48 protein-coding genes, 1 riboswitch and 2 other annotated features (1 of these 51 running past the window's edge) are annotated in these 57,671 nt (G+C 35.4%); of the genes, 8 read left to right on the top strand and 40 right to left on the bottom strand.

Features of this window, described 5'->3' with window-relative positions:
- Positions 1-837, bottom strand: partial view of a bifunctional folylpolyglutamate synthase/dihydrofolate synthase gene (locus HMPREF3031_RS03130; protein ID WP_070724593.1) — the 5' portion only. 432 nt of this gene lie to the left of the window's left edge; 837 of the gene's 1,269 nt are visible here — the first part of the coding sequence; its start codon is at positions 835-837; its stop codon lies beyond the left edge, outside the window.
- A gap of 11 nt (positions 838-848) precedes the next feature.
- Positions 849-3,479, bottom strand: a complete 2,631-nt coding sequence (locus HMPREF3031_RS03125; protein WP_070724591.1) for a valine--tRNA ligase — start codon at positions 3,477-3,479, stop codon at positions 849-851.
- A 40-nt stretch (positions 3,480-3,519) separates the two neighbouring features.
- Positions 3,520-3,733, bottom strand: a binding site (T-box leader).
- 62 nt (positions 3,734-3,795) lie between these two features.
- Between HMPREF3031_RS03125 and HMPREF3031_RS03120 the strand changes: the two genes are divergently transcribed.
- The 4 genes from HMPREF3031_RS03120 (at position 3,796) to pcp (ending at position 6,749) form a co-directional block, all read left to right on the top strand.
- A complete protein-coding gene (locus HMPREF3031_RS03120; protein WP_002481139.1) occupies positions 3,796-4,356 on the top strand; it encodes a DNA-3-methyladenine glycosylase I in 561 nt (186 codons plus the stop codon).
- A gap of 105 nt (positions 4,357-4,461) precedes the next feature.
- Complete coding sequence (locus tag HMPREF3031_RS03115) at positions 4,462-5,160, top strand: DUF969 domain-containing protein (protein WP_002481140.1); 699 nt, start codon at positions 4,462-4,464, stop codon at positions 5,158-5,160.
- Entirely contained in the window at positions 5,157-6,083 is a 927-nt protein-coding gene (locus HMPREF3031_RS03110) for a DUF979 domain-containing protein (protein WP_002481141.1), read from the top strand. Before HMPREF3031_RS03115 ends, HMPREF3031_RS03110 begins: the two co-directional genes overlap by 4 nt.
- 24 nt (positions 6,084-6,107) lie before the next feature.
- Positions 6,108-6,749 (top strand): pyroglutamyl-peptidase I, encoded by a 642-nt coding sequence (pcp, locus tag HMPREF3031_RS03105; RefSeq protein ID WP_002481142.1) that lies wholly within the window; start codon positions 6,108-6,110, stop codon positions 6,747-6,749.
- 53 nt (positions 6,750-6,802) lie between these two features.
- On the opposite strand, the gene HMPREF3031_RS03100 is transcribed toward pcp, so the two are convergent.
- The 28 genes from HMPREF3031_RS03100 to HMPREF3031_RS02965 form a co-directional block, all read right to left on the bottom strand.
- The gene (locus HMPREF3031_RS03100) at positions 6,803-7,879 is read right to left on the bottom strand and encodes an AbrB family transcriptional regulator (RefSeq protein WP_002481143.1); all 1,077 of its coding nucleotides are present in this window, start codon (positions 7,877-7,879) and stop codon (positions 6,803-6,805) included.
- Between the two features lie 180 nt (positions 7,880-8,059).
- Complete coding sequence (hemL, locus tag HMPREF3031_RS03095) at positions 8,060-9,349, bottom strand: glutamate-1-semialdehyde 2,1-aminomutase (RefSeq protein WP_002481144.1); 1,290 nt, start codon at positions 9,347-9,349, stop codon at positions 8,060-8,062.
- A complete protein-coding gene (gene hemB, locus HMPREF3031_RS03090; RefSeq protein ID WP_002481145.1) occupies positions 9,350-10,333 on the bottom strand; it encodes a porphobilinogen synthase in 984 nt (327 codons plus the stop codon).
- A complete protein-coding gene (locus tag HMPREF3031_RS03085; protein ID WP_002481146.1) occupies positions 10,330-11,019 on the bottom strand; it encodes a uroporphyrinogen-III synthase in 690 nt (229 codons plus the stop codon). Before HMPREF3031_RS03085 ends, hemB begins: the two co-directional genes overlap by 4 nt.
- Before the next feature lie 24 nt (positions 11,020-11,043).
- Positions 11,044-11,970, bottom strand: a complete 927-nt coding sequence (hemC, locus tag HMPREF3031_RS03080) for a hydroxymethylbilane synthase (protein WP_002481147.1) — start codon at positions 11,968-11,970, stop codon at positions 11,044-11,046.
- Positions 11,971-12,001: 31 nt separating this feature from the next.
- Complete coding sequence (locus HMPREF3031_RS03075) at positions 12,002-12,826, bottom strand: cytochrome C assembly family protein (protein ID WP_070724590.1); 825 nt, start codon at positions 12,824-12,826, stop codon at positions 12,002-12,004.
- 22 nt (positions 12,827-12,848) lie between these two features.
- Positions 12,849-14,186 (bottom strand): glutamyl-tRNA reductase, encoded by a 1,338-nt coding sequence (hemA, locus tag HMPREF3031_RS03070; RefSeq protein ID WP_002481149.1) that lies wholly within the window; start codon positions 14,184-14,186, stop codon positions 12,849-12,851.
- Positions 14,187-14,438: 252 nt separating this feature from the next.
- On the bottom strand, positions 14,439-15,026 hold the full coding sequence (yihA, locus tag HMPREF3031_RS03065) for a ribosome biogenesis GTP-binding protein YihA/YsxC (protein ID WP_002481150.1): 588 nt from the start codon (positions 15,024-15,026) through the stop codon (positions 14,439-14,441).
- Positions 15,027-15,174: 148 nt separating this feature from the next.
- Positions 15,175-16,437 carry an ATP-dependent Clp protease ATP-binding subunit ClpX gene (clpX, locus tag HMPREF3031_RS03060; RefSeq protein WP_002481151.1) on the bottom strand — a complete coding sequence of 421 codons (1,263 nt, stop codon included), beginning with the start codon at positions 16,435-16,437 and terminating at the stop codon, positions 15,175-15,177.
- Between the two features lie 400 nt (positions 16,438-16,837).
- Positions 16,838-18,163 (bottom strand): trigger factor, encoded by a 1,326-nt coding sequence (gene tig, locus HMPREF3031_RS03055; RefSeq protein ID WP_002481152.1) that lies wholly within the window; start codon positions 18,161-18,163, stop codon positions 16,838-16,840.
- A 161-nt stretch (positions 18,164-18,324) separates the two neighbouring features.
- A complete protein-coding gene (locus HMPREF3031_RS03050; RefSeq protein WP_002481153.1) occupies positions 18,325-19,266 on the bottom strand; it encodes a hypothetical protein in 942 nt (313 codons plus the stop codon).
- Between the two features lie 15 nt (positions 19,267-19,281).
- Positions 19,282-19,893: an NUDIX domain-containing protein gene (locus tag HMPREF3031_RS03045; RefSeq protein ID WP_002481154.1), complete on the bottom strand. Its 612-nt coding sequence runs from the start codon at positions 19,891-19,893 to the stop codon at positions 19,282-19,284.
- A 132-nt stretch (positions 19,894-20,025) separates the two neighbouring features.
- Complete coding sequence (gene rplT / locus HMPREF3031_RS03040) at positions 20,026-20,382, bottom strand: 50S ribosomal protein L20 (protein ID WP_002481155.1); 357 nt, start codon at positions 20,380-20,382, stop codon at positions 20,026-20,028.
- Between the two features lie 110 nt (positions 20,383-20,492).
- Positions 20,493-20,693: a 50S ribosomal protein L35 gene (gene rpmI / locus HMPREF3031_RS03035; RefSeq protein ID WP_002481156.1), complete on the bottom strand. Its 201-nt coding sequence runs from the start codon at positions 20,691-20,693 to the stop codon at positions 20,493-20,495.
- A 31-nt stretch (positions 20,694-20,724) separates the two neighbouring features.
- Positions 20,725-21,252, bottom strand: a complete 528-nt coding sequence (infC, locus tag HMPREF3031_RS03030) for a translation initiation factor IF-3 (protein ID WP_031262802.1) — start codon at positions 21,250-21,252, stop codon at positions 20,725-20,727.
- A gap of 23 nt (positions 21,253-21,275) precedes the next feature.
- Positions 21,276-21,412 (bottom strand) — a sequence feature (ribosomal protein L20 leader region).
- Positions 21,413-21,476: 64 nt separating this feature from the next.
- On the bottom strand, positions 21,477-22,964 hold the full coding sequence (locus tag HMPREF3031_RS03025) for an amino acid permease (RefSeq protein ID WP_002481158.1): 1,488 nt from the start codon (positions 22,962-22,964) through the stop codon (positions 21,477-21,479).
- Positions 22,965-23,052: 88 nt separating this feature from the next.
- Positions 23,053-23,228: riboswitch (Lysine riboswitch) on the bottom strand.
- Positions 23,229-23,285: 57 nt separating this feature from the next.
- A complete protein-coding gene (gene thrS / locus HMPREF3031_RS03020; RefSeq protein WP_070724589.1) occupies positions 23,286-25,229 on the bottom strand; it encodes a threonine--tRNA ligase in 1,944 nt (647 codons plus the stop codon).
- Between the two features lie 319 nt (positions 25,230-25,548).
- Positions 25,549-26,469, bottom strand: coding sequence for a primosomal protein DnaI (dnaI, locus tag HMPREF3031_RS03015; RefSeq protein WP_002481160.1), 921 nt, complete (start codon positions 26,467-26,469; stop codon positions 25,549-25,551).
- A gap of 1 nt (position 26,470) precedes the next feature.
- Complete coding sequence (locus tag HMPREF3031_RS03010) at positions 26,471-27,901, bottom strand: replication initiation and membrane attachment family protein (RefSeq protein ID WP_002481161.1); 1,431 nt, start codon at positions 27,899-27,901, stop codon at positions 26,471-26,473.
- On the bottom strand, positions 27,901-28,374 hold the full coding sequence (nrdR, locus tag HMPREF3031_RS03005) for a transcriptional regulator NrdR (RefSeq protein WP_002481162.1): 474 nt from the start codon (positions 28,372-28,374) through the stop codon (positions 27,901-27,903). Before nrdR ends, HMPREF3031_RS03010 begins: the two co-directional genes overlap by 1 nt.
- A gap of 144 nt (positions 28,375-28,518) precedes the next feature.
- The gene (locus HMPREF3031_RS03000) at positions 28,519-29,541 is read right to left on the bottom strand and encodes a glyceraldehyde-3-phosphate dehydrogenase (RefSeq protein ID WP_002481163.1); all 1,023 of its coding nucleotides are present in this window, start codon (positions 29,539-29,541) and stop codon (positions 28,519-28,521) included.
- 159 nt (positions 29,542-29,700) lie between these two features.
- On the bottom strand, positions 29,701-30,315 hold the full coding sequence (coaE, locus tag HMPREF3031_RS02995; RefSeq protein WP_002481164.1) for a dephospho-CoA kinase: 615 nt from the start codon (positions 30,313-30,315) through the stop codon (positions 29,701-29,703).
- 26 nt (positions 30,316-30,341) lie between these two features.
- A complete protein-coding gene (gene mutM / locus HMPREF3031_RS02990; RefSeq protein WP_002481165.1) occupies positions 30,342-31,214 on the bottom strand; it encodes a bifunctional DNA-formamidopyrimidine glycosylase/DNA-(apurinic or apyrimidinic site) lyase in 873 nt (290 codons plus the stop codon).
- Between the two features lie 15 nt (positions 31,215-31,229).
- The gene (gene polA / locus HMPREF3031_RS02985; protein WP_002481166.1) at positions 31,230-33,860 is read right to left on the bottom strand and encodes a DNA polymerase I; all 2,631 of its coding nucleotides are present in this window, start codon (positions 33,858-33,860) and stop codon (positions 31,230-31,232) included.
- 92 nt (positions 33,861-33,952) lie between these two features.
- Positions 33,953-35,671 carry a two-component system histidine kinase PnpS gene (pnpS, locus tag HMPREF3031_RS02980; protein ID WP_002481167.1) on the bottom strand — a complete coding sequence of 573 codons (1,719 nt, stop codon included), beginning with the start codon at positions 35,669-35,671 and terminating at the stop codon, positions 33,953-33,955.
- Positions 35,668-36,384 carry a response regulator transcription factor gene (locus tag HMPREF3031_RS02975; RefSeq protein WP_002481168.1) on the bottom strand — a complete coding sequence of 239 codons (717 nt, stop codon included), beginning with the start codon at positions 36,382-36,384 and terminating at the stop codon, positions 35,668-35,670. The genes pnpS and HMPREF3031_RS02975 overlap by 4 nt, the downstream gene beginning before the upstream one ends.
- A 173-nt stretch (positions 36,385-36,557) precedes the next feature.
- Positions 36,558-37,823, bottom strand: coding sequence for an NADP-dependent isocitrate dehydrogenase (icd, locus tag HMPREF3031_RS02970; protein WP_002481169.1), 1,266 nt, complete (start codon positions 37,821-37,823; stop codon positions 36,558-36,560).
- Positions 37,824-37,885: 62 nt separating this feature from the next.
- Positions 37,886-39,004, bottom strand: a complete 1,119-nt coding sequence (locus HMPREF3031_RS02965; RefSeq protein WP_023016092.1) for a citrate synthase — start codon at positions 39,002-39,004, stop codon at positions 37,886-37,888.
- 361 nt (positions 39,005-39,365) lie between these two features.
- On the opposite strand from HMPREF3031_RS02965, the gene HMPREF3031_RS02960 reads away from it, so the two are divergent.
- Positions 39,366-40,727 carry an amino acid permease gene (locus tag HMPREF3031_RS02960; RefSeq protein WP_002481171.1) on the top strand — a complete coding sequence of 454 codons (1,362 nt, stop codon included), beginning with the start codon at positions 39,366-39,368 and terminating at the stop codon, positions 40,725-40,727.
- A gap of 308 nt (positions 40,728-41,035) precedes the next feature.
- On the opposite strand, the gene pyk is transcribed toward HMPREF3031_RS02960, so the two are convergent.
- The 8 genes from pyk to HMPREF3031_RS02920 all read right to left on the bottom strand — a co-directional run bounded on the left by pyk (position 41,036) and on the right by HMPREF3031_RS02920 (position 52,968).
- Positions 41,036-42,796 carry a pyruvate kinase gene (pyk, locus tag HMPREF3031_RS02955; RefSeq protein WP_002481172.1) on the bottom strand — a complete coding sequence of 587 codons (1,761 nt, stop codon included), beginning with the start codon at positions 42,794-42,796 and terminating at the stop codon, positions 41,036-41,038.
- Positions 42,797-42,832: 36 nt separating this feature from the next.
- The gene (gene pfkA, locus HMPREF3031_RS02950; RefSeq protein WP_002481173.1) at positions 42,833-43,801 is read right to left on the bottom strand and encodes a 6-phosphofructokinase; all 969 of its coding nucleotides are present in this window, start codon (positions 43,799-43,801) and stop codon (positions 42,833-42,835) included.
- Positions 43,802-44,084: 283 nt separating this feature from the next.
- The gene (locus HMPREF3031_RS02945; RefSeq protein ID WP_002481174.1) at positions 44,085-45,032 is read right to left on the bottom strand and encodes an acetyl-CoA carboxylase carboxyltransferase subunit alpha; all 948 of its coding nucleotides are present in this window, start codon (positions 45,030-45,032) and stop codon (positions 44,085-44,087) included.
- Positions 45,025-45,897 (bottom strand): acetyl-CoA carboxylase, carboxyltransferase subunit beta, encoded by an 873-nt coding sequence (accD, locus tag HMPREF3031_RS02940; protein WP_002481175.1) that lies wholly within the window; start codon positions 45,895-45,897, stop codon positions 45,025-45,027. The genes HMPREF3031_RS02945 and accD overlap by 8 nt, the downstream gene beginning before the upstream one ends.
- A 63-nt stretch (positions 45,898-45,960) precedes the next feature.
- Positions 45,961-47,190 carry an NADP-dependent malic enzyme gene (locus tag HMPREF3031_RS02935; protein WP_002481176.1) on the bottom strand — a complete coding sequence of 410 codons (1,230 nt, stop codon included), beginning with the start codon at positions 47,188-47,190 and terminating at the stop codon, positions 45,961-45,963.
- 275 nt (positions 47,191-47,465) lie between these two features.
- Positions 47,466-50,666 carry a DNA polymerase III subunit alpha gene (locus HMPREF3031_RS02930; RefSeq protein WP_002481177.1) on the bottom strand — a complete coding sequence of 1,067 codons (3,201 nt, stop codon included), beginning with the start codon at positions 50,664-50,666 and terminating at the stop codon, positions 47,466-47,468.
- A 32-nt stretch (positions 50,667-50,698) separates the two neighbouring features.
- A complete protein-coding gene (locus tag HMPREF3031_RS02925) occupies positions 50,699-51,637 on the bottom strand; it encodes a DHH family phosphoesterase (RefSeq protein ID WP_002481178.1) in 939 nt (312 codons plus the stop codon).
- Positions 51,638-51,672: 35 nt separating this feature from the next.
- On the bottom strand, positions 51,673-52,968 hold the full coding sequence (locus HMPREF3031_RS02920) for a DRTGG domain-containing protein (RefSeq protein ID WP_002481179.1): 1,296 nt from the start codon (positions 52,966-52,968) through the stop codon (positions 51,673-51,675).
- A 223-nt stretch (positions 52,969-53,191) separates the two neighbouring features.
- On the opposite strand from HMPREF3031_RS02920, the gene HMPREF3031_RS02915 reads away from it, so the two are divergent.
- The gene (locus HMPREF3031_RS02915; protein ID WP_002481180.1) at positions 53,192-53,605 is read left to right on the top strand and encodes a universal stress protein; all 414 of its coding nucleotides are present in this window, start codon (positions 53,192-53,194) and stop codon (positions 53,603-53,605) included.
- A 51-nt stretch (positions 53,606-53,656) separates the two neighbouring features.
- Here HMPREF3031_RS02915 and HMPREF3031_RS02910 read toward each other — a convergent pair whose 3' ends face one another.
- A complete protein-coding gene (locus HMPREF3031_RS02910) occupies positions 53,657-54,346 on the bottom strand; it encodes a metal-dependent hydrolase (protein ID WP_002481181.1) in 690 nt (229 codons plus the stop codon).
- 142 nt (positions 54,347-54,488) lie between these two features.
- Here HMPREF3031_RS02910 and HMPREF3031_RS02905 point away from each other — a divergent pair, with 142 nt between their 5' ends.
- Positions 54,489-55,544 carry a M24 family metallopeptidase gene (locus HMPREF3031_RS02905; protein ID WP_002481182.1) on the top strand — a complete coding sequence of 352 codons (1,056 nt, stop codon included), beginning with the start codon at positions 54,489-54,491 and terminating at the stop codon, positions 55,542-55,544.
- Positions 55,545-55,723: 179 nt separating this feature from the next.
- Here the strand turns inward: HMPREF3031_RS02905 and ald are convergent, their stop codons facing one another.
- Positions 55,724-56,839, bottom strand: coding sequence for an alanine dehydrogenase (gene ald / locus HMPREF3031_RS02900; protein WP_023015972.1), 1,116 nt, complete (start codon positions 56,837-56,839; stop codon positions 55,724-55,726).
- 206 nt (positions 56,840-57,045) lie between these two features.
- Between ald and HMPREF3031_RS02895 the strand changes: the two genes are divergently transcribed.
- On the top strand, positions 57,046-57,549 hold the full coding sequence (locus HMPREF3031_RS02895) for a universal stress protein (RefSeq protein ID WP_002481184.1): 504 nt from the start codon (positions 57,046-57,048) through the stop codon (positions 57,547-57,549).
- The last annotated feature ends 122 nt before the right edge of the window (positions 57,550-57,671 follow it).

Here is a 57,671-nt window from a genome sequence, read left to right as displayed (position 1 = left end):
TAACTGAATTTGTCCCGCTTCAAACATCACAATTAACGCTGTAATCGCTAAAGCTGCATTTTCTTTTTGATGTTCGCCAAGCATATGCAACGCTATGTTTTCTAATTCATAATCTTTAAAGCGATACGTAAATTCATCTTCTTCTGAAACAACAGAAATATCTTTATCCAACTCATAAGCAGGCGCTTGTTGTTTTTCTGCATATTCACTTAAGTATTTTAAAGCACCATCTTCTTTAACAGAATAAACAAACGGCGTATCCGCTTTAATAATATCACCTTTATCTTTAGCAATATCCAAATAAGTTGAACCTAATAAATCTGTATGATCTAAACCAATGCTCGTTAGAATTGTCAAAATAGGTGAAAATACATTTGTCGAATCATTTTTAATACCAAGTCCTGCTTCAACAATCACAAAGTCTACAGGTCGGATCGCGCCGAAGTATAAGAACATCATCGTTGTTATAATTTCAAATTCAGTTGCTGTTCCATATTCAGTTTCCGCTTCCATCTCTTCACTTATCGGCTTCACACGAGCAACCAGGTCAACGATAACATCATAGCTGACTGGCATCCCGTTTAAGCTGATTCTCTCATTGAACGTTTCAATATAGGGTGAAGTAAATGTACCGACATCATAACCATTCTCGACAAGTGCAGCACGTAGATATGCGACTGTAGAACCTTTGCCATTTGTTCCGCCGACATGGATGCCTTTAATGTTTTGTTCTGGATGACCTAGGCGTTCTAGCATCCACTCCATGCGTTTTGTGCCTGGTTTGATACCAAACTTATTTCTTTCGTGTATCCAATATAAGCTGTCTAGGTAATTCATTATCAGGACTCCTATGCTTTTAATTGTTCAATTCTAGCTTTGACGCTATCATATTTTTCTTGATAATCTTCTTTTTTGGCACGTTCTTCATTGATAATTTTTTCAGGCGCTTTATTAACGAAGTTTTCGTTTGATAATTTTTTATCGACACGATCAAGTTCGCTTTGCCATTTATCTAATTCTTTTTCTAAACGTGCAATCTCTTTATCCATATCGATTAAACCTTCTAATGGTAAAATCACTTCACCTGCACCGACTACAGAAGTCATTGCTTTATCAGGTGTTTCGATATCTGTTGAAATGATTAACTCGCTTGGGTGGCCGAAGCGGTCAATGTAATGTTTATTTTCTTCAAGCATTTGAGTGATTTCCGAATTTTTCGTTTTAATATAAATCGGAATTGCTTTTGAAAGCGGTGTGTTCACTTCTGAACGAGCTTGACGGACAGCTTTAATAATTTCTACGACATATTGCATCGCTTGTTTACTGTCTTCATACATAAATTCAGTTTGAACTTGTGGCCAAGCGCTTGTCACAATTGTTTCACCTTCGTGCGGTAAGTTTTGCCAAATTTCTTCTGTCACAAATGGCATATAAGGATGCAACATACGCATTGTACGGTCTAATACATAAGATAAGACTGAACGTGTAACTTGTTTTTGCGCTTCGTCTTCACCATTCATTGGAATTTTACTCATTTCGATATACCAGTCACAGAATTCATCCCAAATAAAGTTATATAAAGCACGTCCAACTTCACCAAATTCATATTTATCACTTAAGTCAGTTACCGTTTTAACTGTTTCGTTTAATCGCGTTAAAATCCATTTATCAGCAAGTGATAAGTTTTGAGATAAGTCGATATCTTCAAATTTGAAGTCTTCACCAATATTCATCAAGCTGAAACGTGCAGCGTTCCAAATTTTGTTAATGAAGTTCCAAACTGATTCTACTTTTTCAGTTGAATAACGTAAATCGTGACCTGGAGATGAACCTGTAGCTAAGAAGTATCTTAAGCTGTCTGCACCATATTGGTCGATAACATCCATAGGATCTACACCGTTACCTAATGATTTACTCATTTTACGACCATCTTCAGCACGAACTAAACCATGTAATAATACATCATTGAAAGGACGTTGATCTGTAAATTCTAATCCTTGGAAAATCATACGTGCAACCCAGAAGAAGATAATGTCATAACCTGTAACTAATGCATTAGTTGGATAGTAGCGTTCAAAATCTTTTGCTTCAGTATCTGGCCAACCAAGTGTTGAGAATGGCCATAAAGCACTAGAGAACCATGTATCTAATACATCTTCATCTTGTGTCCAGTTTTCAATATCTTCTGGTGCTTCTTCTCCTACATAAATTTCGCCTGTTTCATTATGATACCAAGCTGGGATTTGATGACCCCACCATAATTGACGTGAAATTGTCCAGTCACGGATATTTTCCATCCATTGATTAAATGTATGTTCAAAACGTTCAGGTACAAAATTCACACGATCATCTGTTTTTTGATTATCAAGTGCACGTTTTGCTAGAGGTTCCATATTTACGAACCATTGTGTAGATAAGTAAGGTTCTACGATGGCACCGCTTCTTTCAGAATGTCCAACAGCATGTGTGTGATCTTCAATTTTAATCACTAAGTCTTCTGCTTTTAAGTCTTCTACTAATTGGTCACGACATTCGAAGCGGTCCATACCTTCGTATTTACCAGCTTTGTCGTTCATTTTACCTGATTCATCCATGACGATAATAGATTCAAGGTTATGTCTTTTACCTAATTCAAAGTCATTAGGGTCATGTGCTGGTGTTACTTTCATAGCACCACTACCAAATTCAACGTCTACATATTCATCCGCTAAAATTGGCAACTCGCGACCGACAATCGGTAAAATAACTTTTCTGCCAATAACATCTTTATAACGTTCATCATTAGGGTTAACGACAATTGCAGTATCCCCTAACATTGTTTCAGGACGTGTTGTAGCAATTTCAATATATCCTTCGCCATCAGCATAAGGATATTTAAAATGATAGAATTTACCTGGTGTGTCTTCGTGAATAACCTCAATATCAGAAATCGCTGTTTTCGCAACAGGGTCCCAGTTGATAATACGTTCGCCACGATAAATTAAACCTTTGTTATACATATCTACAAAGACTTTTTTAACCGCTTTACTTAAACCTTCATCTAATGTGAAGCGTTCTCTATCATAATCAAGTCCAAGACCTAATTTTGCCCATTGTTGACGAATAAATGAAGCATATTCTTCTTTCCAGCTCCAAACTTCTTCTAAGAATTTCTCACGACCTAAGTCATGTCTTGAAATACCTTGTTCTTGTAATTTTGCTTCAACTTTTGCTTGTGTCGCAATACCCGCATGGTCCATACCAGGCAGATACAATGTATCGTAACCTTGCATACGTTTCATACGTGTTAAAATGTCTTGTAACGTTGTATCCCAAGCATGACCTAAATGTAATTTACCAGTTACATTCGGAGGTGGGATAACAATCGTATACGTTTCTTTTGATGTGTCTCCGTTAGGTTTGAAATAGCCTTTCTCTACCCATTCTTGATAGCGTCCAGCTTCAACCTCATTCGGATTGTATTTTGGTTTCATTTCCATAGGACAATTCCTCCTTAAAATAAAAAACACCCGTTCCTATACATAGGACGGATGTTCCGTGGTACCACCTAAATTCAACATAGTTCATCTATATTGCACTTCATAATGATTAACGCTCAATACACGCTTTAACCTACTGTACTGTTCAGCTAAAGATCTAAGCGGGCTACCTTCAACAGCATCAATTATGTATTTTCACCAACCATACATTCTCTTTGAAATTAATCAACTGTCTACTCTTCCCGAAATCATATTCTCTACTAATTTATAGTATAATAGAACTCTAAAATAAGTCAATGCGAAGGAATGAAATTTTATGAATGAATGTGCATTCAACACAACTGATCCACTCTATATTGAATATCATAATAAAGAATGGGGTCAGCCGCTTTATGATAGTCAAAAATTATTTGAACTAATGGCTCTAGAATCACAACATGCAGGACTTTCTTGGTTAACGATTTTAAAGAAACGTTCTGCATATCGTGATGCTTTCTATCAATTTGACCCTCATAAAATTGCACAAATGACAGAAAAAGATATTGATGAACTCATGGAATTTCCTAATATCGTTCATTATAGAAAGAAGTTAGAAGCAATTGTCAGCCAAGCAAAAGGCTATATTCAAATTGAAAAAGAACATGGCAGTTTTAGTGATTTTCTGTGGTCATACGTTGATAATCAGCCGATTGATTTGCGATATCGTTCATCTAAAGACCGTATCACCGTCGATGAACGCGCTAAAAAAATGTCTAAAGATTTAAAGAAATATGGCTTTAAGTTTATGGGTCCTGTAACGATGTTTTCATTTTTAGAAGCAGCAGGTCTCTATGACGCCCACTTGATTGGTTGTCCTTATAAGCCATCAAAACAGTAGGAACACGGTTGTGTTCCTATTTTATTTTAAAATTTAAAATTGTCGTAAAATTCTCTCTATTTTATGCTAGAATATCAAATATATTAAATTTTAAGGGGGCATTTTATGGAATGGTTAAAATTAATAGGTATTCTAGTTATTATTATCGGATTCCTATTTAAGTTTGATACGATTGCGGTTACTTTAGCTGCTGCAATTGTAACCGGACTTGTATCCGGTATGGATTTCTTTGAAATATTAGACGTCCTCGGCAAAGCTTTTGTCGATAATCGCCTGGTATCTCTTTTCTTATTAACCTTACCTATGGTTGGTTTAATTGAACGATTTGGATTAAAAAAACAAGCAACCGTATTAATCGGAAAGGTTAAATCCATGACCAGCGGACGTTTATTATCCTTATATTTATTAATTAGAGAAATTGCAGGACTCGCTTCCATTCGGATCGGAGGTCATCCTCAATTCGTACGTCCGTTAATTAATCCGATGGTTCAAGGGGCATTGAAAACAAAATATAATTTAAAACCTGAACAAATCGATGAAAAAGATGTGGAGAAAATTAAAGCAGAAGCTTCGGCTATGGAGAACTACGGTAACTTCTTTGGCCAGAATTTATTTGTAGGTGCTGCTGGCGTACTTTTAATGGTCGGTACATTCAATTCACTTGATATTAAAGTCAATGCGGTCAGTTTAGCACTTGCTTCTGTACCAATCGCAATCATCACAATTCTGATTGTCGTAGTTAAAAATATTTTGTTAGACCGTTACCTAGAACGTAAATACAGAAACAAGGAGGATCAAGCATGAGTCAACATACATTAGATACTATCCTTGAGTTCTTTTATATTTTAATTGGTATCCAATTACTTTATACAGCTTACCGTGTATTGCGAGATCCAAACAAAGAAAAACGTATTGGCACTGCCCTCTTTTGGGTATTGCTTGCGATAACATTTATTTTTGGACCGTATATACCAAACGTAATCAATGGTGCACTTATCTTGTTAATGGGACTATTAACATTAACACGTCAGGTTACTATCAAAAACATTGTGGACGTTACTGAGGAACAAGGTAATCAAGGCGCTGAACGTTTTGGCAATAAACTCTTTTGGCCAGCAGTTGTTTTAGCTGTTGTAGCTGTCATCATTTCAAACTGGACACCTCTTGGTGGCGCCATTGGCTTAGGAATTGCTTCAGTTGTCGGTTTGATTGCTGCGTATTTCATTATCAAGCCTCAAGCAAAATACATGTTATATGACAGTGATAGATTGACACAACAAGTTGGGACAGTTGGTATCTTACCGCAATTCTTAGCAGCATTAGGAGTACTATTTACAGTCAGCGGTGTTGGCAAAGTGATTTCTAACGGTATTTCAAGTTTCTTACCTGAAGGCAATCACTTAATTGGCGCCACTGCGTATATATTAGGTATGGTCATTTTCACAATGTTGATGGGTAATGCATTTGCAGCTTTTACTGTTATTACCGCAAGCATTGGTATTCCTTTCGTCATTGCACAAGGTGCTGACCCTGCAATTGCTGGTGCACTAGCGATGACTGGTGGTTTCTGTGGTACTTTATTAACGCCAATGGCCGCAAACTTCAATACATTACCTGTTGCTTTATTAGAAATGAAAAATGAATTCAGTGTCATCAAAGCACAAATCCCAGTTGCTTTCATATTAATCTTAGTACATATCGGATTAATGTATTTCTGGGCATTTTAATAAACAGATAAAGGAGAAGATAACATGAATATTTTAGTTACAGCTTTTGATCCGTTTGGCAAAGAAAAAACAAATCCAGCTTTAGAAGCAGTGAAGTTATTACCAGAAACAATCGGTGAACATACGATTACGAAATTAGAAATCCCTACTGTATTCAACGAATCGGTTGAAGCTATTAAACAACAACTTAAAATTGAAACATATGATGCGGTACTTGCTATTGGACAAGCTGGCGGCAGATTTGATTTAACACCCGAACGTGTCGGCATTAATGTAGATGATGCAAGAATTGCAGATAATAAAGGTAATCAACCCATTGATGAAGTTATTCAAGAAGATGGCGCACCTGCTTACTTTTCAAATATGCCAGTAAAACGCCTTACACAAGCGATTAAAGATGCAGGTGTTCCTGCTTCACTTTCAAATACTGCAGGAACTTTTGTATGTAATCATGTACTCTATCAATTAGGATATTTGCATGCGACTACTTTCCCTTATATTCAATTTGGTTTTATTCATGTACCGTTCATTCCTGAACAAGTCACGAATAAACCGAATACACCTTCTATGGCGCTAGATACTATTGTTAAAGGGTTGGAAGCGGCAATCTCAGAGTTATCAGCAGATAATCGTGATGAAACTATCGCATTAGGTGAAACACATTAATTTAATAAGATGTATACAAAATAACCGCCTCATCGGGCGGTTATTTTCATGTGCTACTTATTCAGTTTACGCTCAGTATAGCTTAAGAAATATTTTATGATTGGCGCGATTAAGAATAAAATGAAGAAAATTCTAAAGATATGGAAACTAGAAATGATGGCTACATCAGCATGTGTTTCCATCGCAACCAAGACAATTTGACTCATACCTCCGGGTGCTGCACCTAAGAATAAATCATTTAACGGCATATGATTAAAGAGTGATATTAAATAGACCATGACACCAGCTAATAAGATGAGCATTACATTTTGGAAAGCAATAGCAACTGCCACGCGTCCTTTTAAATCATTCATTAATTTAGAAATTTGAATACCGATTCTAATCATATAGGCAATCTGTGCTGCTGCAATTAAATAGTTATCCAGTGAAAATGTTTCATTCGTAAACATGTTCCAAGCAATTAATACCACAATTGGAGCCAGCAATTGCTTCGTTGGAAAATTAATTTTTGCCATTACAAAGTAAACGATCGCAATAGCAACAATCAACAATACGATTTGTCCAATATTCAACACGTGAGTGAGCGGTTCAAGTTCCACCAATTTACTGCTAGATGCTTCTCCGCTTCCACTCGACATAAAATAAGACATCATTGGAACCAAGATGACTACGAAGATAACACGTGAAGTCTGTGTTAAACTCACTACTAATATATTGGCACGCTTGTCTTCCTCAGCCATAATTAACATCTGGCTTAATGCTCCAGGAATAACACTTAACAATGCTGTTTCATTATTTACTTTTGCAATCTTTTTAAAGAAATATGCAATCAGTATTGCCATCCCCAACAGCAATACTGTTACTAAAACAATAGATAACCAGTTTTGCGTAATATCATTTAAAACCGTCCGTGTAAATGTGGATCCAATTTGTACCCCTAGTAAAATTAAACCCAACTGACTGAGCCAAAACGGCCATTCTACTTCCAACTTGAAGACTCGGATACAAATGATACTTGCGATTATAGGACCAAACATATAAGGCAGCATGATATTCATTGCAGATAGAATCAAACTGATAACGATTGCTAGTAATAATACGATAATATTATTACGCAATTTTTTATTCATTGATTACCACTACCCTTATCCCACTACTTTTCATTCATTATCATCATAACACGCTTTATACGAAAGTTATAAGAATTGATTTCTAACCGATATTATAATCGTTCACAAAAATAATTTATACAAAAAGAGAGTGAGACACCTAGAATTTGATGTCTCACTCTCTAATTAAGTGAATTTATATTATTTATTTGTGACGCGTTCAAATGCTTTATCAAACGCTTCAATTGTTCTCTCAATATCTTCTTTTGTATGCGCAGTAGATAAGAATGTACCTTCGAATTGAGATGGTGGTAAGAAGACGCCTTCTTTAGCCATTTCACGATACATTTCTGAGAAGAGTTTCAAGTCACTTTGGTTTGCTTGAGCAAAGTTAGTCACTGGACCTTCATTTAAGAAGTAACCAATCATTGAACCTGCTCGGTTAACTGTTAATGGTACATTATGTTTTTTCGCAACTTTTTTCAAACCTTCTTCTAAAATATCTCCAAGTTCATTGAAGTATTCGTAGCTTTCTGGTGTAAGTTGACTCAATGTTTCATAACCACTTGTCATTGCTAATGGGTTACCTGATAATGTACCTGCTTGATAAATTGAACCAACTGGCGCAATTTTATCCATAATTTCCGCTTTACCGCCGAATGCACCGACTGGTAAACCGCCACCGATTACTTTACCTAAGCAAGTTAAGTCAGGCATAACATCGAAGTAACCTTGTGCACAGTTATAACCAACTCTGAAGCCAGTCATAACTTCGTCAAAGATTAATAATGAACCATACTCATTCGTGATATCTCTTAATCCTTGTAAGAAACCTTCAATTGGTGGAACAACCCCCATATTACCTGCTACAGGTTCTACAATCACGCCGGCAATGTCATCGCCATACATTTCAAACGCTTGTTTAATCGCATCTAAATCGTTATAAGGCACTGTAATCGTACTTTTTGCTGTTCCTTCAGGTACGCCAGGAGAATCTGGTAAACCTAAAGTCGCAACACCAGAACCCGCTTTAATTAAAAGTGAGTCACTATGACCATGGTAGCAGCCTTCAAACTTCACGATTTTATCGCGGCCTGTGTAACCTCTAGCCAAACGAATTGTATCTTGAGTTGCTTCTGTACCTGATGAAACCATTCTGACTTTTTCAATTGATGGTACACGGTCGACTACAAGCTCTGCCAATTTAATTTCTTCTAATGTAGAAGCACCAAAACTTGTACCTTTATCGACTGCTTTATGCAAGCTGTCAATCACTTGTTTGTTTTCATGACCTAAAATTAAAGGTCCCCAGCTTAATACATAATCAATATACTCATTTCCATCGATATCATAGATTTTAGAACCTTTACCATGATCCATAAAGATTGCTGGCATATCTACAGATTTAAATGCACGAACTGGACTATTCACACCGCCAGGCATTAATTGTTCTGCTTTTTTAAATGCTTCAATAGACTTTTCGTAACTCATTTATTTGTCCTCCTTATCTAAATAACGACAAACATCTTTCGCGAAATACGTAATAATCATGTCTGCACCTGCACGTTTCATTGAAACCATTTGTTCCATAACGTTACGTTCTTCGTCAATCCATCCTTGTAATGCAGCTGCTTTAACCATACTGTATTCACCGCTGACATTATATGCGATAACTGGAACATTCGTTCTTTCTTTAACATCTCTGATAATGTCTAAGTAACTTAATGCAGGTTTCACAATCATCATATCTGCACCTTCTTTTAAGTCACTTTCAAGTTCAAGCAGTGCTTCACGACGGTTAGCTGGATCCATTTGATATGTTCTGCGATCACCAAATGATGGTGTTGATTCAGCAGCATCACGGAATGGACCATAGAAACTTGATGCATATTTAATACCATAGCTCATGATTGGAATATTGTAGTAACCTGCATCATCTAAACCTTTACGAATTTCAGTCACAAAACCATCCATCATATTACTTGGCGCAATAATATCAGCACCCGCTTCTACTTGAGAAATTGCTGTTTTCACAAGCAATGGTAATGTTTTATCATTATCAACATCATGTGTATGATCATCAATTAAACCGCAGTGGCCATGATCTGTATATTCACATAAACATGTATCTGCTAACACTAACATGTCTGGATAAAGTTTTTTAGATTTTCTAGTTGCCTGTTGTATGATACCTTCATGTGCATAAGCACCTGTACCCACTGAATCTTTTTCATTTGGGACACCAAAGAACATCACCGCTCTGATACCTAAATCATAAGCTTCTTGCAATTCTTCTTCTAGGTGATTCAAGCTGATTTGATAAATCCCTGGCATAGATGGAATTTCTTGTTTAACATCGTCTCTTTCTACGACAAAGATAGGATAAATCAAATCTTCTTTACGTACGTGATTTTCTCTTACAAGACTGCGCATTGATTCATTAATACGTAATCTTCTGTGTCTATCAAAACTCATTTAAGATTCCTACTTTCTTTTATTGTATAGATTAAACCATCAATTGTTTGTTTTTGTGCTATGACAGCATCATAACCATTTTTACGAACTGTTTCATAAGTTGGTTGACCAATAGCATAACACTCAAAATCTGGTTGTACTTGGCAGCGTTTTAATGCTTTAAAAAAGTTCTCAGCGGAAGATGAACTCGCAAATGCAATACCATCAGCTGACTGTTCTTTTAACAACTTAATCGCATAAAGAATATTCTGTTGATGCTCAACAGGTTCATATAAATCAATTTTTACCACATCTGCCCCACGTTCTTTTAATACCTCTTCTAATATAGGTCGTGCTGCTTTACTGCTGGGTATAAAAATAGAGGCTCCTTCTTTGAACGTAAACTTATCTAGAAATCCTTCTTGTGAAAAATCTTCAGGACAAAAATCTACTTCTATACCATGTTGTTCACAAAAGCGTTGTGTTTTTTCACCTATAACTGCTACCTTTTCATAGCGTAATAGTGAAAGATACGGTAAAAAATATCGCACTGCATTTTTAGAAGAAAATACAAGCCAAGTATAAGAACGATTTAATACAGAATCATCAAAAGCGAGTGGTTCTAATTTAATAAAAGGCAAATGTATCCATCTTTGATCTTCTGTTGGCATTGAACTAGATTGCGTCATTATGACTGATGCACTCATAGCAATTCATCTCCGACTTATAGATTAGGCTTCATCATTTAATGCTTTAATGATTTCATATGCACCTTGTTCTTTCAAGACATCACTTGCTGCTTTGCCAAGTTCAACTGGGTTTTGTCCGTTAACTGTATGTTCAAAGCGTTGTTTACCGTCAGGTGACATGATCAAGCCTGTAAATGTTAGCTGTCCGTCATTATCAACAGTTGCGTAACCTCCAATAGGGACTTGGCAACTACCGTTCATTTCTTTAAGGAACGTACGCTCTGCAGTAACGCATTCTGCTACGCTTTGATTATGCACTTTTTTCAACAGGTCTAGAAGTTCTTCGTCATCACTACGACATTCAATTCCTAGTGCACCTTGACCGATTGCTGGAATGAGTAAATCTGGTTGTAAATACTCGGTAACGATATCATCAGACCAACCCATTCTACGTAGGCCTGCAGCTGCGAGAATAATCGCATCATAATCTTCAGTTTCTAGTTTATTAAGTCTTGTATCGATATTACCTCTAATCCATTTGATTTCAAGATTAGGGTATTTTGCTAGAATTTGTGCGCCACGTCTTAAAGAACTTGTACCAACAATGCTACCATCCGGTAAATCTGCAAGTTTCACATGATTTTTAGAAATAAATGCATCAAATGGAATTTCTCTATCAGGAACACAGCCAAGTGTTAGCCCTTCTGGTAATTCACTTGGCACGTCTTTTAAAGAGTGAATGGCTAAATCAATCTCATGGTCAAATAAGGCTTGTTGTATTTCTTTAACAAACAAACCTTTACCCCCGACTTTAGAAAGTTGTCTATCTACAATCTGATCACCTTTTGTGACGATTTCTTTGATTTCAATATCTAAATCTGGTTGTACCTCTTTTAACTTTTCAATAAATTGACGACTCTGAGTCAATGCCAATTTACTTCTTCTTGAACCAACGACAAGCTTACGCATGCCAACGTCCTCCTCTGCATAAGGTTATACTTTATCCGAAGAAATTCGGAAAATGAGAAATAAACAATAAGTTGAACATACTGAAAAGATAAATCAGCATATTAAATAAAACATGATTTAAAGGGCTTACCCATTTTCTTGTTCGTAAGAGAATGTAGATACCATAACAAATCATTACAATTATTGAAGATACCACTTTAGGATCTAGCAAAATATTGAAACCTATTGTCTGAAAACCCCATTGTGCGCCTAAAATTACTCCGATAATTAAAATAACTAATCCGATGACTGTTGAATAAAACGTCATCTTTTCTAAGCTGTACACACTACCTATTCTAAAATATTTTTGATCGAAATGCTTGTGTTTAAGGTTACGATACTGCAATACATATAACACACCATTTACAAATGCGAGTGAAAATAATGCATAACTGATAATGGCCAGTGAGACATGTATAATCAACAATTCATGTTTAACATTGAATTCTGCATCTCGAATATATGTTTCATTTGGTCTGAAGGTATGTATCGACATCACAACAAACCCAATGGCATTAAACAAAAATATAGAAAAGTCTAAATGTTTTACAACACTGATGACTATAGAAATCGATAAAATCATCCAGTTTAAAAAATAAAACACATCAAAGACCGAACCGAGCGGAACCGCTCTGGCCATATTGATATATAAAGACAAAGAGATTGTTTGCAGTAACCAAACAATCCCTAGTGTGTAGAACCCTAAGGTTCTAATTTTATGATTCTTTTTAAAAAAATCATAAAAATAGCAAGAAATACTGAGTAAATAAATCAGCAAGGTTACTTCATGGAAACGCACGAAAAATATATCTTGCATATCATCACCATACTATGGCTGTTTAATCAAAACCTAAGATTTGTCTTGCTGAAAGTCGGCGTTCTTTTTTTGCAACACTCTTTTCATATTCGCTTTCAGCTTCAATATCAAAGATATTTTGGAACAGCTCTAATTTTTCACTGCTATTTTTATCATTACTCAATTCTTTAGCTTGTTTAATCGGATCTTTCAACATTTGATTAATGATACTTTTAGTATGTTTAGAAATCACTTTACGTTCACGTTCACTTAAATCAGGTAATTTACGGTCAATGCTATCCATAGTTTCTTGTTGGATATGCATTGCTTTTTCACGTAAAGCTCTGATAACAGGAACGACACCTAACATGTTGACCCAATCGTTATGCGTTGCGATTTCATGTGGAATTTGTTCAGCGATTTGCGCTGCTGCTGCTTCTCTTTCACGTAAATTAGCATCAACAAGTCCTTTAAGGTCATCGATATCGTAGCTGAAAATGTTCATGTCGGATTCAATAGCTGGATCAATATCTCTAGGTACCGCAATATCGATTAAAACCATTGACTCTTGTTTACGTTGACGTTTTACAGATTCCATCATATTTCGAGTAATAATATAGTCAGATGCACTTGTTGAACTAATTACTATATCCGCATTGACTAATAAGTTTTCTAATTCTTCCATAGTGGCATAAGAAGCTTGATGCTTCTCTGCTAATTGACGTGCACGCTCAGCTGTTCTATTCACAACCGTAACATGTTCGATACCTGAACCCATTAGGTTCAGTAATGAGAGTTCACTCATTTCGCCGGCACCAATAATCACAGCGTGTTGTGATTTAAGATTGCCGAATACTTTTTTAGCTAATTCTACGGCTGCATATGAAACACTGACAGCATTATCAGCAATATCAGATTCATGATGTGCACGTTTCGCAAATGTGATTGCTTGTTTAAATAAATGATTGAAAATCGTACCTGTTGTACCAACTTCTTGTGCTGTAAAGAATGCATCTCTCATTTGGCCAAGAATTTGTGTTTCCCCTAACACAATAGAATCTAAGCCTGAAGTTACATTAAATAAATGTTCTACAGCTTCATCCCCCACCAATGCTTCAGACATTGATTTGATTTCTTCAACTTCTAAACCGAATTTACGCGCTAAAAAGCGTTGGATGTAATAACGTCCAGTGTGAATCTGGTCTGCTACTGCATAGACTTCTGTTCGGTTGCATGTTGATAAAATCACGTTTTCTAATATTGATTTAGTTTCAAATAAATCAATATGCGATTCTTGTATGGCATCAGCTTTGAAAGCAACTTTCTCTCTCAGTGCTACATCAGCGGTACGATGGTTGATGCTTATCGCAATTATATGCATTTTTAACGCCCTCCATACTATTGACAATACACTAATTATAACACACAAATTTAAACCTTAAAGTCATCAAACCTTTTTAATTAGAAATATTCTAATCTAGAAAAGGTCTAGTCATAATTTTGTCATATTTCACTTTAAATGCTAACTACATCCATATTATTGACACATTTGCTAAAAAGTTGATACTCACAGTCTTTATCATGATTCATAGGTTTCATAAATAATAAAGGTCACCTTTTTACATAAAACTCATTATAAATAACTTTGAATCGCATTCCATATCACTTGTTGATTCTTATTATTTATCGATGAATAACTGATAATTGTATCTTCACTTTCCATTTCAAGTTTTTCTCTAATCACTTTAAGATACTTTTGAATCTTACCTTTAGCGATTTTATCTTGTTTCGTCGCAATGATTAAAACCGGCAGATCATAATACTTTAAGAAATCATACATCAGTACATCGTCTTGAGTAGGCGCATGTCTAATATCAATTAATTGGATTACCAGCTTCAATTGTTCACGTTCAGTAATATATTTTTCAATCATTTTACCAAACTGTTCTCTCTGTTTTTTACTTACTTTCGCATAGCCATAACCTGGTACATCCACAAAAACAAGTTGTTGATCTATATCATAAAAATTCAATGTTTGTGTTTTCCCTGGCTGTTGTGAAGTTCTTGCCATATTTTTACGTCCAATCATACTATTGATGAACGTTGATTTGCCTACATTTGAACGCCCGCTTAACGCCACTTCATCAAGTCCTGTTTCTGGATACTGATCAGGTTTGACTGCACTGATTAACAGTTCTATATTATTTGGGTTGATATTCATATTCGACCTCTTTTCTACTACTTTTAGATTGATTCGCGTTTCATTATATCAAATTTTAATTTTAAAAGTGAATCTATTATCAAAAATGCCCATAAAAATAGCACTCTCCTACTCTCAACAGAGTAAAAGAGTGCTTGATTTATCTAAACTATGCAGAAGTTTTTTCTAAATTCACTTTGTTTCCTTCCGCATCGTACAATTCTGGTGTAGATTCATTATTGATTGTATCAGCAGTGATAACCACTTTTGCTACATCATCAGTAGATGGAATATCATACATGATTTCAATTAATGACTCTTCAATGATTGAACGTAAGCCACGTGCACCAGTTTTACGTTCGATAGCTTTTTCAGCAATCGCTGTTAAAGCTTCTTCAGTAAATTCTAGTTCAACATGATCTAGCTCAAGCATTTTTTTGTATTGTTTAACTAACGCATTCTTAGGTTGCGTTAAGATATTTTTCAATGCTGAAATATCTAATGTTTCTAAGTTTGCGACAATTGGAATACGTCCGATAAATTCTGGAATTAATCCATAAGATTGTAAATCTTCTGGACGAATGTGTTCTAATAGTGCACTTTCATCAACTTTCGCCGCTTCATTGCTTGCGAAGCCGATTACTTTTTCACCTAAACGACGTTTGATGACATCATCGATACCATCAAAGGCACCACCAAGGATAAATAAGATATTCGTTGTATCAATTTGAATAAACTCTTGGTTAGGATGCTTACGTCCGCCTTGAGGTGGAACACTTGCAGTTGTACCTTCTAGAATTTTAAGCAATGCTTGTTGAACACCTTCACCTGACACATCACGTGTAATTGAAGTGTTTTCTGATTTACGTGCAATCTTATCAATTTCATCCACGTAAATAATACCTTTTTCAGCTTTATCAATATCAAAGTCAGCTGCTTGGATTAAACGTAGTAAGATATTTTCTACGTCTTCACCAACATAACCTGCTTCAGTTAAACTTGTTGCATCCGCAATCGCAAATGGAACATTCAATGTTTTAGCTAAAGTTTGTGCAAGTAATGTTTTACCGCTACCTGTAGGTCCGATTAAAGCAACGTTACTTTTTTGTAGTTCTACATCGTCATCATTCGGTCCTAGTTGTTGGATACGTTTGTAGTGGTTGTATACAGCAACAGATAATGATTTCTTAGCTTTTTCTTGACCAATTACATAGTTGTTTAATTGATCCATAATCTCTTTCGGGGTCGGTAAATCTGTAAATTCTTCTGTAGCAGTTTGCGCAAGTTCTTCTTCAACAATCTCTGAACATAATTCAATACATTCATTACAAATGTACACGCCGCTACCAGCTACAAGTTTCTTAACTTGGTCTTGGTCTTTACCACAGAAAGAACATTTCAATTTTTCTTCATCTTCATTGAACTTAAACATTTATTATTTACACCTCTATTCCATAAAGACTATACTAAAACACTTTATAGTATGCAATAAATGTGTTTATAGACTTTATCGTTTCTTTTAAAACCTGTATATATCCGACATTTTTGCAGGTTTTAGTTCATTTACAATTATTTTTATTTTATCTATGGTGATTTCATTACTTTATCAACTTGTATATTGAATATATCATTTTGTAAAGGTTATGCAACAAAATTGCTTACAAACAATATAGCACAAGCATATCTAAAACGAAATGATTTCGACCGTAAATCACTGTAGAGGATGAAATCACATGTTTTAATTCATATGATGCACATGCATCTCAGTATGAATCAGTTATCATGCAACTTCACCCTCTACCTATTCATTTATTCAATTGGAAATGAATGAATTATTTTTCTTCTTTTTCTTCTTCTTTGTTATCTTCTTTACCTTCAACAAATTTAGCATTGTCTACTAATAAATCGATAACTTTTTTAACACGTACATCACCTTTAATTAAGTCAGTGTTGCCTAATGTTTTCTTGATATCTTCAGCAGAGATACCGAATTGTGTACTCATTGCTTCTAACTCTTTATCAACATCTTCTTCAGATGCTTCTACGTCTTCAGCATTCGCAATCGCAGTTAATGTTAAGTTAGTTTTAACACGTGCTTCTGCGTCGTCTTTCATTTGTTCTCTTAATTGAGATTCATCTTGACCAGAGATTTGGAAGTAAGTTTCTAAGTTAAGACCTGATTGTTGAATACGTTGTTCGAATTCTTGCATCATACGGTTTAACTCAGTGTTAATCATAGCTTCTGGAATATCTACTTCAGCATTTTCAACTGCTTTGTTGATTGCTTCTTCTTTTTCAATATTTTCAGCATTGACTTTCTTTTCTTCTTCAAGACGTTTGCGAAGATTTTCTTTATATTCATCAACGTTATCTGCATCTGAATCTAATTCGTTCGCAATTTCATCGTCTAATTCTGGAACATTTTTGTATTTGATTTCATTGATTTTTACTTTGAATGTTGCTTCTTTACCAGCTAATTCTTCAGCGTGGTATTCTTCTGGGAATGTAACTTTAACGTCTTTTTCTTCACCAGTTTTTAAGCCAACTAATTGTTCTTCGAAACCAGGGATGAACATACCTGAACCGATTTCTAAATCGTAACCTTCAGCTTGTCCGCCTTCAAATTGTTCACCATCAACATAACCATCGAAGTCTAAGTTTACAGTATCGCCTTCTTCAACTGCACCATCTTCTTTGATTACCATTTCAGCTAAGTGACCTAAGCTGTGATCAATTTGTTCTTGTAATTCTTCGTCTGTTAATTCAGCATTTTGTCTTTCAATTTCAAGACCTTTGTATTCACCAAGTTTTACTTCTGGTTCAACTGTAACAGTAGCGTTGAATTTCAAGTCTTTACCTTTTTCGATTTGTGTTACTTCGATTTCTGGTTGATCAACTGGTTTAATACCAGTTTCTTCGATAGCTTCACCATAAGCTTCTGGTAATAAGATATCTACTGCATCTTGGTAAAGTGCTTCTACACCAAAACGTTGTTCAAAAATTTGGCGAGGAACTTTCCCTTTACGGAAACCAGGAATATTTACTTGTTTAACTACTTTCTTGAATGCTTGATCGATTGCTTGATCTACTTTTTTAGCAGGAACTGTAACTTCTAAAACGCCTTGGTTACCTTCCTTTTTTTCCCATGTTGCTGTCATGTATAAAAACCTCCATGATAATCCTTTTTTAATTTTTCAACTTTTTCATTATAGCATACGTATAAATTGGTTACAAACCTGGTGATTAGAACGTATACGCAATGTTAAAACAAACTAATTTTTCATTTTCTATCAAGGTCAATAATATCATATTACCCCAATTATTGAGTGATATTCTGTTCTATCGCATGAATCCACTTCAAAACAGGTTCACTCATATGTTTCTCTGCTGATTCTGATAGATTCAACATATCTTCTATATAATTGAAGAATGTGTCAATCCATGCGTCTACAGGTGCTTCTTGTTCGATTTCCAATGGATAAATACCAATTGCAAAACCTTGCAACATCTGTGAAATTTCACTTCGCATCTGACTGCCGAATTGGTCTTCAAATTGTTGCATCACCGCTGGAATTACCTTTTGTGTAAAAGATGCATATTCAAGTCCTGGCAGAGCTTTCGGTACGACTTTAAATTCTGCATTATTTTTAACAAAATTGATTTCGTGTTGATACTGCGCTTTTTTCAAATATTCTAAGATAATTGTTTGCACATGCGAATGAAGTCGTTCTTGATTTAAAATTTCCGCAAAAGTTTCCGCAAAGCCATATTGGCCTTCATGCATCATATCGAATAATAAATATAACTGTTGATCAATAGTCAGCGTTGTAAAGCGACTCATTTTTGAAATATAGTGCTTTTTATTTTGATTCAGCTGCATTTGTGCATCTTCTTTAATAGGAAACAACTGCATGCGTATATCATGATCTTTTACTTGATCAATAATCTGATTGAACAGGTTAACACATTCATAATATTGGCCTAACCCATGCAGACTTGTCATATAATACACCATTAAGCGATTATATGCATCGAAGCCTTGTTTCAACAAAATAATCGCTTCTTCACGCAATTCTAAGTATTGTTCCATTCTCAGAAGCATTTCACACTTCAATAAAGCCAAGTCAGTTTCGAGTTCAAAATCTTTTTCATACTTCATAAAAAGATCATACATCTTATCATACTGTTCATGCTTAAAAGATGTTTTAATATCATTAATCAATTTGGATTGATTTTGTGGAAATGGGATTATGTCAGTCATTATTAACACCCGCTTCTAATTAAATGCTTGTAAGATTAATGCACTCCATGTTTCAAAATCATCGTAATTTTCAATTTTACCTTGATTCATCCATTTGATTTTAAGTGTGTGAGTTTCTTTTGCTTCTACACTATTTGAATCTACTCTGATTTTAAATACGACACCTAAATGAACTTCTCCTACTTCGTTCGTATCATCGTTAATAAAACCAATGTATTCCATGTTTTGTGTTTTGCTGCTGTTAAGACCGACTTCTTCTTCTAGTTCACGTTGTGCGTTCACACGTAAGACTTCATTAATAGATTGTGCATCCATAACATCATTCATATGACCGCCGACACCAATTGATGACTGTCCATGCAGACGACTTTCACCGCCACCAGAAAGGCGTTCATATACTAATATTTCGCCCTTTTCGTTCTCTAATAAACAATATGAAATTAATTGTTTATATGTCGGATCTTCTTCCATATCACCGCGACGTTTCACTTCGTACTTGTCTAAGTTATCGAAAATCGCTTCCCCTGACGGATCATTTTTTGATAAGAAACCATTAAATGCGTCTTTTTCTTTGTTAAAAACAATTTCTCTTGGTACTACAATTATTCTTTCATCAAATTTCGACATGTGTTTCTCCTTTACTTTGTGTTTATGTACTTGTCTGTATTCTATCAAAGTTTTAAAATCAACGTAAAGTTGTATTAAAAAAACTCAATCATCAGTACGCTTATCTACCAATGATTGAGTATTGTAAATGAATTATTTTAAAGCTGCTTTAGCTTTTTCAACTAATTCGCCGAAAGCTTTGTCGTCTGAAATTGCAATTTCAGAAAGCATTTTACGGTTAATGTCGATGTCAGCTTGTTTTAAGCCATTCATTAATTTTGAGTAGCTTAAGCCGTGGTTACGAGCTGCTGCATTGATACGAGTGATCCATAATTTACGGAAATCACGTTTTCTTTGACGACGGTCACGGAATGCGTATTGACCTGATTTCATTACTTGTTGTTTAGCTACTTTATATAAAGTATGTTTAGAGCCGAAGTAACCTTTAGCTAATTTGATTACTTTTTTACGACGCGCTCTTGTTACTGTTCCACCTTTAACACGTGGCATATTGAATTCCTCCTTGGTTATATCTATAACTCTGATTATTTTTGATTTGTTTCAGGCGCTTTCTTTATTTCAAAGCTAAAGCTGACCTGTGTGTTTATCTCGTTAATAACTTATTTTTTGTAAGCTAATAATTGTGCTACACGTTTCATATCACTTTTAGAAACTAAAGCTGATTTACGTAATTGACGTTTTTGTTTAGTGCTTTTGTTTGCGAATAAGTGAGAAGTATAAGCTCTTGAACGTTTTAATTTACCTGAAGCAGTTCTTTTAACACGTTTAGCTGCTCCGCGGTGTGTTTTCATTTTAGGCATAATGAAATTCCTCCTGTAATATCTTTAAAAATTATTTTTCTGCTAGTGGTGCTAGCATAATAAACATTTGACGGCCTTCCATTTTAGGCTTTTGTTCAACTGTAGCGATATCTTTGCATTCGCCTGCAAATTTCTCTAATACACGTTGACCAATTTCCTTATGAGTGATGGCACGTCCTCTGAAACGAATTGAAACTTTACATTTATCGCCTTTAGTTAAGAATTTGCGTCCTTGTTTCAACTTAGTTTGGAAATCATGTTCCTCAATTGTTGGACTTAAACGAATTTCTTTAACATTGATAACTTTTTGTTTTTTCTTCATTTCTTTTTCTTTTTTCTGTTGCTCGAATTTGTATTTACCGTAATCCATAATACGAGCAACAGGTGGTTTAGCGTTAGGCGCTACTACGACTAAATCTAAACCAACACGATCAGCCATTTCTAATGCTTCACGTTTTTGTTTAACACCGATTTGTTCACCGTCTTGACCAATGACACGAATTTCTCTTGCGCGAATTCTATCGTTAACTTGCGTTTGATCTTTTGCTATGGTTAACACCTCCGTTATATTTACGAAATATCCCAAGTAAAAAAGAGCGGACACAGAAGTGCCCGCTCTTTTCCATAAAGTCAACGTCATCATTGTAACGTTGTTTTGGACCTGCCAACAGCCTTAAGCGTCGCTACAGGTGAGAAGCGGGAAGCTTCTACTTGGTTCGTTTCGTATTCAATGTATACAATCATATCAACATTACAAGACAAAGTCAATTAAAATTTTTAACTTTATTTAAATTGGCTCATATCCACGTCTTGACTTAAGTCAACTTGTTTCAATGGAATTTTTTTAGTTTTATATCTGATTTTATGATACAAGAAGAATGCTAAGAAAACTGGAATACCCATGTAAGTGATAATGAAGCGATTTGGATCAAAATCACCTGTTTTAATGAAATCAACATCTTGGCCGATAATAACAATCACACATAAGATACCTGCGAAAATCGGACCGAATGGGAACCATTTAGCTTTGTATTTCAATTCATGTTTATCATAATTTTGGACTTTAAAAGCACGTCTGAATCGGTAGTGACTGATTGCAATACCAACCCATGCGATAAAGCCTGTCATACCACTTGCTGCAACGATGTATTCATATGCATCACCGCTTAAGCGTTGTATTAAGAAGATTAATACTGTTACGGCGCCAGTTGCGATTAATGCTAAGAATGGCACACCATGCTTTGTAGTTTTACCAAATGCTGATGCTGCAAGTTTATCTTTACTCATAGAGTACAACATACGTGTTGATGCGTACATACCAGAGTTACCTGCTGATAATACTGAAGTTAAGATAACTGCGTTCATAAATGATGCCGCAAACGCTAAACCAGCATTTTTAAATACTAATGTAAATGGTGATGTCGCGATGTTATCTTCTCCGCCCATCAATGCTGGATGAGTATAAGGAATAATCATACCAATTACAAAGATAGCTAAGATATAGAATAATAAAATTCTCCAGAATACTTGTTTAATTGCTTTTGGTACAGCACGTTCAGGATTTTCTGATTCCCCTGCTGTAATACCGATTAACTCTGTTCCTTGGAATGAGAAACCAGCAATTAAGAATACACCTAAGATTGATAATAAGCTTCCGCCTAAATTACCACCTAAAATCGGGCCGTCACCAGAAGTAAATGTTTCAAATCCGATGAATTTACCGCCCATGATACCGACAATAGTAAGTAAACCGATACCAATAAAGACAATAACTGTTATTACTTTAATTAATGCAAACCAATATTCACTTTCACCATACACTCTAACTGATAATGAGTTTAAAGCGAAGATGATGATAAGGAAGAGTACACTCCATGCCCATGCAGGAATGCCTTTCATTGGATCCCAGTACTGAATCACTTGCGCTGCAATAGTTACGTCAGCTGCTACAGTGATAACCCAGTTAAACCAATAGTTCCATCCTAAAGCAAAGCCTAATGATGGGTCTACAAATCGTGTTGCGTACGTACTGAATGAACCAGATACTGGTAAGTACGTTGCCATTTCTCCTAATGATGTCATCAAGAAGAACACCATAATACCGATAACTGCGTAGGCGATTAATGCGCCGAGTGGTCCAGCATCATGAATTGCACCGCCAGATGTAACGAATAATCCTGTTCCGATACATCCCCCGATGGCGATCATGGAAATATGACGGTCTTTCAGACCTCTTTGGATGCCTGCATCCTGATTAGATTGATTGTTCATAATCGATTCCTTTCTTTAGTATAGAGGCTTGCATGAATACAAAAAATGATGGCCGCTACAGATATGCGACCATCACTTGAAATTTATCATATACGGTAGCACATCACATTATGTGACAGTCCAGTTCCTATTCGGAAACTGACCCAAAATACAATAGTTATGGCTATTGTAAATTTCGGCATCTTTGCCTTTAACTTATTCAACCTACGCTCCAATAAAGCTTCTGATAAGCAACTCATCAAAGATGCAACCTCTAACACTTTTTTAATATTTAATTAACTACATTGTAATATACCTTAATTCCAGACTGATTTCAAGGTCTTAATTTGAACGTTGTTTTTTTAGACGAATTTCATCGACTAAATTCCAGATGAATTCATCTTTTTCTACAGTTTCTTGATCTTTAGAACCGTATTTACGCACGTTCACTTCATTGTTTTCAATTTCTTTGTCTCCAATTACAAGTTGATATGGGATTTTATGCATTTGTGCTTCACGGATTTTATATCCCATTTTTTCATTACGATCATCAATTTCTACACGCACACCTTGTGATTTTAATTCATCTTGGATTTGACGTGCATAATCATAATGTAAGTCCACATTAACTGGGATGATTTCAACTTGCATTGGTGCTAACCAAGTTGGGAAAGCCCCTTTAGTTTCTTCAGTTAAGAATGCTACGAAACGTTCCATAGTTGATACCACACCACGGTGGATAACTACTGGACGGTGTTCTTCACCATCTTTACCGATATAAGCTAAGTCGAAACGTTCTGGTAATAAGAAGTCAAGTTGAACTGTTGATAAAGTTTCTTCTTTACCCATAGCTGTTTTAACTTGAACGTCTAATTTAGGACCGTAGAATGCCGCTTCACCTACCGCTTCTTCATACGGTAAGTTCATTTCATCTACTGCTTCTTTCAACATTGCCTCAGCTTTGTTCCACATTTCATCATCATCGAAATATTTCTCTGTATCTTCTGGATCACGATAGCTTAAACGGAAGCTGTAGTTTTCGAAACCAAAGTCTTTGTATACTTCTTGAACTAATTCAACTACACGTTTGAACTCTTCTTTAATTTGATCTGGGCGTACGAAGATGTGTGCGTCATTTAAAGTCATACCACGTACACGTTGTAAGCCTGATACCGCACCACTTGCTTCATAACGATGCATTGTACCTAATTCAGCAATACGAATTGGTAATTCTCTGTATGAATGTGGTTTATTTTTATAAATCATCATATGGTGTGGGCAGTTCATCGGACGTAAAACCATTTCTTCAGTTTCGTCCAATTTCATTGGCGGGAACATGTCATCTTGGTAATGATCCCAGTGTCCTGAAGTTTTATATAAGTCAACATTAGCTAAAACAGGTGTATAAACATGGTCATAGCCTAAACTAACTTCTTTATCTACGATATAACGTTCAATTTCACGACGAATTGTTGCACCGTTTGGTAACCATAATGGTAAACCAGCGCCTACTAATTGACTGTTCATAAATAAGTCTAATTCTTTACCGATTTTACGGTGGTCACGTTCTTTACGTTCTTCAAGCATTTTTAAATGTACTTTTAATTCTTTTTTATCAAAGAACGCTGTACCATAAATACGTTGTAACATTTTATTGTTGCTGTCACCGCGCCAATATGCACCTGCTGTAGATAATAGTTTGAACTCTTTGATTTTTGAAGTAGATGGTACGTGTACACCACGGCATAAGTCAGTGAATTCACCTTGTGTATATAGTGTCACATTTTCATCTTCAGGAATTGCATCGATTAATTCTTGTTTATACGGATCGTCTTTAAAGAAGTCTTTCGCTTCATTACGGCTGACTACTTTACGTTCAATTTTATGATTTTCATTTACAATTTGTTTCATTGTTTTTTCGATTTCAGGGAAATCATCTGAAGAAATTTTAGCATCAGTATCGAAATCATAGTAGAAACCGCCTTCAATGACAGGACCTACACCGAATTTCACGTCGCCATACAAACGTTTTAATGCTTGTGCCATTAAATGCGCTGTAGAGTGACGTAACACTTCAAGTGCTTCTTCACTGCCAGGAGTTACGATTTCAATTGATCCATCTTCTTCAAGTGGACGAGTCAAATCAACCATTTGTCCATTAAATTTACCTGCTACTGCTTTTTTTCTTAACCCAGGACTGATTGATTGTGCGATTTCTTCAGTAGTAATGCCTTTATCAAATTCAGAACTGTTGCCATCTGGAAATGTAATACTAATTTTGTCCATTCATAAACGCCTCCATTTATAATCTTCACGTAAAACAAAAAGAACCCCGCCCTATAAAGGGACGAGGTTCTCGTGATACCACCCTAGTTTAAGAAACAGAACATTCCCATGATACTGTTTCTCATCTCTGCATAAGATAACGGTCTTGAGCCGGATATCCATTACGAATATCATTTATCTAAAAGGGAGTAACATATTAGTATGTTAACTGCTTTCTCATCACCAGCAATTTTCTGTATAACAGTGAAAAACATGTCATATCCTTTAATGTTTACGTTGATTTAGATTTAATTCTATTATAACTCATTTTCAAAAAATATCAATCATCACGATAATTCTCGCCGACTAATTCATAGGGTTCTGCTAAAGATTTAATACGTTCCATAATTCTAGCAGCTTTTGTCTGTTCAGAGCCATCTCGCGTCATCGCTAAATGGTGTTCTAAAGCTTTGAAATCAAAGTTTGAGCTAAAGAATGTCGGCAACTCTTGTACCATTCTATAATGCAGTAATGGTCCGATGACTTCGTCACGCACCCATGGTGTGACTTCTTCTGCACCGATATCATCTAGCATGAGGATATTCGCTTCTCTGACCACTTGTAATTTACGTTCAAATGAACCATCTTTAAATCCATTTTTTAACGTACGGATGAATTCAGGTAGGTATACAATTGTTGAAGGAATCAGTTTGGACTTCAATTGATTGGCAATCGCACCTAAAATAAAGGATTTACCTGTACCAAAAGAACCATATAAATATAAACCTTTAACACTTTCTCCTCTTACGATTGCTTTACATAATTCATCAGCTTTCATAGCTACATTTAAACGTTCACGATTATCCATATAAATATCTGCTAATTTAGCATCTAACGTATCTCTCTGCATATGATGTGAAGTGATTAAATGTGCTTCTCGTTGTTCTTGATCGTGTTTGATTTTGCATGGACATGGAAGGTATTTGATTTTAATTCTGTTATGTTCAATATAGAGTTCAGGTACATGACCTTTAACAAAGTTAGGACAATCTTTGAATTCATGGCCATCATAATGTTTTTGCTGGTCTTTATATTCTTGCAAAATATTCAAGTCTTCTTCAATCATCCGATTCGTTACTTCAGATTGATGTTCTTCTAGGAAGCGTTTAACGTCAGGATCATTAATTACATCTCTTTTGATTTTCTCAAATCTTTTTTGAAAATCTGGAGATGTCTGCATGATATTACTGAAACGTTTCATATTATTCATCCTCCTTCCATGTTTCTTTTAAGTGTTGTAAAAAGGCTGCACTATCTTGCGCGAGAGATTGGTCGGTTGAAGCGGATGAACGTTTTTCACCTTTCTTACGACGTTTTTCATGTTCTCGATTCAACAGCCAATCAGGTGTAATCTCTTTTGATACAGGATTTCTTCTATTATTAAAGCGTTTTGGACCGCTTTGTTGTTGATAACTTTTAGTTTGACGTTCTTGTTCATCCTTTTTCAACTTCATCACATGATGATAGGCTTCTTCTGCAGAACTGATTTCCAATTTTTTCCAGTTTGATGCAATCTCTAATATATACTTTTTAGTCAATTTCATCCCACTATTTAACATGGCGTATTGTAATAACATATTAATTACACCAAACGGTAATTGTTCTCGCACGATTATGTCTTCTATCATATATTTTTGTTGAGGTGTCGGTTCTGAACCCGACCACCCTGTCAACATATCAATCGGACTTAAATTATCCATTAATTTAAACCATTGTTTAAACTCTTCATCTGTTTGAGGAATAGAATTGATTTCTATTTGTGCCTCTTCAACAGTTTCTGGTCGAACAGGTTCTGCTTGCGCCTCTAAAGACGGCAATTGATTTTCGTGTTCAATCGCATAAAACGCACGCGCTTGTTTACGCAATTCTTCAAACGAAATTTTTTGTGCACTTGTCAGCGATTTTAAAATCAGATTCTTCATCCCTTCCGGTGTTATACCGTATAGCACAGCGAGTTGTGTAATGAGATGTTTCGTTTTTTCTTCTATTATTTCTGCACTGACAAAATGATTGCTTAGTAATTGATACAACAATTCGAAGTCAAAGTGAACACGGTCTAAGTTCATACCATCGTATTTTTGTGTTTCTGTTATTTGATGTGTCGTATCTACCTTATCTAACGCATGATTTGGTACTTTAAAAACATCTGTAAAATTTCTTGTCACTTCATGATAATTTGATAAATCAACTTGTGTCGTTTCAAAATAACGACGTAATTCATGGAAACGTTTACCCTCAACTTCTTTATAGAGATAAACAGATAACATAGGATCATTGAAAAATGTTTTTGGTGATGGCGGATCAACTAACAAATACACAAATTGTGATTGATTTTCATCATGTTTTGCATAGGTTTTAATCAGTCCAATCGCTTCCAAACGATTCATTTCTTCTCTGAATTGACCTAGGTTTAATTTCAACTCACTCATAATCACATAATGTGTATAGTCTTTTTGTTGTTTAACCTCTGCAAACTGAGAAAGATAATGATACACACCGATGGCTGTTGTACCGATAAGTGGTGTAAACAAACGGTTCAATACTTCGAGTTGAGATGCAGAAAGTTTTTGTGCTTGCAGCACTTTGAATGGATCTTGCGGACGTAATCCAAAGTCATTTTGACTCAACTTCATCAAGATTCACTCCGTTTATTCTTTTCTTGTAAGATGCCTTGCATAGATTCAAGCAATTGATCGACATCTTTAAATTCTTTATATACAGAGGCGAATCTTACATAGGATACTTGATCCACATGCATTAATAAATTCATCACATGTTCGCCAATTTCTCTTGAAGAAACCTCTGCATGGCCTTCATCTCTTAAACGCCATTCTACTTTATTTGTAATATCTTCAAGCTGTTGATAACCGACTGGTCTCTTTTCACACGAACGAACGAGCCCATTCAATATTTTGTCACGTGAAAACTGCTCACGTGTGCCATCTTTTTTCACTACGATAAGCGGACTCATTTCAATATGCTCAAATGTAGTAAAACGAGTGCCGCAATTTTCACATTCACGACGTCTGCGAATGGCATTGGCTTCATCAGCATGTCTAGAATCTATCACACGAGAATGCGTAGAATTACATTTAGGGCATTTCATTCATTTTCACCTCTTTAATTGATTACGCCTATTATACTATAAAAGTGTAAGTCACAAAAGAAAGGAAACCAGCACATAAAAAAACCAGTTAATCAGAGCCCTACTTCTGATTAACTGGTTAAAAATTTATGACAGCAGTTTCAATTAAGCTGTTGCTTTTTCTTTTGTTTTTAACAATTCACCAATTTGAACTGCAATATCAACAACGCGGTTAGAATAACCCCATTCATTGTCGTACCATGCAATCACTTTAACTTTCTTGTCATCCATTACAAGCGTTGACATTGAATCAACGATTGCTGAGTTAGGGTTTGTGTTAAAGTCAACTGATACAAGCGGCTCATCTGAAACAGCTAATACGCCTTCTAAGTCAGCATCTTCAAATGCTTTGTTGACTTGCTCAGCTGTTACATCTTCTTTTAAGTCTACTACTAAGTCTACTAATGAAACGTTTTTAGTAGGAACACGAAGTGCCATACCATGTAATTTACCTTCTAATTCAGGTAAAACTTCTTTCAATGCTTTTGCAGCACCTGTTGAAGTTGGGATAATACTTTCGTTACAAGAACGCGCACGGCGTAAATCTTTGTGTGGGTTATCAATATTTTTTTGGTCGTTTGTAATCGCATGTACTGTAGTCATTAAACCATTTTCGATTCCAAAGTTGTCGTTTAATACTTTTGCTACTGGACCGATACAGTTTGTCGTACATGAAGCATTACTAAAGATATCGAATTCTTCAACATCTAAGCTGTCATCGTTAACGCCTTTAACAACCATTTGTACGTGACCGCCTTTTGAAGGACCTGTTAATAAGACTTTTTTAGCGCCTGCTTTAATATGTGCATCCGCTTTGTCTCCGTGATTAAATTTCCCAGTCGCTTCTATGACAATATCAATATCTAAATCTTTCCAAGGTAAATTTTCTGGATTACGATCTGAAACTAATTTAATATCATGACCATCAATACGAATACCATTTTCTGTCGGTTCTACATCACCGTCATATTTACCATGTGTTGTATCGTATTTTACTAAATGTGCAATCGTTTCTGGAGGATAACTCGCATTAATTGCCACTACATTTAAATCATCATTTTTAGAAGCAATACGCAAAACCATGCGCCCAATGCGTCCCATTCCATTAATTGCAATATTCGTTGTCATAAAAAGCACCCCTCGTTTTATATGTGTTATACTTTATGGAATCAGTATAACATATTCACGTTAAAATGAAAGCGTTTTATCAAAATAATTAAAAAAATTACTTATCACTAATGATAAGCAATTTTTTGTATTCATGTTCAGATTAAAATCATATTCACATTAAACCTCTTCAGAACTTTGAATATAACCTTCCTCCATCAACAATGCTTCAAGGTTTTGTTTAAGCTCTAGCAACGTACCGCGATTATCAATAACACGATCTGCCATACGACGTTTTTTATCGATAGAAATCTGACTATATACACGCGCTTTCGCTTCTTCTTGTGTTAAGTCATTACGTTCCATTAAACGTTCCACTTGAATACTTTCAGAAGCATAGACTAACCATGTTTCATCAACAGTATCTTGAAGGTTATTTTCAAATAATAATGGAATATCCATAATTACATTGAAGCCTTCTTTTAAATAAGCTTCTTTTTGTCTTTCCATTAAATCTCTCACGATAGGATGTATGATTTGGTTTAATTTCTCTCGCATTTTGTCATCATTAAATACGATTTCACCGACGTATTTGCGATTCATTTCACCATTTTTATCTATCGCTTCATCGCCAAATACTTGGCGGACTTGTTCTAAACCTTCATAACCTTTTTCTACCGCTTCTCTTGCCGCAATATCCGCATCCACAATTTTAAAACCATGGACTGCAAGCAATTCAGATACAGTAGATTTACCTGTTCCGATTCCGCCTGTTAAACCAATTACTTTTTGCATAATCTAATCTCCCTCGTTCAATTTATTTATTTTTGACAGTTTGAACAAAAGTGACTGTTTCTGCCACCTATCACTTCTGTCTCAATCGGACCGCCACATACAGGACAGATTTTCTTTTTATATACATTTAAATACTCCTGCATATGTCCAGTTTGACCATCTGCATGGCGATAATCAGAAATGCTGGTTCCGCCTTGTTCAATACCTAATGTTAGAACAGTCACTACTTCATCAAATACACGCTTTTGCTCTTGTTTCGTTAAAGTATTAACTTTGCGTTTTGGATGAATACGTGCATTAAATAAAGCTTCACACGCATAAATATTACCGCAACCTGCAATAACATGATGATCTAAGATAACTTGTTTAATCGGCTTATTCTGATACTTCGGCAATGCTAATTGTTTTTGATAGTGTGTGTATGCATTGTCATCAAAAGGCTCTGGAGCCATCTTTTCAAATGACGTGTATGCTGTAATATCATCAACATTTTTAATTTCACCAAAGCGTCTAATATCAGAAAAGATTAATTGTTTGCCGTTACTAAGTTTGAAATTGACGTGCCAATGTTTTTGATAATTCGGTACAATAATCTCCGTTAAGTCATTGACTACGAAATAGCCACCAGTCATTCCTAAATGACTGACTAATACTCTTTTATCTTCATCTTTCTCTAAATATAAAAGAATATATTTACTTCTGCGTTCCACACGTGTAATTTTATAGCCTTCTGTACGATTTTTAAACATCGGCAAATCAATTTGTTTAATAATTGTGTCTCTACCGCTCGCTTTTCCATCGATGACTTTATCCGAGAACTCAACACTTTCAATAATTTGATTGATCACAAAGGGTTCAATCCCTCTTTTAACGTGCTCTACTTCTGGTAATTCAGGCAATTTGCGACCTTCTTTCTATTTTGCATCGTACCATGTTGGACCATAGTTAGTATCCACTTGTAATGGTACTTTTAATTCAATGGCATTATCCATAATATCTTCAATAAATTCACTGAAAGCTTCTACTTCATCTTTTGGCAGTTCAAAAATCAACTCATCGTGTACTTGTAGTAATAAGTGTGCATTGAAATCTGTTTCTTTCACAGCTTTATCATAATTAACCATTGCTAGTTTGATAATATCTGCAGCACTACCTTGAATTGGTGTATTCATAGCTGTTCTTTCTGCGAAACTGCGTTGATTAAAGTTTCTGCTTGTAATATCAGGGATATATCTGCGACGGTGTAATAATGTTTCTACATAACCTTTTGCTTTCGCATCTTTAACGATATCACTCATATATTGTTTAACGCCTGGGAAACTATCTAAATAATCATCAATAAATTTCTTCGCTGCTTTTCTCGTAATACCTAAACTTTGGCTTAAACCATAATCACTAATGCCATATACTATTCCGAAGTTTACAGCTTTAGCTTGTCGACGCATTAAACCATCTACTTCGTCTGCTTCTACACCAAAGACTTTCATGGCTGTAGCTGTATGAATGTCTCTTCCTTCTCTGAAGGCATTCATCATGCTTTCATCTTGCGTAATATGAGCAAGTACGCGTAATTCAATTTGAGAATAGTCCGCTGAAAGAATAACGTTATCCACTTCTGCAGGTTTAAAGGCCTTTCTAATGCGGCGACCTTCTTCTAAACGTACAGGAATATTTTGCAAGTTAGGATCGACAGATGACAGACGTCCTGTTTGTGCAAGTGTTTGGTTAAAGTGTGTATGAATGCGATTATCATCTTGTATCACTTTTTGTAAGCCTTCTACATAAGTAGATTGTAATTTAGATAACTGGCGATATTCTAAGATATCTTCGATAATCGGATGTTCGCCTTGTAGTTGTTCTAAAACATCTACTGCAGTTGAGTAACCCGTTTTCGTTTTCTTGATAACTGGTAACTTCAAGTTTTCGAATAATACGACACCCAATTGTTTCGGTGAATTAATATTGAATTCTTCACCTGCTGCTTCATGAATACGAGCAATTAAAGTATCAAGCTTACCTTGAATTTCTCTTTCCATTTCTTTTAGCTCTTCAATATCCGTGTAAATGCCCATTTCTTCCATTTGTCCTAAAATGCGCGCAAGCGGCAATTCTAAGTTATTGAATAAATCTAATTGATTGTACTCTTTCAATGCATCAATCATTACAGGTGTACTCTCATCAATCGCATCCAAAATCGAAGCAATATAAGGATTCAACACATCATCTTCTGGCACTTGTCGTTTTTTGCCTTTACCAAAAACGTGTACTGCTTCAGGTACATAACCTTGGCCATAATCGACAACTACTGAATGAACATCATCAATTGAGCGAGATGGATTTAAAATGTAGCTTGCTAACATGATATCAAACGTAATATTTTTAATATCGATATTCATGCGATGTGCTTCTGCATATGTTTTTTTCGCATCATAGACATACTTTTCTGTTTGTTCGTCTTCTAACCATTTTATTAACTCAGGATAATTTTGAATCTCATCCGCATTAATCACCACAAAGTGTTCATCTGCTTTAAAGCCAAATTTCAAAATATCTGCAGTGAGATAGTCACCTTCATCTACTTCAAAGTGAAGCGCTGCTTGTTTTAATTGATCAAAGTCAATTGCGTTGAAATCTGTTTCAATATCATATGTTCGATCAGATTCAGTTTCAGTATCGGCATTAACATCGATTTGGTTCAACATTTGTTTAAAATCAAGTTCTTTAAACAGTTCAATTTTTTGTGTTTGATCCACTTCATCAGGCAACTTCGTTTCTTCAAGTGTAACTTCAATTGGACTTTCTCTATTAATCGTTGCTAACTCTTTACTCATCAACGCATCATCATGACCGTTTTCAAGTTTTTCTTTTAACTTTTTACCAGAAACTTCATCTAAATGATTATAAAGGTTTTCAACTGAATCAAATTGATTTAAAAGTTTAATAGCAGTTTTTTCACCGACACCCGCGATACCTGGGATATTATCTGAGCTATCTCCCATTAAACCTTTCATATCAATAATCTGTAACGGTGTTAAACCATTATATTTTTCCGCGATGAATGAAGGTGTGTAATGGTCAACATCTGTCACACCTTTTTTCGTATAGTATATAGTCACGTTATCAGAAGCGAGTTGTGTTAAGTCTCGGTCACCCGTTACAATTATTGTTTCAAAACCTGCTTTATCTGCAGCTTGACTTAACGTTCCGATAATATCATCCGCTTCATAATTTTCTAGTTCATAATGCTTAATATGATACGCATCTAATAATTGTCTGATTAACGGAAATTGTTCACTTAATTCTGGTGGCGTCTTTTGTCTGCCGCCTTTATATTCTTTAAATGTTTGATGTCTGAATGTCGTTTTTCCAGCATCAAATGCGACTAAGAAATGGGTCGGTTTTTCTTCTTTGATAATTTTTTCTAATAACATCGCAAATCCATAAGTGGCATTTGTATGAATTCCTGCACGATTCGTTAAAAGAGGCAATGCATAAAATGCTCGGAAACTTAAACTATTCCCATCAATTAACACTAATTTTTCCACACTATAACCTCCAGAATTGATTTGTTTCTATTTTATCATATGTGACATAGCCACTCATAAAAATAGCGCCGGAATTCCATCCGGCGCATATATTAAGATAACTTAATTGATTTATTTTTATTATCGAAAAATATCACTTTAAACGTTGTACCTACGCCAACTTGACTGTCTATTTGAATACGTCCGTGATAAGCTTCGACAATATGTTTCGTAATAGACAAACCAAGTCCTGTACCGCCTGAATCACGGCTTCTAGCTTTATCTACACGATAAAAACGTTCAAAGATATGTTTTTGATCTTCTGGAGCGATTCCAATCCCAAAATCTTCGACCTCTAAGACACGTTTTTCTCCATCTTTATAGACACGCACATGAATACGACTATCTTGAGGTGAATAGTTAATCGCATTGCTGACGATGTTCACCACAACCTGAGCAATTTTCGATGTTTCGGCATCGATAATCACGTAATCTTCAATATCCGTTTCCAACGTAATATTTTTCTTTTTACCATTTGTATATAAAGTTTTTACGGTGTTTCTCGTTACATCAGATAAATCCACAGGTTCTGTTTCAATTTCTTTTTGTTGTTCAATATGTGATAAGTCTAATAAATCTTCGACCAATGACTCAATACGATTAGACTCCTTCAAAATAATATTTAAGAATTCATCCAACGTCGTTTCATCATTCTTCGCCCCATCAATTAAAGTTTCCGCAAATCCTTTAATTGAAGTGATAGGTGTTTTCAGCTCATGTGAGACATTTGCGACAAATTCACGACGCAAATTCTCTAATTTCTTCAAGCTGGTAATATCGTGAAGAACGACAACCATCCCTTGCATTCTTTTCTTTTTACGAGATAGAATCGGCACACAGACGGTATCAAAATAACGTTCGTGAACATTATTCAAATATACTTTGACTTGTTCATTCATCGTTTTTTCGGTTTTAAAGGCATCGATAATCAATGTATTCAATTTGCCTTTAATCACACGATTGTAATTTTGATTCACGACATTTGTTTCAGGATTAAACATTTCATAATATGCTGTATTCGCGATAACAATTTTACCGTATTTATCAATCATTAAAACTGAACTTGGTATATTTTCAAGTGTTGTTTTCAAACGATTTGATTGAATTTTTTGTTCGTTATACATTTTTTGTAAACGACGTGCTAATTCATTCGTTGTTACGAATAAGTCTCGCGTTTCTTTCACATTGCTTTCAGGTACTCTGATATGATAGTGCCCTTGTGCTAAGAGTTTCGTCGCATAAGTTACATCATTAATCGGTCTGATATATGTGCGGTTAATGTTTCTAACAATTAAGAAGACTAAGGCAATAATGAATAAACCAATGATCGCAATATATTTCCAAGCTTCAAATTGTAGTTGTGTAATTTCATTATCGTAACCTGTAATTATAATAAAATGATCATTACTAATATATTTATAAGTAAATCTACGATTGTCATGATGCGTATCATAAAGCAGATTAGATGGATTTCCAACTACATTGATGTTTGGATTTGCGGGAACTTTTTTATCTGATTTAAATAATGTTTTACCTCCATCATTGCTATGTATGGATATTGTAAAATTATTTAAGTGTGCGTATTCTTTTAAAGCCTCTTCATGATGTGCTTTGTATGTCTTGTTGATACGCTCAGCATCATGCTTCAAGTTTTCAGCATCTCTCGATGAAATCGTTGTATAAATCGCATGATTGATTAGTAAACCTAAAGCAACAAGACAAGAGATAATCAAGATGGCTAACGTCAGCAGTAATCTTGTGTAAAACTTCAATTTGCAGATTTTGGTCTTTCTAGTTTATAGCCTAATCCACGAACAGTTTTAATAAGCTTCGGCTGCTTAGGGTTTTCCTCTAATTTATCTCTTAAATGACTGATATGCACATCAACAATTCTTGAATCACCAGTAAATTCATAATTCCATACAGAGTTCAACATGTGCTCTCTTGTAATAACACGACCTTGGCGCTCGATTAAATAAAGAAGTAACTCAAATTCTTTAGGGGTCAATTCTAACAGTTCATTATTTTTATATACTTCAAAGTATTCAGGTCTGATTTTGATTGAACCGATGATTACATCTTCACTATCTGTTTCTTCTTCTTTTTGACTGTGAACTTGTTTAGATCTGCGTAAAATAGCTTTTACACGTGCTACAACTTCTCTTGGTGAGAATGGCTTAGTCATATAGTCATCTGCACCGAGTTCCAAGCCTAATACGCGATCAAACTCGTCATCTTTGGCAGTCAACATTAAGATAGGAACAAGATTTCGGTCTGAACGAATCGTTTTACAAACTTCAATGCCATCCAACTTCGGCAACATCACGTCTAATACGACTAAATCTGGTTGTACGGCATTCAGTTTTTGAAGTGCTTCTTCACCGTCATAAGCAACTTCTACTAAATAACCTGCTGTTTCTAAATTGTATTTCAGCAAAGTTACAATGGATTGTTCATCATCGACTACTAAAATTTTTTGTGTCATAGTCTTACCCCCTGTGTATTTTTCATCTTAATTATAACTTATATTTTCAAAAAGATAACATACTACGAAACATCTTTACATAAACTTAACATTCACTTAACAAGTTCAATCATTCAAAAAAATAAAGCTATACCGCCCTTATCAGAGCAGTATAGCTTGAAATCAATTAAGTCTTATAGATTTTTGATTAACTCGTCAGCGAACTCAGAAGTTTTTACTTCTTTAGCGCCATCCATCATACGTGCGAAGTCATACGTTACAACTTTAGATGCAATTGTTTTTTCAATTGAATCTGTAATTAAGTCAGCAGCTTCTTGCCAACCTAAGTGTTCTAACATTAATACTGCACTTAATAATTCTGATGATGGGTTTACTTTATCTTGGTCTGCATATTTAGGTGCAGTACCGTGAGTTGCTTCAAAGATAGCGTGGCCAGTATCATAGTTGATGTTTGCACCAGGTGCAATTCCGATACCGCCGACTTGTGCTGCTAATGCGTCAGAAATGTAGTCACCATTTAAGTTCATAGTTGCTACTACATCATACTCAGCAGGACGCGTTAAGATTTGTTGTAAGAAGATATCAGCAATTGAGTCTTTGATAATGATTTTACCATCTGCAACTGCTTGATCTTGGATTTTGTCCGCTTCTTCTTTACCTTTTTCATCTACTAAGCGATCATGTTGTTGCCAAGTGAATACTTTATCACCGAATTCACTTTCAGCTAAATCATAACCCCATTGTTTGAATGCACCTTCAGTAAATTTCATGATATTACCTTTGTGCACTAATGTGACTGATTTACGATTGTTATCAATCGCATATTGGATAGCTGAGCGTACTAAACGTTCAGTACCTTCTTTAGATACAGGTTTTACACCGATACCAGAAGTTTCAGGGAAACGAATGTTTTTAGCACCCATTTCATCTTGTAAGAAATCGATTAATTTCTTAGCTTCTGGCGTACCTTCTTTAAATTCGATACCTGCATAGATGTCTTCAGTATTTTCACGGAAGATAACCATGTCAGTGTCTTCTGGACGCTTAACAGGAGATGGAACACCTTTGAACCAACGTACTGGACGTAAGCAAGCATATAAGTCTAATGTTTGACGTAATGCTACGTTTAATGAACGAATACCGCCACCGATTGGTGTAGTTAAAGGTCCTTTGATTGCGATGAGATATTCTTCAATCGTATCTAAAGTTTCTTGTGGTAACCATTCGCCAGTTTCATCATATGCTTTTTGACCAGCTAAGATTTCTTTCCATTCGATTTTTTTCTCGCCATTATAAGCTTTTTCAACCGCTGCATCTAATACACGGCTTGCTGCTCTCCAGATATCTGGTCCAATACCATCACCGATGATAAATGGAATAATAGGATTATTCGGTACTAATAAACCGTCTTCTTGTTTAACAATTTTTTCTGGTGCCATTCTAAATTCCTCCGTTAATATAAATTTTGTGATTAATGATTCAAGAATGTCGCTGTTAAAAATTAGCGCTCTTCAATTGGTAAATACTTACGATTTGTTTCACCGATATATTGAGCACGTGGTCTCATAATACGATTATCTCTATATTGTTCGAAAATATGTGCTAACCAACCTGCAGAACGACTGACTGCGAAAATTGGAGTAAATAAATCATGTGGAATATCCATGCTGTGATAAACAGTCGCACTATAGAAGTCAACGTTAGCAATAATGCCTGTACGTTCTTTCATTAAGTCTTCAATCGCTACTGAGATATCATATAAATGTTTTTGACCTGTCTCATCCGTAATTTTTTTACTCATTGTTTTTAAATATTTCGCACGTGGATCTCCGTCTTTATAAACACGGTGTCCAAAGCCCATGATTTTCTCTTTGTTTTTCAATTTATTATCAATATATGGTTCAACTTCATCCACTGAATGAATTTCAGATAACATGTTCATAACACGTTCGTTTGCTCCGCCGTGTAAAGGCCCTTTTAATGAACCTACAGCTGCAACAATACCTGAATACATATCTGATAAAGATGATACTGCACAACGTGCTGTAAATGCTGATGCATTCAATTCATGGTCAGCATGCAATACCAATGCTTTGTTAAATGCTTCAACTTCAATGTCTGTTGGCTCTTCACCACGTAACATATATAAGAAGTTAGCTGCATAGCATAAGCCTTGTTTAGGATAAACTGGCTCTTTTCCTTGTCTTACACGTTCAAATGACGTCACAAGTGATGCCATTTTTGCTTGGATTCTAATTGCACGTTCTAATTTTTCTTCATCCGTTTCTGACTCTGCATTTTCATCAAAGTGTGCAATATAAGAAACTGAAGTTCTTAATGCTGTCATTGGATGAACGTCGTCTGTTGCATAATCTTCGAAATGCTCATAAACTTTTTGGTCTAGTTTTGCATACTCATATAATTTTTCTTGCAACTTGTTCAATTCGTCTTTCGTCGGAAGTCTGTAATTCCATAATAAGAATACAACTTCTTCAAATAATGCGTTTTCTGCTAAATCATCGATGTCATAACCAGCATATGTCAATTGGCTATCGATAATTGAGCTTACCTTTGTTTCAGCTGCAATTACCCCTTCTAAACCTTTATGCAATTCTGCCATATTAATTTCCCCTTTTCTATAACAAATTGAAATGGCTTTCATTTAGTATTATATCCAATATTAACGGTTTTGTGAACAATTTCGAAACTTTGTATAAAGCGGTTACATTGCTCAAACAGCTAAAACACCCTGTTCAGACCATATCTCATTGCCTTTATTGGTATTATATTACATTTTTATAGTTTTAAGTAACGAAAACCCATGCAAATTAACCGATTATTTTTAATTTATTATCATTCATCATAACTTAAATTCATTGATAATTGCATGAAAATTCTCAATATTTTTAAAAACCATTTGTCATATTCTATGGATATGTGCATAATATTATTAAGGTGCAAAAAGGGAGTTGAATTAATTTATGTCAAACAATTTACAAAGAGAATTAAGCAATCGGCACATACAGTTAATCGCAATTGGCGGTGCGATCGGTACTGGATTGTTCTTAGGGGCAGGACAAACGATTGCGATGACGGGACCTTCGATTTTATTAACATACATCATTATTGGTTTAATGTTGTTTATGTTTATGAGGGGTTTAGGGGAAATCTTAATTACAAACACAAAATTTAAATCATTCGCAGATGTGACAAATGAATATATCGGACCTTTTGCTGGGTTTGTGACAGGTTGGACATATTGGTTATGTTGGATTATCACAGGGATGGCAGAAGTTACAGCCGTAGCGAAGTATGTCAGTTTCTGGTGGCCTGAAATTCCTAACTGGGTCAGCGCTTTAGTCTGTGTACTTGTTTTAATGGCATTCAACTTATTAAGCGCAAAACTTTTTGGAGAATTAGAATTCTGGTTCGCAATTATCAAAGTTACGACAATCATCGTGTTAATCGTTGTCGGATTAGGTATGATATTCGTTGCTTATGAAACTAAATTCGGCCATGCGAGTATCACACACCTTTATGACCATGGTATTTTCCCTAAAGGTGTATCAGGTTTCTTCATGTCTTTCCAAATGGCACTCTTCTCATTCGTAGGGATTGAGTTGATTGGTGTAACAGCTGGTGAAACAAAAGACCCTGAAAAGATTATTCCTAAAGCAATCAACAGTGTACCTGTACGTATCTTACTATTCTATGTAGGATCACTTGCAGTAATTATGTCAATCATTCCTTGGTATAAAGTAGATCCTTCTGATAGTCCATTCGTAAGATTGTTCGCGTTAGTCGGAATACCTTTCGCAGCAGGTATCATCAACTTTGTTGTACTGACAGCTGCTGCATCATCTTGTAACAGTGGTATTTTCTCAAACAGCCGTATGTTATTCGGTTTATCAAGACAAGAACAAGCACCACCTGTTTTCAACAAAACAAATAAAAATGGTGTGCCGCACATTGCGATCTTTGTTTCATGTGCATTATTACTTATCGCAGCATTATTGAACTATATTTTCCCAGATGCAACATTAGTATTCACATATGTAACAACAGTATCAACAGTTTTATTCTTAGTAGTTTGGGCATTGATTATCGTTGCTTATATTAACTATCATAAACGTAATCCAAAAGCACACAAAAATTCAATTTATAAATTGCCAGGTGGACGTTTCTCAGGATACATGATTTTATTTTTCTTCATCTTTGTATTCGCATTGCTATTCGTCAACCCGGTAACAAGAACTGCAGTATTTTTATCTCCAATCTGGTTTATCCTTTTAGGATTAATGTACTGGAGATACACACAACAACTTAAGAAACATCAATCATAAAAATTAAAAATACGCACCCTAACAAAATGCGTTTACTCACTTTTAGAGTAAGCGCATTTTGCTTTGTCTAAAACCTATCCTATCCTCTTCTATCCCCTATATGAGCCCCATAGATTAACAACACTCTCTTTATTATAAATACATATCTGATGTTATATCATGCTTAAAACAATGCATAGACTGCTTTTAAATGCTACATGAATTATAAGGTGATACATTCACTTCCCAAATCAAAATAAAAAACTGTCTGCTCCTGAGGAACAGACAGCTTGTCTATTTAAAGTTTAATATTGATACTTTAGAGATGATTAAAGTACGTTTGCATAACCGTCATATACACGGCCAGTGTTTGCATCAACTGTGATTGTAACATCATCAGCGATTAATTTAGTTGCGTTTTTAGCACCAACGATTGTTGGGATACCTTGTTCTAAACCGATGATCGCACTTGGTGATGTGATACCAGCTTCTTCAGCAACTAAACCAGCAGCTTGTTCTACATAAGGTACGAATGTTTCATCTGTAGAATGAGTAACGATTACAGAGTTTGAAAGATCTCTGCCTTCTAATTCAGAAGCTTCATTTACAACTACTGCGTTACCTACTACTGAATTACGTCCAACACCTTGACCTTTAACAAGTTCGTCACCAACTAGGTGTAATTTCATCATGTTAGTTGTACCTTTTTCACCAGTTGGAACACCAGCAGTGATGATTAATAAATCACCATTTTGAACGCGGCCAGTTTCGATTGCTGTTGCTACTGCATTGTTAAGTAATGCGTCAGTAGTTTTGCGTCCTTTTTTAACAACTGGGAATACGCCCCATACTAATGCTAATTGACGAGCTGTTTCTGGGTTTGGTGTTACAGCGATAATGTCTGAATGTGGACGGAATTTAGAGATAGTTCTTGCAGTTGAACCACTTTCAGTTGCAGCAACGATTGCTTTAACTTTTAAGTTAAGGGCAGTATGTGCTACAGAAACACCAATTGCATTTACTAAGTTAGTTTCTTCTAATTTAGTACGGTCATTTAATAATTTTTTGTAGTTTTGAGCGGCTTCAGCTGCAACTGCAATGTTTCTCATTGCTTTAACAGCTTCTTCAGGATATAAACCTGCAGCAGTTTCACCAGATAACATAACTGCATCTGTACCATCATAGATAGCGTTAGCTACGTCACTTGCTTCGGCTCTTGTTGCACGTGGGTTACGTTGCATAGAGTCTAACATTTGAGTTGCTGTGATAACTGGTTTACCTAATTTGTTACATTGTCTGATAAGGTCTTTTTGGATTACAGGTACATTTTCAGGTGGAATTTCAACACCCATGTCACCACGAGCTACCATTAAACCATCAGAAACTTCAAGGATTTCTTTAATGTTGTCGATACCTTCTTGGTTTTCGATTTTAGGAAGAATTTGAATGTTAGTATTACGTTCTTCTTCTAAAATTTTACGGATATCTAATACGTCACTTGGACGACGTACAAAGCTTGCTGCGATTAAGTCGATGTTTTGATCGATACCGAAGCGGATATCATCAGCATCTTTATCAGTAATACCAGGTAAGTTAACTTTAACGTTTGGTAAGTTAACACCTTTTTTATTTTTAATTTCACCTGAGTTGAGGACTTCACATAAAACTTCGCCTTTATCTTTATTGATTTCTTTAACTTCTAATTCTACTAAACCATCATCTAATAGAATATAAGAACCAATTTCAATGTCGTTGATTAAATCTGCATATGTTACAGAAAATTTCTCAGCTGTACCTAAAACTTCTTCCATGCTTACGATAACTTCTTTACCTTTTTCTAAGAAAATCACACCGTCTTTCATGTTGTGTGTTCTGATTTCAGGTCCTTTTGTATCAAGCATGATTGCAATAGTTTTGTCTAAACGTTGTGCAACTTCTCTGATGCGGTCAATACGAACTTTGTGTTCAGCGTGATCACCGTGTGAGAAGTTCAAACGGGCAACGTTCATGCCAGCGTTCATTAATTTTTCTAACATTTCTTCAGATTCTGATGCAGGTCCAATCGTACAAACGATTTTAGTTTTTCTCATTATAAAAGCCTCCTAAAAATTTCACTAAATCTATCATTAAATTGATAATTCTTGTGCTAACTCATACATATCAAAATTAAACTTACTACCTTTATTACTGAAGATATCATCAAATGGTGTTTGAGTTAATTCATTTTGTTTAATGCCAACTCCCAATGCTGTTTTACCTTCAATTAATAATTCTACGGCATGACCGCCAAGTCTTGATGCCAACACTCTGTCTTGTCCAGTTGGGCTACCACCACGTTGGATATGACCGAGTACAGATACACGTCCATCTACATGGATGTATTTTGCTAATTCTTCTGCACAATCTTGTCCTGACATAACACCTTCAGCTACCATAACGATAGAATGTTTTTTACCTCTTTTAATACCGGCTTCTATTTTTTCTGCGATATCTTTGATATCTGTTTTTACTTCTGGAACGAGGATTGTTTCTGCACCGACAGCTAAACCAGCCCACAATGCAAGATCACCACAATCGCGGCCCATAACTTCAATAATAAATGTTCTCGCGTGACTTGAAGCAGTGTCTCTGATTTTATCGACAGAATCAATAATTGTATTGAGTGCTGTGTCAAAACCAATTGTGAAGTCTGTACCTGGAATATCATTATCGATTGTTCCCGGAATACCGATAGTTTGAATTTCAGGGCATTCTTCACTGATACGTTGAGCACCACGATAACTTCCGTCACCGCCGATTACAACTAATCCATCAATACCATGACTTCTTAAGTTTTCAATTGCTTTGGCACGTACTTCTTTGTCCTTGAATTCTGGGCAACGTGCAGAGTAAAGGAATGTACCTCCTCTTTGAATTGTATCTCCCACTGATCCTAGTTCAAGCTTTTTAAGATCATCATTTATCAATCCGAGGTAGCCTTGGTACACACCGTAAACTTCAATCCCATTATAAATGGCAGTACGCACAACTGCTCGAACAGCAGCGTTCATTCCCGGAGCGTCTCCACCACTTGTCAAAACTGCAATTTTTTTCATGACAACTGACCTTCCTAACTTGTATGATTTACATTAAAAATACCATAAAATAGCGTGGTTATCCATAAAAATACCATGCAATCCATAATGTAAACGTTTTATATTTCTATTTTCGAAATATAGCCACACTTTTTATTTAATATGGATACGATAGACATATTTTTACAGTCTAATTTTTTCAATTTCTGCTATTTTTAACCATCATAACCGGATTAATTCTCAAATACAAAATGAAAAGGATTCTACACTCTTCCCTAAAAAAGAAGTATAGAATCCTTTTCCCTTATTGTTCTTTATATTCACCCATTTGACGGAATTTATCAAAACGATCGTCAGCTAACGCTGGACCATCTAATTTTTTCAACGCATCTAAATGAGAAACAAACGCATGTTTAATACTGCGCGCTTGTTGTTCAATATCTTTATGTGCGCCGCCAAGTGGTTCTGTAATAACTTCATCAATCACACCTAATTCTTTTAAATCAGGTGCTGTGATTTTCATTGTTTCAGCAGCAATTTTTGAAAGGTTGCTATCTTTCCATAACAACGCTGCTGCACCTTCTGGTGAAATCACTGAATACGTACTGTTTTCAAGCATTAATACTCTATTTGCAATACCAATACCTAAAGCACCACCGCTTCCGCCTTCACCAATAACTAAAGTGATGACAGGCACTTTCAAGCTAGACATTTCTATTAAGTTTTTAGCAATAGACTCACTTTGACCACGTTCTTCAGCAGATTTACCAGGGTATGCGCCTTTAGTATCAATAAATGTAAAGATAGGTCTGTTGAATTTCTCAGCTTGTTTCATTAAACGTAACGCTTTACGGTACCCTTCTGGATGAGCCATTCCGAAATTACGGTAAATATTATCTTTTGTATCTTTACCACGTTGTTGACCAACTACAGTGACTGGCTGACCATTTAAATATCCAATGCCGCCTATCATTGCTGGATCATCTCTGAAATTTCTATCCCCATGTAATTCCATGAAATCATCAAAGATGTATGGAATATAATCTAAGGTTGTAGGTCGTTCTTGCATTCTAGCTAATTGAACACGGTCCCAAGGTTTAAGATGCTTGTATATTTTTTCAGTTTCACGCTCTAGAGAAGCCTCTAACATATCGATTTCTTCTTGTAAATCTACATCATTTTTCTCTTGTGATTCTTTCAAAGCATCTATTTTATTTTTTATATCAAATAACGGCTTTTCAAAATCAAGCATCTTTTTTCACCTCTTGTCCTGTATGCATTTTCAATAATTGACTTAAAGTAGCACGCATATCCTTACGATGAACTACTTTATCTAATTGGCCGTGTTCTAATAAGAATTCCGCTGTTTGGAAATCATCCGGTAATTTTTCATTAATTGTTTGTTCAATAACACGACGACCCGCAAAACCGATTAAAGCACGCGGTTCTGACAAGTTGATATCACCAACTGATGCAAAGCTGGCAGAAACACCACCTGTTGTAGGATGTGTAATATAAGAAATATATAATAAACCAGCATCAGAATGACGTTTCAATGATACGCTTGTTTTACCCATTTGCATTAATGAAATAATACCTTCTTGCATTCTGGCACCGCCACTTGCAGAGAAAAGGATAAACGGCAGACGTTGTTCTGTACAATAATCTATAATACGGCAGATTTTCTCACCGACAACAGAACCCATACTCCCCATTCTGAAACGTGAATCCATAACTGCAACGCCGTATTTTGTACCATCTAATTCGGCTGTTCCAGTTACTACCGCTTCATTCAAATCTGTTTTGCTTTGATCTTTTTGAATTTTTTCTTCGTAACCAGGAAAGTCTAAAGGATTGGCAGATGTCATTCCTTTATCAAACTCTTTAAATGTTCCTTCATCTGAAATTGCTTCAATTCGTTTATATGCAGTCAAAGATAAGTGATGATCGCAATTAAAACACACATTGAGGTTTTCAGATAGTTCTTTTGTATACATGATTTTTTTACATTTTGGACATTTAGTCATGATACCTGATGGAACGTCATTCTGTTTTGAATCTTGGACAGTTACATATTTTTTCTTTTTACTGCCTCGATTGAAAAAATCTTTAAACATTGGTCAACCTCCACATCACTATTATGTTAATTTCAAGACATAACAGTACATTGTAAAAATAATCTATTTAATATCAGTTAATCTCATCGTTTTATTGTATATTTCATCTGGGTCAACTTCAACCCTAGCAACTCCAGATTCCATAGCTGCTTTCGCTACATTGCGTGCAACCGATGGTGCTACACGTTTATCAAATGGTGCTGGAATACAGTATTCCGGTGACAACTCATCCGGCCCAATTAAATTAGCGATAGCTTGTACAGCAGCTTGTTTCATTTTCTCATTAATATGTGTTGCACGTACATCTAAAGCCCCTCTGAAGATGCCTGGGAATGCTAACACGTTATTAATTTGGTTCGGATAATCTGAACGGCCTGTTCCAATCACTCTTGCTCCAGCCGCTTTTGCGTCATCTGGATTTATTTCTGGATTAGGATTTGCCATCGCAAAAATAATACTGTCTTTATTCATTGATTTTACCATATCTTGAGATAATGCATTAGCAACAGAAACACCGATAAAGACATCAGCACCTTGGATAACATCAGCTAACTTACCTTCTTGTTTATCCTTGTTCGTCCATTCTGCCACAAATTCTTTGGTTTCATTCATGCCATGCGGGCGTCCTTTATAAATAGCACCTTTAGAATCACACATAATCATATTGCGCACACCGTATGAATATAATAATTTCACAATCGCAATACCTGCAGCGCCTGCACCATTCAATACCACTTTGATATCTGATAGCGATTTATCTGTAATTCTTAAAGCATTAATCAATCCAGCCATTGTCACGATTGCTGTCCCATGCTGATCATCATGAAAGACTGGAATTTTAGTTTCTTTTTTTAATCGGTTTTCAATTTCAAAACAGCGCGGCGCAGAAATATCTTCTAAGTTGATACCGCCGTAATTAGGTTCTAATAATTTAACTGTTTTGATAATTTCTTCTGTATCTGTTGTATTCAAAGCTATTGGTACACCGCTTACCCCAGCAAAGCTTTTGAATAGAACTGCTTTACCTTCCATTACAGGAATACTTGCTTCAGGACCAATATTACCTAATCCTAATACTGCAGTGCCATCTGTTACTACAGCTACAGTATTGCCTTTAGATGTATAATCATAGACTTTACGAGGATCCTCATAAATCTCTTTACATGGTTCTGCAACACCAGGAGAATAAGCTAAACTTAATTCTTCTTTATTTGTAACTTTTACTTTGGGTGTAACATCAAATTTACCTTGATTTCTTTTATGCATTTCTAAAGCATCGTCTCTTAATGACAAACCAATCGCTCCTTTGTTCTGTATCTTAATATCGAAATAAATTCACGCATATTATGTTCAATCTATTACTGAGTTGTTTTATTATTTTTACCGAAAATTTACAATAAACTTTTGGTTTTAGTACTACTCTGAATTTTATGTACTGATTATAACACAGATGTCACTGTTTCACTGATTCTCATGGGTCAAATTATTAATTTCCTTAATTTTGTCGATGAATTGCTTAAAAATTTTAAAAGTCTGTAACTAATGCAATCCATTGTCACAGACTTCTATTACATTAAGCGAATATTTTCAGGATCAATTTGTTCAACCAATCTTTCAATCGTGTCAACATCACGTTCAATTCTTCCAACTTGCCGCATTTGGTTTGACTGTTCATCATAAAAATATATTGGAAGTTGTTGATGTGTTTCAGATGGTTCAGTATCAAATTCTAAATCATCAACATTAATTTTTCTGAGTATAATACGTGTTGCTTTTTCAAACATCGTTTTTTCATATGCATCTAAATCTTGTATTTCATTAATAATTAATTGATGCTTTTGATTTCTATTTTCGAATTTCCCTTTTACAATAAACGGTTTTTCTTCTAATAGAAGGGTTTCATAACGTTGAAAAGTATCAGGGAAAATAACACCATCTAACGTGTGCTCACCATCATTTAAAGTCGCAAAAGCCATCTGTTGCCCTTTTTTTGTACGAATACGTCTCAGTGTGTCCATTTGTACAAGTACAGGTTGATGATTGTTCGCATTGTTTAATTTATAAATGCCTAAAAACTGTTTTGAATCAAACAATTTTTCCATTGGATGTTTTGTAATATAAAATCCTAAGTATTCTTTTTCAAAGTTACTTAATGCTAAATCAGGCAACTCTTCTTTTTGTTGGTACTCTAATTTCGGTGTCACAAAGTCAAAAATCAAAGCATCTTGTTCGACTTGACTTGATGAATCTAAAACCTCATCTAATGTTCCTAATAAGGTTGCACGTGTTTCACCGAATTGATCAAATGCTCCCACTAATATGAGCGCTTCTAATAACTTACGTGTTTTAACGCGCCCAGATAAACGACGTGTAAAATCAAAGAAATCTTTATATCGACCATTTTGATAACGCTCATCTACAATAGCTTTAACACTTTGATAACCGACACCTTTGATGGTACCTAAAGATAAATAAATACCTTGTTCAGCTGCTTTATAATACCAATGACTTTCGTTGATGTCTGGAGGTAAAATCTTTAAGTTCATCGTTTTAGCTTCAGCAATCATCTGTTCAGTCTTTTTCTCACTGCCAATCACATTCGTTAAAATATTGGCATAAAAATAATTAGTATAATGTACTTTTAAATACGCCATCGTATAGGCGACTTTAGAATAACTCACCGCATGAGCACGTGGGAAACCATAATCTGCGAATTTAAGAATTAAATCAAAGATTTGTTTACTTAATTGTTCTGAGTAGCCATTTCGACTGGCACCTTCTACAAAGTGTTGACGTTCATTTTCCAACACAGCCCGATTCTTTTTACTCATTGCTCGACGTAAAATATCCGCTTCTCCATAACTGAACCCTGCGAACTTACTTGCAATCTGCATGATTTGTTCTTGATAAATAATAACACCGTATGTGGATTTTAATATCGGTTCTAAATCAGGATGAAGATAGGCCACTTTAGATGGGTCATGACGTCTAGCAATATATGTCGGTATTTCTTCCATTGGACCTGGACGATATAAAGAAGTCATTGCGACAATATCCTCAAAATGTTGCGGCTGTAAACGTCTTAATGCATCTCTGACACCGTCTGATTCTAATTGGAATAATCCGGTTGTTTCCCCTAATGACAACATTTTAAATACTTTCTCATCATCAAAAGGAATAGATTCTATATCAATATCGATATTTAAATCTTTCTTTACTTGATTGATGATTTGGTGAATGATGGATAAATTTCTCAGACCTAAAAAGTCGATTTTCAACAAACCAAGTCGTTCGTCTTCAGTCATTGTCCACTGTGTTAATAGACCCGTATCTTCCATTAATAATGGTACATATTGATATAATGGGCGTTCGTTAATAATAATGCCTGCCGCATGTGTTGATGTATGTCTCGGCAATCCTTCTAATTTCCTACTGAGTTTGAACCACAATTCATGCCTATGATTGCGATGCACAAAGTCTTTAAATGCTTGTGTGTCATAAGCTTCATTTAAAGTTATACCTAATTTAGACGGAATTAAATGTGAAATTTCACTGAGTGTTTTTTCTTCAAACCCCATAATACGTCCTACATCTCTTGCGACTGCTTTCGCTTGTAAATGTCCGAATGTCACAATACCTGAAACATGGTAATCTCCATATTTTTGTTGTACATATTCAATCACACGTTCACGTTTTGTATCTTCAAAGTCGATATCAATATCTGGCATTGTGACACGTTCGGGATTTAAAAATCGCTCAAATAATAAGTTATATTTTAATGGGTCAATCGTTGTGATATTCAACAAGTAACTGATTAGAGAACCTGCAGATGAACCACGACCTGGACCGACCATGACATCTTGTGTTTTCGCGTAATGAATCAGATCACTTACAATTAGGAAATAATCTTCGTACCCCATTTTCGTAATGACATCGAACTCATAATCTAAACGTTTTCTATACTGAGGAGTATCTAAGTTCATACGTTTAATAGCATTATCTAATAATTGGTATAAGTATTCTTTAGATGAAGTACCTTCAGGTGTATCATACTGTGGTAACAGTGATTGATGATATTCAATCGTAATATTACATTGATCAGCAAGGTCATTTGTATTATCAATAATGTCTTGAGATAAACTCAAGCTATCTATATCAGCTTGGCTATATAAATGGGCATGCTGTTCGCTACCTGTATTTACCAAGTCTAACGCTTTATTATTTTTAATTGCTTGCAATGCACTGACAGTTTCAGCATCTGCTTCATCAAGATATTTTGCTTCTTGCATCCACACTTGATTTAAATCTAATTGTTCTGCTGCACCGCTGCTTAAATGATCCGTGAATACATCTGCGTGTTCACTAAACATTTCCGCTAAATTCATTTGTTCAGCATTGATACGCTTAAAAATAATGACTAAATCATTTTGGTAATGTTTTAGCCATTCTGTAGAAATCGTACGTTTATCTTGTATTTTAATTGCTGAAGAAAGTTGATATAACGATTTTAATCCTTGATTATTTTTAGCTAATAATACTGTTTCTAACTCTGTTAAGCCATCACTTAAATCTACAGTCATACCGATAATGGGTTTGATGTCTGCTTGTCTGCATGCATCATAAAATTGAGGGACAGCATACAAGACATTTCTATCAGTCAGTGCCAACGATTGATAGCCTTCTGCGACTGCTTTTTCAACAATGTCAGAAACACGTAGACTAGATTCTAGCAAATCATACGCAGTGTGGATATTTAGATGTGCCTTCATAATTTTGTCCCTCCCTTTTTAATATTGTGCAGTTAGTCTATTAATTTTTGATTTAAGGCTTCTGCTAAACGATCAAATTCTTCCCAACTATAAACTGTAACACCAGATGCATTCGGGTGTCCGCCGCCTCCAAATTGTTGTGCGACGTCATTGATAACAACTTTTTTAGAACGCAGACGACAACGAATATCTTCGCCTTCATCAACTGCAAAGACCCAAATTTTTAAACCGCGTAAATCAGCAATTGTATTTACAAATTGAGAAGCTTCGTTCGGTTTAATATCAAATTGTTCTAAAACATCTTGTGTAATTTGAACTTTCGCAAAGCCGTTGTCATTCATTTCAAAGTTTTGTAGCACATAGCCTTGGAATGGCATAAGTTTAGGATCTTTTTCAGCCATTTTATTCAATTCTGCAGTGTGGTCAAATGGATATTTTAAAAGTTGTGCCCCAACTTCCATTGTATGCGCACTTGTATTGCTGAATAAGAAACGACCTGTATCGCCAACGATACCTAAATACAGTAAGCGTGCTGTTTCTGCATCAATGATGGATGTATCATTAAAATGCGCAATGATATCAAAGATGATTTCACTTGTTGATGAAGCTTCAGTGTTCACATAATTTAACTCGCCATATTGATCTAATGCAGGATGGTGATCAATTTTGATTAAACCTTTACCATTAGCAAAACGTTGATCATCAATACGAGGCGCATTAGCTGTATCACATACGATGACTAATGCTTCTTTATAAGTATCATCACTTACTGCATCAAATGTTCCCATAAAATCTAAAGAAGGCTCACTTTCACCTACAGCATAGACTTTTTTATCTGGAAATTTTAATTGTAAATAAGATTTTAAACCTAATTGAGAACCATAGGCATCTGGATCTGGTCGCACATGTCTATGGATAATAATTGTATCTTCTTGTTCAATTCGGTTCATAATTTCATTAAATGTATTCATATCATTACTCCTTCATTATCTGTTGATGCAGTACATCAGCTTTCTAGCATTTGACAAATAATCAATGCTTTAGCTACATCTTGTTGTCCTTCACGCATGCTGACCTCAATTTTAGCAAAGTGTCTCCCAACATCTAACATGTCATAATTAATTTCAAGTTCTGTTTCAATAGAAACTGTCTTCATATAAATAATACTTAAACTTTCAATCATAACTTCTTGTTTTTTTATTTGACGCATTTTATAGCGAATCGTTTCTTCAATAATTGCGACAAAAGCACCTTTACTTAACGTCCCGTATTGGCTTGTCAGTTGGGGTGCAACATCTACAGTAATTTTATCTTTATTAATTGAAATGTACTTGCCGACTTGATCATTGATAGTTTCCCCTACTTGCGGTTGACGTCCTAATAATTGCATAGCACGCAGAACATCTTCACGTGATACTACGCCAAGTAATTTCTTATTGATTGTCGTGACCGGCAGCAATTCAATACCTTCCCATATCATCATATGCGCACATGTCGCAACAGTTGTAGACACTTGCACATTTAATACCGGTTTTGTCATTACTTTATAAAGATATTCTTCTGAATCTTTTGCAATAATATCTTTACTTGTCACAATCCCCACTAATTTAAAGTCATCATCGACAACTGGAAATCTTGAATGTCCTGTCTCTTGCGAACGACTTTTAACATCTGCAACTTTCATTGTTTCTTTCAATACAGTCTCTTCAGTGACAGGTTTAACAATATCTTCAACAATTAAAATTTCTTTACGAATGATCTGATTATACATCGCACGGTTAATCATATTCGCAACTAAATATGAATCGTAATTAGACGATAAGATAGGCAAATCATGTTGATCTGCATAACGTTTAATTTCAGGTGTTGTACTAAAACCACCTGTAATCAACACTGCACTGCCATGTCTCAATGCTTCTAATTGTACATCCGTCCTATTACCGACAATCAACAAAGTATTTTTAGTCAGATATTTAACCACATTTTCTAATTTCATGGCACCAATAGCAAACTTAGTCAGCGTGTTATGAAGACCGTTACGACCTGCAAGTACCTGACCATCAATAATTTTAACAATTTCACCAAACGTTAAATGTTCGATTTCTTCTCTAGTTTTCTTTTCTATTCTCACAGTTCCGACTCGATCTATGGTAGCGACGAGTCCAAGTTGTTCAGCATCTTTAATTGCACGGTAAGCTGTTCCTTCAGATACCTCTAAATCTTTTGCTATTTTACGGACAGATATTTTCTGACCCACAGCGAGTGATTCAATGTGTGCAAGAATCTGTTCATGTTTTGTCATTACTTACTTCCCTCATTCTCTGCTTACTCTTCTTATTAATTATAACTTGATTCAGTCTAAAAATCGAAGTTAATCTCTCTTGAATTTTAACATGTTATAGGTGGAGTACCTAACTCAATAGTTGACATTTTGTAATTTAAATACGGTTTGTTAAGTTGACAATAAATTTAATTGGAAAAGTTGACACATTTTTATTAGAATATGTATTAAGGAGGGATTGAGAATGTATAAAAATATTTTACTCGGCGTTGATACTGATTTAGAAAACAAAAAAGCATTAGCTAATATCAGAAAATTGTCTGGTGAAGGCACAATTGTCACATTATTAAATGCGATCACTGAACAAGATGCACAAGCATCTATTAAGGGCGGCACACATTTAAACGATTTAACAAAAGCGCGTAGTCAAGAATTACAACCAACACGTGATATTCTTGATGAATACGGTATCGAATACGATGAAATCATTGTACGCGGTAATCCAAAAGAAGAACTTGTTAAGTTTGCGAACAGTGGTGATTATGACATTTTAGTAGTAAGTAACCGTAAAGCACAAGAGCAAAAGAAATTTGTGCTAGGCAGCGTCAGCCATAAAGTCGCAAAACGTGCTCATATCCCAGTATTGATTGTAAAATAATGAAAAATGCTTGTACATTGAGTTGTACAAGCATTTTTATTATCTGTGCTATTAGAATTCTACAGCTTCACCTGGTTTTAAGATTTGTACTTCGCCTTCTTTAACCAATTTCTTGAATTCTTCAGGATCTTGTTCAATATATGGGAATGTGTTGTAATGCACAGGTACAGTGATTTTCGGTTTAATAAACTCATTGATCGCGTAGCTGGCATCTTCAATACCCATTGTGAAGTTATCACCGATTGGTACGAAGCATACATCCACTGGATGACGATCTGCGATTAATTTCATATCACTGAATAAGCCAGTGTCACCACAGTGATAAATCGTTTTGCCTTCAATTTCTAAAATCAAACCAGTTGAAGAACCTAAATAAACTGGAATACCGTTTTCATTTGTGATACTTGAACTATGGAACGCTTGTACATACTTAACTGTTCCAAAGTCAAATTCCCATTTACCTCCGATATTCATTGGGTGTACATTTTCTACACCTTGTGCAGTTGATAAATAATCTGCAACTTCCGCAAGGCCGACAACTGTCGCATTATTTTTTTGCGCAATTTTCACAGTATCACCGAAGTGGTCTGCGTGACCATGCGTTAAAATAATATAATCTACCTCTAAATCTTCTGCATTTAAATCTGATAAATCATTACCAGTAATAAATGGATCTACGATGACTTTCTTGCCGTTTGCTTCAAAATAGATTGTTGATTGTCCATGAAATGATAATTCCATTTTAAAAAGCCCCCTTATGCTTCAATCTTAACTCTAGTATAACATTTACCCCACTTTAGTCTAAATGACACCATTGCCTTTTGAATTCTGAACCGCTTTGACTTAAAATAAAGTTAATCATACGAATGGAGGTTGAAGAATTTTGAAAACAGAAGAAATTGTTAATGAAATACGTAATCAAGATGCAGGGGCTGCTTGGATTACGACACCGCTTAACGTATTCTACTTTTCTGGCTACTTAAGCGATCCCCACGAACGTTTATTAGCCTTGCTAATTACTGCTGAGGGTGAAGAAGTTTTATTTGTCCCTAAATTAGAAGTAGAAGAGGTTAAAGCCTCTCCGTTCACTGGTAAAGTTGTCGGTAATGCTGATGGTGAAGATCCATTTAAGCTTGTAGATTACAACTTTGATAAAATTCTTGTGGAAGAAGATCATCTGACATTAAAACGTCAAAAAGAATTAATTGAAGGATTTGGTGTTGAAACATTCGGTTCAATTGACCAAACAATCAAAGATTTACGTAATGTCAAAACTCCTGAGGAAATTGACAAAATCAAAGAAGCTGCAAGACTTGCTGATAAATGTATTGAAATCGGAGTAGATTTCTTAGAAGAAGGCGTAACAGAAAAACAAGTGGTACGTCATATTGAGTATGAAATTCAAACAAAATACGGTGTCAGCGCAATGAGTTTCGATACAATGGTCTTATTTGGTGACCATGCTGCTTCACCACATGGTATTCCTGGTGATCGCCAACTTCAAAAAGATGAATATGTCTTATTCGACTTAGGTGTTATTTATGAAAACTATTGCTCAGATATGACACGAACAGTAGCTTTCGGTAACCCAAGCGAAAAAGCACAATCTGTTTATAATGTTGTATTAGAAGCTGAAAAAGCTGCAATTGACATGATTAAACCGGGCGTAGTTATTGGTGACGTAGACAGAAAAGCACGCGGTATTATTGCTGATGCTGGTTATGGTGAATACTTCGTACACCGTCTTGGTCACGGTTTAGGCTTAGAAGAACATGAATATCAAGATGTTGCTGGATTCAACACAAATCAATTTGTTCCAGGTATGGTTGTCACAGTTGAACCTGGTGTTTATGTTCCTGGTGAAGTGGGTGTCCGTATCGAAGACGACATCTTAGTCACTGAAGATGGAAATGAAGTCTTAACACATTATGATAAATAATGAGAGAGTATTGATTTAAGGTGGAGTACGAATACTCCACCTTTTTTATGAGCTGAAAAATTTTTAAGTATAGAAAAACGCCACCCCATCGCTGTTTATACCCCAAACAGCAATGAGATGGCGTCATTTTTGATGTTTTCAGAGCTTTATACGCTCCTTACATCCCATTAAATTAATAATTAATTTAATGCTTGATCTACTGGTGTATACGGAAGATCAAACGTGTTAGCTACACCTTCATTTGTAACTTTACCGTCGTACACATTCAATCCTAAAGATAATGGTTGGTTATCTTTCAATGCTTGTAAATAACCTTTGTTTGCGATTTGTAGCGCATAAGGTAATGTCGCATTGTTTAAACCAATTGTAGAAGTACGTGGTACCGCACCTGGCATATTTGCTACTGCATAGTGAACCACACCATGTTTAACATAAGTTGGATCATCATGCGTTGTAACGTGGTCAGATGTTTCGAAGATACCACCTTGGTCGATAGCGATATCTACCAATACAGCACCGTCTTTCATGTCTTTAACCATTTGTTCAGTTACAAGTTTTGGTGCTTTAGCGCCTGGAATTAATACCGCACCGACAACTAAATCACTTTGCGTAACATTTTGTTCGATATTAAGCGGGTTAGACATAACTGTATGCACACGTCCGCCGAATAAATCATCAAGTTCTTGTAAACGTTTTGGATTAACGTCTAAGATTGTTACGTCGGCACCTAAGCCTAAAGCGATTTTCGCTGCGTTTGTACCTGCTTGGCCGCCACCGATAATTGTGACTTTACCTTTAGGTACACCAGGAATTCCTCCTAGCAATACGCCCATACCGCCATAGAATTTTTGCAAGAATTGCGCACCGATTTGTGTCGCCATTCTACCTGCAACTTCACTCATTGGCGTTAATAATGGTAATGATCTATCTGGTAATTGCACCGTTTCGTATGCAATCGCAACGACTTCATTATCAACAAGTTCTTTTGTTAATGTTTCGTCGTTTGCTAAGTGTAGATAAGTGAATAAGATTAAATCTTTCTTGAAATATTTGTATTCTGGTTCAATTGGTTCTTTAACCTTGATAACCATTTCAACATCCCAAGCTTCGCCAGGTCCATCAACAATTGTTGCACCTGCGTCTTTATAATCCTCATCTGTAAAGAATGAACCTTCACCTGCGCTGCTCTCTACTTTAACTGTGTGCCCTGCTTCAACTAAAGCATGAACACCGCTTGGTGATAAACCTACTCTGTTTTCATTATTTTTTATCTCTTTTGGAATACCTATTTTCATTCCGTACACCTCCCATCCTTATCCTAACGCTTATATGCTGAAAGCGCAATCATTACGGTTGGAAAAGGATGATAAGATTAAGTTATCATGAAAGATAAGATATTCATAAAATTCAATCAATTATAAAAATTCAATCGCTACTTTTATTTCTAATATTCTGTCAATGTGGTAAAATATAAGTGAATAGAAGAAGGAGGTCATGTACGATGTTAACTTATAAAAATATTTTAATCGCAGTAGATGGATCACAAGAAGCTGAATGGGCATTCAATAAAGCGGTGGAAGTAGCGAAACGTAACAACGCTAAACTTATCATCACTAATGTTATTGACTCTAGAACATATACTTCATACGAAGTTTATGATGTTCAGTTCACTGAAAAATCTAAACAATTCGCTGAAGAATTACTTAGAGGTTATAAAGATTTTGCCCAAAAAGAAGGCGTGGAAGACGTTGAAACACTCCTTGAATTTGGTTCACCTAAAGCAATCATTCCTAAAAAAATCGCTCAAGAAGTCAAAGCAGACTTAGTTATTTGCGGTACTTCTGGTTTGAATGCGGTAGAACGCTTTATCGTAGGATCTGTTTCAGAAGCTATTGTTCGTCATTCACCTTGTGATGTTCTAGTAGTTCGTACAGAAGAAATGCCTGAAGATTTCGAACCTCAAGTAGCAACTGAAGAATTACGTAAACAATATCAAGCAAGATAATTAATTTGCTTTTACTATGAGTGTTTAACCGATCAGTTAATAACTGATCGGTTTTTTTATTACTTTAAAAATTATCATTACGCAAAAAAATGGCTCTATACTATTTAGGACTGGTGATAATC

It is taken from the genome of Staphylococcus sp. HMSC072B07 (genome assembly GCF_001815505.1).
GTDB lineage: Bacteria > Bacillota > Bacilli > Staphylococcales > Staphylococcaceae > Staphylococcus > Staphylococcus simulans.
Note: the sequence above shows the minus strand (reverse complement) of the source record. Positions and strands in the feature narration are given on the sequence as shown.

Coding starts and splice junctions, on each gene's coding strand:
- pyk (WP_002481172.1), bottom strand. CDS start 42,796: ATGAGAAAAACTAAAATCGTTTGTACGATTGGACCTGCATCAGAATCT.
- HMPREF3031_RS02910 (WP_002481181.1), bottom strand. CDS start 54,346: ATGGAATTATCATTTCATGGACAATCAACAATCTATTTTGAAGCAAAC.
- HMPREF3031_RS02945 (WP_002481174.1), bottom strand. CDS start 45,032: ATGCTTGATTTTGAAAAGCCGTTATTTGATATAAAAAATAAAATAGAT.
- HMPREF3031_RS02960 (WP_002481171.1), top strand. CDS start 39,366: ATGTCAAACAATTTACAAAGAGAATTAAGCAATCGGCACATACAGTTA.
- HMPREF3031_RS03010 (WP_002481161.1), bottom strand. CDS start 27,901: ATGAAGTTGAGTCAAAATGACTTTGGATTACGTCCGCAAGATCCATTC.
- HMPREF3031_RS02895 (WP_002481184.1), top strand. CDS start 57,046: ATGTTAACTTATAAAAATATTTTAATCGCAGTAGATGGATCACAAGAA.
- HMPREF3031_RS03000 (WP_002481163.1), bottom strand. CDS start 29,541: ATGACAACGAATATTGCAATTAATGGAATGGGACGCATTGGGCGCATG.
- dnaI (WP_002481160.1), bottom strand. CDS start 26,469: ATGAAACGTTTCAGTAATATCATGCAGACATCTCCAGATTTTCAAAAA.
- icd (WP_002481169.1), bottom strand. CDS start 37,823: ATGGCACCAGAAAAAATTGTTAAACAAGAAGACGGTTTATTAGTACCG.
- hemA (WP_002481149.1), bottom strand. CDS start 14,186: ATGCATATAATTGCGATAAGCATCAACCATCGTACCGCTGATGTAGCA.
- HMPREF3031_RS02930 (WP_002481177.1), bottom strand. CDS start 50,666: ATGAAGGCACATCTAAATATCCACACTGCGTATGATTTGCTAGAATCT.
- HMPREF3031_RS02975 (WP_002481168.1), bottom strand. CDS start 36,384: ATGACACAAAAAATTTTAGTAGTCGATGATGAACAATCCATTGTAACT.
- rpmI (WP_002481156.1), bottom strand. CDS start 20,693: ATGCCTAAAATGAAAACACACCGCGGAGCAGCTAAACGTGTTAAAAGA.
- hemL (WP_002481144.1), bottom strand. CDS start 9,349: ATGAGTTACGAAAAGTCTATTGAAGCATTTAAAAAAGCAGAACAATTA.
- ald (WP_023015972.1), bottom strand. CDS start 56,839: ATGAAAATAGGTATTCCAAAAGAGATAAAAAATAATGAAAACAGAGTA.
- hemC (WP_002481147.1), bottom strand. CDS start 11,970: ATGCGTAAGCTTGTCGTTGGTTCAAGAAGAAGTAAATTGGCATTGACT.
- tig (WP_002481152.1), bottom strand. CDS start 18,163: ATGACAGCAACATGGGAAAAAAAGGAAGGTAACCAAGGCGTTTTAGAA.
- clpX (WP_002481151.1), bottom strand. CDS start 16,437: ATGTTTAAGTTCAATGAAGATGAAGAAAAATTGAAATGTTCTTTCTGT.
- pcp (WP_002481142.1), top strand. CDS start 6,108: ATGAATATTTTAGTTACAGCTTTTGATCCGTTTGGCAAAGAAAAAACA.
- HMPREF3031_RS03115 (WP_002481140.1), top strand. CDS start 4,462: ATGGAATGGTTAAAATTAATAGGTATTCTAGTTATTATTATCGGATTC.
- hemB (WP_002481145.1), bottom strand. CDS start 10,333: ATGAGTTTTGATAGACACAGAAGATTACGTATTAATGAATCAATGCGC.
- rplT (WP_002481155.1), bottom strand. CDS start 20,382: ATGCCACGTGTTAAAGGTGGAACAGTAACAAGAGCGCGTCGTAAAAAA.
- HMPREF3031_RS03025 (WP_002481158.1), bottom strand. CDS start 22,964: ATGAACAATCAATCTAATCAGGATGCAGGCATCCAAAGAGGTCTGAAA.
- HMPREF3031_RS02915 (WP_002481180.1), top strand. CDS start 53,192: ATGTATAAAAATATTTTACTCGGCGTTGATACTGATTTAGAAAACAAA.
- coaE (WP_002481164.1), bottom strand. CDS start 30,315: ATGCAAAAAGTAATTGGTTTAACAGGCGGAATCGGAACAGGTAAATCT.
- accD (WP_002481175.1), bottom strand. CDS start 45,897: ATGTTTAAAGATTTTTTCAATCGAGGCAGTAAAAAGAAAAAATATGTA.
- thrS (WP_070724589.1), bottom strand. CDS start 25,229: ATGGACAAAATTAGTATTACATTTCCAGATGGCAACAGTTCTGAATTT.
- HMPREF3031_RS02965 (WP_023016092.1), bottom strand. CDS start 39,004: ATGGCAGAATTGCATAAAGGTTTAGAAGGGGTAATTGCAGCTGAAACA.
- yihA (WP_002481150.1), bottom strand. CDS start 15,026: ATGAATATCAACCCAAATAATATAGAACTGTTAATCAGTGCAGTCAAA.
- HMPREF3031_RS02920 (WP_002481179.1), bottom strand. CDS start 52,968: ATGACAAAACATGAACAGATTCTTGCACACATTGAATCACTCGCTGTG.
- HMPREF3031_RS03050 (WP_002481153.1), bottom strand. CDS start 19,266: ATGACTGACATAATCCCATTTCCACAAAATCAATCCAAATTGATTAAT.
- HMPREF3031_RS02925 (WP_002481178.1), bottom strand. CDS start 51,637: ATGAATACATTTAATGAAATTATGAACCGAATTGAACAAGAAGATACA.
- pfkA (WP_002481173.1), bottom strand. CDS start 43,801: ATGAAAAAAATTGCAGTTTTGACAAGTGGTGGAGACGCTCCGGGAATG.
- HMPREF3031_RS03075 (WP_070724590.1), bottom strand. CDS start 12,826: ATGCAAGATATATTTTTCGTGCGTTTCCATGAAGTAACCTTGCTGATT.
- HMPREF3031_RS03110 (WP_002481141.1), top strand. CDS start 5,157: ATGAGTCAACATACATTAGATACTATCCTTGAGTTCTTTTATATTTTA.
- HMPREF3031_RS03045 (WP_002481154.1), bottom strand. CDS start 19,893: ATGTCGAAATTTGATGAAAGAATAATTGTAGTACCAAGAGAAATTGTT.
- HMPREF3031_RS03125 (WP_070724591.1), bottom strand. CDS start 3,479: ATGGAAATGAAACCAAAATACAATCCGAATGAGGTTGAAGCTGGACGC.
- nrdR (WP_002481162.1), bottom strand. CDS start 28,374: ATGAAATGCCCTAAATGTAATTCTACGCATTCTCGTGTGATAGATTCT.
- HMPREF3031_RS03120 (WP_002481139.1), top strand. CDS start 3,796: ATGAATGAATGTGCATTCAACACAACTGATCCACTCTATATTGAATAT.
- HMPREF3031_RS03085 (WP_002481146.1), bottom strand. CDS start 11,019: ATGAGTGCATCAGTCATAATGACGCAATCTAGTTCAATGCCAACAGAA.
- HMPREF3031_RS03100 (WP_002481143.1), bottom strand. CDS start 7,879: ATGAATAAAAAATTGCGTAATAATATTATCGTATTATTACTAGCAATC.